The sequence below is a fragment of the Microbispora sp. CSR-4 genome (assembly GCF_008033685.1).
In the GTDB taxonomy this organism is placed as follows: Bacteria; Actinomycetota; Actinomycetes; order Streptosporangiales; family Streptosporangiaceae; genus Microbispora.
In genome coordinates, this window is the sequence record NZ_VJVX01000023.1 from 1 (window position 1) to 57233 (window position 57233).

General features: G+C 70.1%; 50 protein-coding genes, 2 tRNA genes, 2 pseudogenes and 1 riboswitch. Of the genes and pseudogenes, 28 read left to right on the forward strand and 26 right to left on the reverse strand.

The genetic code is table 11. From position 1 onward, the window contains the following. Positions 1-666: 666 nt before the first annotated feature. From FLV34_RS18225 to FLV34_RS18250, 6 genes are all read right to left on the reverse strand, one after another. Complete coding sequence (locus tag FLV34_RS18225; RefSeq protein ID WP_315985202.1) at positions 667-3246, reverse strand: valine--tRNA ligase; 2580 nt, start codon at positions 3244-3246, stop codon at positions 667-669. Between the two features lie 82 nt (positions 3247-3328). Then, complete coding sequence (clpX, locus tag FLV34_RS18230; protein WP_079317756.1) at positions 3329-4612, reverse strand: ATP-dependent Clp protease ATP-binding subunit ClpX; 1284 nt, start codon at positions 4610-4612, stop codon at positions 3329-3331. A gap of 234 nt (positions 4613-4846) precedes the next feature. Then, the gene (locus FLV34_RS18235; RefSeq protein WP_079317758.1) at positions 4847-5494 is read right to left on the reverse strand and encodes an ATP-dependent Clp protease proteolytic subunit; all 648 of its coding nucleotides are present in this window, start codon (positions 5492-5494) and stop codon (positions 4847-4849) included. 14 nt (positions 5495-5508) lie between these two features. Continuing rightward, a complete protein-coding gene (locus FLV34_RS18240; protein WP_260617414.1) occupies positions 5509-6153 on the reverse strand; it encodes a ClpP family protease in 645 nt (214 codons plus the stop codon). A 358-nt stretch (positions 6154-6511) separates the two neighbouring features. Beyond that, complete coding sequence (gene tig, locus FLV34_RS18245; RefSeq protein WP_142650169.1) at positions 6512-7906, reverse strand: trigger factor; 1395 nt, start codon at positions 7904-7906, stop codon at positions 6512-6514. A 201-nt stretch (positions 7907-8107) separates the two neighbouring features. Next, positions 8108-8974: a helix-turn-helix transcriptional regulator gene (locus FLV34_RS18250; protein ID WP_142650168.1), complete on the reverse strand. Its 867-nt coding sequence runs from the start codon at positions 8972-8974 to the stop codon at positions 8108-8110. Positions 8975-9250: 276 nt separating this feature from the next. Here FLV34_RS18250 and FLV34_RS18255 point away from each other — a divergent pair, with 276 nt between their 5' ends. Continuing rightward, positions 9251-9730, forward strand: coding sequence for an ATP-binding protein (locus FLV34_RS18255; RefSeq protein WP_142650167.1), 480 nt, complete (start codon positions 9251-9253; stop codon positions 9728-9730). Between the two features lie 84 nt (positions 9731-9814). On the opposite strand, the gene FLV34_RS18260 is transcribed toward FLV34_RS18255, so the two are convergent. Together FLV34_RS18260 and FLV34_RS18265 are read right to left on the reverse strand one after the other, a co-directional pair. After that, the gene (locus FLV34_RS18260) at positions 9815-10279 is read right to left on the reverse strand and encodes a hypothetical protein (protein ID WP_142650166.1); all 465 of its coding nucleotides are present in this window, start codon (positions 10277-10279) and stop codon (positions 9815-9817) included. Positions 10280-10382: 103 nt separating this feature from the next. After that, positions 10383-10453 (reverse strand) — tRNA-Gly (locus tag FLV34_RS18265). Positions 10454-10543: 90 nt separating this feature from the next. Between FLV34_RS18265 and FLV34_RS18270 the strand changes: the two genes are divergently transcribed. The 3 genes from FLV34_RS18270 to FLV34_RS18280 all read left to right on the forward strand — a co-directional run bounded on the left by FLV34_RS18270 (position 10544) and on the right by FLV34_RS18280 (position 12371). Then, positions 10544-10620 (forward strand) — tRNA-Pro (locus FLV34_RS18270). Positions 10621-10978: 358 nt separating this feature from the next. Beyond that, positions 10979-11428, forward strand: a complete 450-nt coding sequence (locus tag FLV34_RS41660) for a DUF3626 domain-containing protein (RefSeq protein ID WP_222709552.1) — start codon at positions 10979-10981, stop codon at positions 11426-11428. A gap of 181 nt (positions 11429-11609) precedes the next feature. Further along, positions 11610-12371 (forward strand): enoyl-CoA hydratase, encoded by a 762-nt coding sequence (locus FLV34_RS18280; protein WP_147943648.1) that lies wholly within the window; start codon positions 11610-11612, stop codon positions 12369-12371. Between the two features lie 22 nt (positions 12372-12393). Here the strand turns inward: FLV34_RS18280 and FLV34_RS18285 are convergent, their stop codons facing one another. Beyond that, the gene (locus tag FLV34_RS18285) at positions 12394-12786 is read right to left on the reverse strand and encodes a VOC family protein (protein ID WP_147943649.1); all 393 of its coding nucleotides are present in this window, start codon (positions 12784-12786) and stop codon (positions 12394-12396) included. A gap of 50 nt (positions 12787-12836) precedes the next feature. Here FLV34_RS18285 and FLV34_RS18290 point away from each other — a divergent pair, with 50 nt between their 5' ends. The 7 genes from FLV34_RS18290 to FLV34_RS18320 all read left to right on the forward strand — a co-directional run bounded on the left by FLV34_RS18290 (position 12837) and on the right by FLV34_RS18320 (position 20777). After that, positions 12837-13334, forward strand: coding sequence for a DUF2087 domain-containing protein (locus FLV34_RS18290; RefSeq protein WP_142650163.1), 498 nt, complete (start codon positions 12837-12839; stop codon positions 13332-13334). 117 nt (positions 13335-13451) lie between these two features. Then, a complete protein-coding gene (locus tag FLV34_RS18295; RefSeq protein WP_147943650.1) occupies positions 13452-14810 on the forward strand; it encodes a TrpB-like pyridoxal phosphate-dependent enzyme in 1359 nt (452 codons plus the stop codon). A 162-nt stretch (positions 14811-14972) separates the two neighbouring features. After that, a complete protein-coding gene (locus FLV34_RS18300; protein ID WP_147943651.1) occupies positions 14973-16706 on the forward strand; it encodes a SpoIIE family protein phosphatase in 1734 nt (577 codons plus the stop codon). 87 nt (positions 16707-16793) lie between these two features. After that, the gene (locus FLV34_RS18305; RefSeq protein WP_147943652.1) at positions 16794-17360 is read left to right on the forward strand and encodes a TIGR03086 family metal-binding protein; all 567 of its coding nucleotides are present in this window, start codon (positions 16794-16796) and stop codon (positions 17358-17360) included. A gap of 221 nt (positions 17361-17581) precedes the next feature. Beyond that, positions 17582-18385: a DeoR/GlpR family DNA-binding transcription regulator gene (locus FLV34_RS18310; protein WP_142650159.1), complete on the forward strand. Its 804-nt coding sequence runs from the start codon at positions 17582-17584 to the stop codon at positions 18383-18385. Positions 18386-18563: 178 nt separating this feature from the next. Further along, positions 18564-19622 carry a galactose-1-phosphate uridylyltransferase gene (gene galT / locus FLV34_RS18315; protein WP_147943653.1) on the forward strand — a complete coding sequence of 353 codons (1059 nt, stop codon included), beginning with the start codon at positions 18564-18566 and terminating at the stop codon, positions 19620-19622. A gap of 70 nt (positions 19623-19692) precedes the next feature. Next, a riboswitch (cyclic di-AMP (ydaO/yuaA leader) is annotated at positions 19693-19831 on the forward strand. Positions 19832-19865: 34 nt separating this feature from the next. Continuing rightward, positions 19866-20777 (forward strand): hypothetical protein, encoded by a 912-nt coding sequence (locus FLV34_RS18320; RefSeq protein WP_260617412.1) that lies wholly within the window; start codon positions 19866-19868, stop codon positions 20775-20777. Between the two features lie 65 nt (positions 20778-20842). On the opposite strand, the gene FLV34_RS18325 is transcribed toward FLV34_RS18320, so the two are convergent. Next, positions 20843-21274, reverse strand: a complete 432-nt coding sequence (locus FLV34_RS18325; RefSeq protein ID WP_142650156.1) for a hypothetical protein — start codon at positions 21272-21274, stop codon at positions 20843-20845. Positions 21275-21561: 287 nt separating this feature from the next. Between FLV34_RS18325 and FLV34_RS18330 the strand changes: the two genes are divergently transcribed. Then, the gene (locus FLV34_RS18330; protein WP_142650155.1) at positions 21562-22074 is read left to right on the forward strand and encodes a DinB family protein; all 513 of its coding nucleotides are present in this window, start codon (positions 21562-21564) and stop codon (positions 22072-22074) included. A 23-nt stretch (positions 22075-22097) separates the two neighbouring features. Here FLV34_RS18330 and FLV34_RS18335 read toward each other — a convergent pair whose 3' ends face one another. Continuing rightward, entirely contained in the window at positions 22098-23402 is a 1305-nt protein-coding gene (locus FLV34_RS18335; protein WP_142650154.1) for an RIP metalloprotease, read from the reverse strand. 190 nt (positions 23403-23592) lie between these two features. On the opposite strand from FLV34_RS18335, the gene FLV34_RS18340 reads away from it, so the two are divergent. Further along, a complete protein-coding gene (locus tag FLV34_RS18340) occupies positions 23593-24198 on the forward strand; it encodes a response regulator transcription factor (RefSeq protein WP_142650153.1) in 606 nt (201 codons plus the stop codon). Between the two features lie 5 nt (positions 24199-24203). On the opposite strand, the gene FLV34_RS18345 is transcribed toward FLV34_RS18340, so the two are convergent. Continuing rightward, positions 24204-25316: a PP2C family protein-serine/threonine phosphatase gene (locus tag FLV34_RS18345; protein ID WP_142650152.1), complete on the reverse strand. Its 1113-nt coding sequence runs from the start codon at positions 25314-25316 to the stop codon at positions 24204-24206. 117 nt (positions 25317-25433) lie between these two features. Between FLV34_RS18345 and FLV34_RS18350 the strand changes: the two genes are divergently transcribed. After that, on the forward strand, positions 25434-26663 hold the full coding sequence (locus FLV34_RS18350; RefSeq protein ID WP_142650151.1) for a GNAT family N-acetyltransferase: 1230 nt from the start codon (positions 25434-25436) through the stop codon (positions 26661-26663). A gap of 38 nt (positions 26664-26701) precedes the next feature. Next, entirely contained in the window at positions 26702-26863 is a 162-nt protein-coding gene (locus tag FLV34_RS40525) for a hypothetical protein (RefSeq protein WP_168066293.1), read from the forward strand. A gap of 20 nt (positions 26864-26883) precedes the next feature. On the opposite strand, the gene FLV34_RS18355 is transcribed toward FLV34_RS40525, so the two are convergent. After that, positions 26884-27354, reverse strand: a complete 471-nt coding sequence (locus tag FLV34_RS18355; RefSeq protein WP_142650150.1) for a ribose-5-phosphate isomerase — start codon at positions 27352-27354, stop codon at positions 26884-26886. Positions 27355-27462: 108 nt separating this feature from the next. Between FLV34_RS18355 and def the strand changes: the two genes are divergently transcribed. Further along, complete coding sequence (gene def, locus FLV34_RS18360) at positions 27463-27951, forward strand: peptide deformylase (RefSeq protein WP_142650149.1); 489 nt, start codon at positions 27463-27465, stop codon at positions 27949-27951. Positions 27952-27955: 4 nt separating this feature from the next. Here def and FLV34_RS18365 read toward each other — a convergent pair whose 3' ends face one another. Next, entirely contained in the window at positions 27956-29362 is a 1407-nt protein-coding gene (locus FLV34_RS18365) for an aldehyde dehydrogenase family protein (protein ID WP_142650179.1), read from the reverse strand. A gap of 95 nt (positions 29363-29457) precedes the next feature. Further along, entirely contained in the window at positions 29458-30066 is a 609-nt protein-coding gene (locus tag FLV34_RS18370) for a DsbA family protein (RefSeq protein WP_147943654.1), read from the reverse strand. 182 nt (positions 30067-30248) lie between these two features. On the opposite strand from FLV34_RS18370, the pseudogene pepN reads away from it, so the two are divergent. From pepN to FLV34_RS18390, 4 genes and pseudogenes are all read left to right on the forward strand, one after another. Beyond that, positions 30249-32829 (forward strand): annotated as a pseudogene (gene pepN, locus FLV34_RS18375) (aminopeptidase N). Positions 32830-33460: 631 nt separating this feature from the next. Next, entirely contained in the window at positions 33461-34012 is a 552-nt protein-coding gene (locus FLV34_RS18380) for a LemA family protein (protein WP_142650146.1), read from the forward strand. A 2-nt stretch (positions 34013-34014) separates the two neighbouring features. After that, complete coding sequence (locus FLV34_RS18385; RefSeq protein WP_147943655.1) at positions 34015-35484, forward strand: DUF2207 domain-containing protein; 1470 nt, start codon at positions 34015-34017, stop codon at positions 35482-35484. Positions 35485-35493: 9 nt separating this feature from the next. After that, on the forward strand, positions 35494-36465 hold the full coding sequence (locus tag FLV34_RS18390) for a hypothetical protein (protein WP_142650144.1): 972 nt from the start codon (positions 35494-35496) through the stop codon (positions 36463-36465). 5 nt (positions 36466-36470) lie between these two features. Here FLV34_RS18390 and FLV34_RS18395 read toward each other — a convergent pair whose 3' ends face one another. Continuing rightward, positions 36471-37898, reverse strand: a complete 1428-nt coding sequence (locus FLV34_RS18395; protein ID WP_142650143.1) for an amidase — start codon at positions 37896-37898, stop codon at positions 36471-36473. Positions 37899-38093: 195 nt separating this feature from the next. On the opposite strand from FLV34_RS18395, the gene FLV34_RS18400 reads away from it, so the two are divergent. Both FLV34_RS18400 and ilvD read left to right on the forward strand, forming a co-directional pair. Continuing rightward, positions 38094-38873 carry a nuclease-related domain-containing protein gene (locus tag FLV34_RS18400; RefSeq protein ID WP_260617411.1) on the forward strand — a complete coding sequence of 260 codons (780 nt, stop codon included), beginning with the start codon at positions 38094-38096 and terminating at the stop codon, positions 38871-38873. Between the two features lie 208 nt (positions 38874-39081). Further along, positions 39082-40920, forward strand: coding sequence for a dihydroxy-acid dehydratase (gene ilvD / locus FLV34_RS18405; RefSeq protein WP_142650141.1), 1839 nt, complete (start codon positions 39082-39084; stop codon positions 40918-40920). A gap of 55 nt (positions 40921-40975) precedes the next feature. Here the strand turns inward: ilvD and FLV34_RS18410 are convergent, their stop codons facing one another. Beyond that, positions 40976-41428, reverse strand: a complete 453-nt coding sequence (locus tag FLV34_RS18410; protein WP_142650140.1) for a hypothetical protein — start codon at positions 41426-41428, stop codon at positions 40976-40978. A 306-nt stretch (positions 41429-41734) separates the two neighbouring features. Then, the gene (locus FLV34_RS18415; RefSeq protein WP_147943656.1) at positions 41735-42064 is read right to left on the reverse strand and encodes a hypothetical protein; all 330 of its coding nucleotides are present in this window, start codon (positions 42062-42064) and stop codon (positions 41735-41737) included. 155 nt (positions 42065-42219) lie between these two features. On the opposite strand from FLV34_RS18415, the gene FLV34_RS18420 reads away from it, so the two are divergent. Then, complete coding sequence (locus FLV34_RS18420; RefSeq protein ID WP_142650139.1) at positions 42220-42714, forward strand: YafY family protein; 495 nt, start codon at positions 42220-42222, stop codon at positions 42712-42714. Between the two features lie 192 nt (positions 42715-42906). Here the strand turns inward: FLV34_RS18420 and FLV34_RS18425 are convergent, their stop codons facing one another. The 3 genes from FLV34_RS18425 to FLV34_RS18435 form a co-directional block, all read right to left on the reverse strand. After that, positions 42907-43131: a zinc ribbon domain-containing protein gene (locus tag FLV34_RS18425; protein ID WP_030509608.1), complete on the reverse strand. Its 225-nt coding sequence runs from the start codon at positions 43129-43131 to the stop codon at positions 42907-42909. Between the two features lie 258 nt (positions 43132-43389). After that, positions 43390-44205 carry a GNAT family N-acetyltransferase gene (locus FLV34_RS18430; protein WP_147943657.1) on the reverse strand — a complete coding sequence of 272 codons (816 nt, stop codon included), beginning with the start codon at positions 44203-44205 and terminating at the stop codon, positions 43390-43392. Positions 44206-44216: 11 nt separating this feature from the next. After that, positions 44217-44726, reverse strand: a complete 510-nt coding sequence (locus tag FLV34_RS18435) for an HNH endonuclease (RefSeq protein ID WP_142650137.1) — start codon at positions 44724-44726, stop codon at positions 44217-44219. 299 nt (positions 44727-45025) lie between these two features. Between FLV34_RS18435 and FLV34_RS18440 the strand changes: the two genes are divergently transcribed. Then, entirely contained in the window at positions 45026-47089 is a 2064-nt protein-coding gene (locus FLV34_RS18440; protein ID WP_147943658.1) for a prolyl oligopeptidase family protein, read from the forward strand. Positions 47090-47099: 10 nt separating this feature from the next. Here FLV34_RS18440 and purU read toward each other — a convergent pair whose 3' ends face one another. The 4 genes from purU to FLV34_RS18460 all read right to left on the reverse strand — a co-directional run bounded on the left by purU (position 47100) and on the right by FLV34_RS18460 (position 52652). Continuing rightward, positions 47100-47948 (reverse strand): formyltetrahydrofolate deformylase, encoded by an 849-nt coding sequence (gene purU / locus FLV34_RS18445; RefSeq protein ID WP_147943659.1) that lies wholly within the window; start codon positions 47946-47948, stop codon positions 47100-47102. A 329-nt stretch (positions 47949-48277) separates the two neighbouring features. Further along, positions 48278-50269, reverse strand: coding sequence for a tetratricopeptide repeat protein (locus FLV34_RS18450; RefSeq protein WP_261985821.1), 1992 nt, complete (start codon positions 50267-50269; stop codon positions 48278-48280). Positions 50270-50474: 205 nt separating this feature from the next. After that, positions 50475-51041, reverse strand: coding sequence for a GNAT family N-acetyltransferase (locus FLV34_RS18455; RefSeq protein WP_260617409.1), 567 nt, complete (start codon positions 51039-51041; stop codon positions 50475-50477). Positions 51042-51062: 21 nt separating this feature from the next. Continuing rightward, positions 51063-52652, reverse strand: coding sequence for a M48 family metallopeptidase (locus FLV34_RS18460; RefSeq protein ID WP_147943660.1), 1590 nt, complete (start codon positions 52650-52652; stop codon positions 51063-51065). Between the two features lie 335 nt (positions 52653-52987). Here FLV34_RS18460 and FLV34_RS18465 point away from each other — a divergent pair, with 335 nt between their 5' ends. From FLV34_RS18465 to FLV34_RS18480, 4 genes and pseudogenes are all read left to right on the forward strand, one after another. Further along, positions 52988-53248, forward strand: coding sequence for a hypothetical protein (locus FLV34_RS18465; RefSeq protein WP_142650133.1), 261 nt, complete (start codon positions 52988-52990; stop codon positions 53246-53248). Between the two features lie 488 nt (positions 53249-53736). Continuing rightward, complete coding sequence (locus tag FLV34_RS18470; protein WP_261985822.1) at positions 53737-54732, forward strand: mechanosensitive ion channel family protein; 996 nt, start codon at positions 53737-53739, stop codon at positions 54730-54732. 52 nt (positions 54733-54784) lie between these two features. Then, positions 54785-55144 (forward strand): annotated as a pseudogene (locus FLV34_RS18475) (globin); the annotation flags it as partial. 36 nt (positions 55145-55180) lie between these two features. Next, the gene (locus tag FLV34_RS18480; protein WP_142650130.1) at positions 55181-56731 is read left to right on the forward strand and encodes an alpha-amylase family glycosyl hydrolase; all 1551 of its coding nucleotides are present in this window, start codon (positions 55181-55183) and stop codon (positions 56729-56731) included. A gap of 61 nt (positions 56732-56792) precedes the next feature. On the opposite strand, the gene FLV34_RS18485 is transcribed toward FLV34_RS18480, so the two are convergent. Continuing rightward, on the reverse strand, positions 56793-57230 hold the full coding sequence (locus tag FLV34_RS18485; RefSeq protein ID WP_142650129.1) for a thioesterase family protein: 438 nt from the start codon (positions 57228-57230) through the stop codon (positions 56793-56795). Between the last annotated feature and the right edge of the window lie 3 nt (positions 57231-57233).

A 57233-nucleotide genomic window follows, 5' to 3' on the forward strand; every position in this document is an offset into this window, starting at 1 on the left:
TCGTCCTGAGCCAGGATCAAACTCTCCAAACAATGCTTGAAAAGAGATCACTCTGGCCGGCACCCCCCGGCTAAGGAAAGGTGCCGTCAAAGGAATCCGCCACCGATGAAAACCACCGGTAGACGGGGTCATGCATGATTCATGCACTGGCTTTTAGCACACTGTTGAGTTCTCAAGAAACGGACGCGACCACCATCACCCGAAACCCTGAAAGGTCCCACGCTCCGGGGCGTTTCACCGTTTGTTTTTCTTTTGTCTTGCTGGTCTTAATTCTTCCCGACCGGCTCTTTCGTGTCAAATCCGCCCCACCGGGACTTCATTTGACCCGAAACCCGCCGACCGACAGGAATTCCGACCCCCCGTTTCCGGGGCAACCCCTCTAACTTACCTGATCCCCGAATGTCCGTCGAATCGCGACGAATCATCCCGAGATCGGGTTCGATAAGAGGGAGTCGCTGAGATCCTAACAGCCGATCCCCCGAGGGGGACTCAGGCTCGCCGGTCCTCAGCGCGTGCAGAAAGACTAGCACCCACGCGGAGGTGCTGTGCACAACTTGGGCAACTTTGTGGTCCTGCCCTGTCTCCAGGGTCTTCAAACCTCAGTCGTCACAAAGCTTGAGACGCCTGTGCGCCCTCGTCCACGACGAGGGCGCACAGGAAGACGGCCTAAGCCGGCAGGGCGGCGAGCTGGGCTTCGAGACGGGAGATGTCCTCGGCGGCCTGCTCGGCCCGCCGGCGCACCTTCGCCACGACGTCCTCCGGCGCCTTGGCCATGAACTGCTCGTTGCCGAGCTTCGCCGTCACCTGGGCCTGCTCCTTGCGTGCCGCGGCCAGGTCCTTCTCCAGCCGTTTCCGCTCGGCGGCGACGTCGATGGCTCCGGCCGTGTCGATCTCCACGAGCACCGTGCCGACCGTGAGCCGGGCTGTCGGGCTGAAGGTGTCCGTCGGCTCGTCCAGACGCAGCAGGACGCGGATCGCCCCCTCATGGGCGGCGAGAGCCGTACCGGACAGGGACAGCCGCGCGGCGACCCGCTGGCCGGGCTTGAGGCCCTGGTCCGAACGGAACCTGCGCACCTCCGTCACGAGATTCTGCAGCGAGGAGATCTCCTGCTCGGCCGCGGGATCGATCAGCTCGGGCGACGCCGTAGGCCAGGGAGCGACCACGATCGACTCCCCACCGGTCAGAGCCCGCCACAACTCCTCCGTGACGAACGGCACGAGCGGGTGGAGCAGCCGTAGCAGCGCGTCGAGGACATGCCCCAGAACCCGCTTGGTGTTCTCGGCCACCACGCCGCCCTCGGCGAACTGGACCTTGGCCAGCTCGACATACCAGTCGAAGACCTCGTCCCAGGCGAAGTGGTAGAGCGCGTCGGACGCCTTGGCGAACTCGAACTCCTCGAAGGCCGCGTCGACGCTGGTGACGACCTCCTGCAGGCGCGACAGGATCCACCGGTCGGCCGAGGTGAGCTCTTCGGGCAGACCGTCGGAGACGGCGCCGTTCATCAGCGCGAAGCGGGTGGCGTTCCAGATCTTGTTGCAGAAGTTGCGGGATCCGGCCGCCCAGTCCTCGCTGATCGCCACGTCTGAGCCGGGGTTGGCACCGCGCAGGAGCGTGAAGCGCGTGGCGTCCGCGCCGTACCGCTCGATCCAGTCGAGCGGGTCGACGACGTTGCCGAACGACTTCGACATCTTCTTGCCGAACTGGTCGCGCACCATGCCGTGCAGGGCCACGGTGCGGAACGGCGGCTGGCCGTCCATCGCGTACAACCCGAACATCATCATCCGGGCGACCCAGAAGAACAGGATGTCGTAGCCGGTGACGAGCACGGTCGTCGGATAGAAGCGGGCCAGATCGGGTGTGGCGTCGGGCCAGCCCAGCGTGGAGAACGGCCACAGACCGGAGGAGAACCAGGTGTCGAGGACGTCCTGGTCCTGCTCGTAACCGGCCGGCGGCTCCTCGTCCGGCCCCACGCAGACCATGTCGCCGTCCGGGCCGTACCAGACGGGGATCCTGTGTCCCCACCACAGCTGGCGCGAGATGCACCAGTCGTGCATGTCGTCGACCCAGTCGAAGTAGCGCTTGGCCAGCTCCGGCGGGTGGATGCGGGTGCGGCCGTCACGCACCGCGTCGCCCGCGGCCTTCGCCAGCGGGGTGACGTTGACGAACCACTGCAGCGACAGCCGCGGCTCCACCACGGTCTTGCAGCGGGAGCAGTGTCCGACGGAGTGCACGTAGGGCCGCTTCTCGGCGACGATGCGGCCCTGCTCGCGCAGCGCGGCGACCACGGCGGGCCGCGCCTCGAACCGGTCGAGCCCCTCGAAGGGCCCGTGGGCGGTGATGATTCCGCGCTCGTCCATGATGACGAGCGACTCCAGCGAGTGGCGGCGCCCGATCTCGAAGTCGTTCGGGTCGTGCGCGGGGGTGACCTTGACCGCGCCGGTGCCGAAGGACGGGTCCACGTGCGCGTCCGCGACGATCGGGATGCGCCGGCCGGTGAGCGGGACCTCGACGTACTTGCCGACAAGGTGCGCGTAGCGCTCGTCGGCGGGGTGGACGGCGACAGCGGTGTCGCCCAGCATGGTCTCGGCGCGGGTCGTGGCGACGACGATCTCCTCGTCACCCGAGCCGTAGCGGATGGAGACGAGCTCGCCGTCGTCGTCGCTGTGCTCGACCTCGATGTCGGACAGGGCCGTCAGGCAGCGGGGGCACCAGTTGATGATCCGCTCGGCGCGATAGATGAGCCCGTCGTCGAACAGCTTCTTGAAGATCGTCTGGACGGCCCGGGAGAGCCCCTCGTCCATCGTGAAGCGCTCACGCGACCAGTCAACGCCGTCGCCGAGCTTCTTCATCTGACCGAGGATCCGGCCGCCCGACTCCTCCTTCCACTGCCAGACGCGCTCGACGAACGCCTCGCGGCCGAAGTCGTGGCGCGACAGGCCGTCCTTGGCGATCTCGCGCTCCACGACGTTCTGCGTGGCGATGCCGGCGTGGTCCATTCCGGGGAGCCACAGCGTTTCCATGCCCCGCATGCGGGCTCGCCGGGTGAGCGCGTCCTGGATCGAGTGGTCGAGGGCGTGGCCCACGTGGAGCGACCCGGTCACGTTGGGCGGGGGAAGCACGATGCTGTACGGCTCGCGCCCGCTGCCCGGGTCCGCTGTGAAGTAGCCCGCCGATACCCAGCGCTCGTAGCTCCGGGTCTCGACATCGACGGGCGCGTACTGGGTGGGCAGCTCAGACGTAGTCACGCTGCCCAATTCTAGGGATGTCCGGAAGCCGTCCGAGCCGTCGCCGCACGCCCTGTGGACAACGCCGCGGCGAAGGCCCGTTTCAGGCGGACTTCTCCCTGGGGGTCCGCTGCTGCTTGGCCTGCAGCTGGTCGCGGGGCACCAGGGTCGGATTCACGTGCTCCAGCACGGCCTCGCGGGTGATGACGACGCGCGCCACGTCCTGGCGGGAGGGCACCTCGTACATCACGGACTGGAGGACTTCCTCCATGATGGCGCGCAGCCCGCGGGCGCCGGTGCCGCGCAGAATGGCCTGGTCGGCGATGGCCTCAAGGGCGTCGTCGGAGAACTCCAGCTCGACGTTGTCGAGTTCGAGCAGGCGGCGATACTGCTTGACGAGCGCGTTGCGCGGCTCCGTGAGGATCTGGATCAGCGCGTCCCTGTCGAGGTTGTGCACCGACGTGATCACAGGGAGACGGCCGACGAACTCGGGGATCATGCCGAACTTCAGGAGATCTTCCGGCATGACGTCCGAGAAGATGTCGGAGGAGTCCATCTCCTCCTTCGAGTGGATGATCGCGTTGAAGCCGATGCCCTTCCTGCCGACCCTCGACTCGATGATCTTCTCGAGGCCGGCGAAGGCGCCGCCGCAGATGAACAGCACGTTCGTGGTGTCGATCTGGATGAACTCCTGGTGGGGGTGCTTGCGCCCGCCCTGCGGGGGCACGCTCGCCGTGGTCCCCTCCAGGATCTTCAGCAGGGCCTGCTGCACGCCCTCGCCCGACACGTCCCGCGTGATCGACGGGTTCTCGCTCTTACGGGCGATCTTGTCGACCTCGTCGATGTAGATGATGCCGGTCTCGGCCTTCTTGACGTCGTAGTCGGCGGCCTGGATCAGCTTGAGGAGGATGTTCTCCACGTCCTCGCCGACGTAGCCGGCCTCGGTCAAGGCGGTGGCGTCCGCGATGGCGAACGGCACGTTGAGCATCTTGGCGAGGGTCTGCGCGAGCAGGGTCTTTCCCGACCCGGTGGGGCCGAGCAGCAGGATGTTGGACTTGGCCAGCTCCAGGCCGTCGTCTCGGCCGCGCTCCCCGGACTGGACGCGCTTGTAGTGGTTGTAGACCGCTACCGACAGCGCCTTCTTCGCCTTGTCCTGCCCGATGACGTACGCGTCGAGGAACTCGTAGATCTCGCGCGGCTTGGGCAGGTTGTCCCACTTGAGCTCGGAGGATTCGGAGAGCTCCTCCTCGATGATCTCGTTGCAGAGATCGATGCACTCATCGCAGATGTAGACGCCTGGTCCGGCGATGAGCTTCTTGACCTGCTTCTGGCTCTTGCCGCAGAACGAGCACTTCAGCAGGTCTCCCCCGTCGCCGATGCGTGCCACCCCAGATACTCCTTTGCGTGGGACCGCCCCTGCCGCCGCGGTCGCTTCCGTCCGCACCCTGCTCGCGATCCGGCTCATGGTTCTGAGTCATGATCCGACGATCGCGATCCGGTGCGAAAACGTCATCCCGCTCAGGTTTCGACGTTACCGTCTCTCGGGCCCTCAGTGAGCCCCCTAGCGGTGAGTCGCACCGGAACGTGCCCAAATGGGCACCGTTCCGGTGCGGCAACTCCCTCAGGAAGCGGCGACCGCCGCCGCGCGCTTCTTCCGCGACGGGATGATGTCGTCCACCAGCCCGTACGCCTTCGCCTCCTCGGCGCTGAGGATCTTGTCACGCTCGATGTCCTTGCGGACCTCGTCGGCCGACTTGCCCGAGTGCTTGGCCACGATCTCCTCGAGCAGCGACCGCATCCGCAGGATCTCACGAGCCTGGATCTCGATGTCGCTGCCCTGGCCGCCGCCCTCGGTGTAGGGCTGGTGGATCAGAACGCGGGCGTTGGGCAGGGCGAACCGCTTGCCCGGGGTGCCGCCGGCCAGCAGGACCGCGGCGGCCGAGGCCGCCTGCCCAAGGCAGACCGTCTGGATCTCGGGCCGGACGAACTGCATGGTGTCGTAGATCGCGGTCATCGCGGTGAACGAGCCACCCGGCGAGTTGATGTACATGCTGATGTCGCGATCCGGGTCGAGCGACTCCAGCGTCAGCAGCTGCGCCATCACGTCGTTCGCCGAAGCGTCGTCGATCTGGACGCCGAGGAAGATGATGCGGTCCTCGAACAGCTTGTTGTAGGGGTTCATCTCCTTGACGCCGTACGACGTGCGCTCGACGAAGGAGGGAAGGACGTAGCGGCCGTTGATGTCACCCGGCCGGATCAGCTCACTCATCTGGGAAGCTCCAGTCACGAGACGGCGCCCTCGGAGGGCACCTGGCGGGCGCTGCGCACCACGTGGTCGATGAAGCCGTAGTCCTTGGCCTCCTCGGCCGTGAACCAGCGGTCCCGGTCGGAGTCGCGCTCGATCTGCTCGAGCGGCTGGCCGGTGTGGAAGGCGATCCGCTCCGCGAGAGTCTTCTTCACATAGAGCATCTGCTCGGCCTGGATCGCGATGTCGGCCGCGGTGCCGCCGATGCCGCCCGACGGCTGGTGCATCATGATCCGGGCGTGCGGAAGCGCGTATCGCTTGCCACGGGCGCCGGCGCACAGCAGGAACTGCCCCATGGAGGCGGCCAGTCCCATGGCGACCGTGCACACGTCGTTCGGCACGTACTCCATCATGTCGTAAATCGCCATGCCGGCGGTCACCGAGCCACCGGGGGAGTTGATGTACATCCAGATGTCGCGCTCGGGGTCATCGGCGGCGAGGAGCAGGAGCTCAGCGGCCAGCCGGTTGGCCACCTCGTCGTTGACCTGGGTGCCGAGCACCACGATCCGCTCGCGCAGCAGGCGCTGGTAGAGCTGGTCCTCGAGGCGGGAGGGGCCACCCTCCGGGCTCCGGGCCTCGAAGCCGGAACCACCGGTCGGGAAGAAGGTCGGCGGGCTGGTCACAGCGTCACCTTCCGATGCGTCGTAATCGATTGGCTTTGCTTGTGACCTTAACGCGCGACGCAGACAGGTCATGCCCGTGCGCCGTACTGTTCGCTGACGGCGCATGTCCCGCCCGGGACGAGGCCCCCGCGCCACATCGCCCGTGTTCCCCGCCCTAACGGCACGGGCCGGGGCATACAGATCCCGGCCGTACGATTTGCTCCCCGACACGCGGTAAGAAACATATTTGCAGGGATTTGCCCGAATATAACCGGAAACCCCCGGCGCACCCGAGTGCGCCAGGGGTTTCACCGTTACCGCGACACCGATCGGCCTCCCGGCCGATCGGTGGCAGAAGTCAGGCGAGAGCCTGGGTGAATCAGCTTTCCTTGGCCTCGTCGGAGGGCTCCCCGGCGCCCGCCTCCTCGACGCCCACGGCCTCCTGCTCAGGGTTGAGCTCGGCGTAGATGGCCTTGATGTCCACCTCGTTGCCGGCCGTGTCGGTCACCTTGGCCGCGTCACCGATGAGGGTCTTGGCCTTCTCGCGCACGATCTCCATCATCGCCAGCGGGAGCTGGTTGTTGTCGGCGAGGTGCTGGGCCAGCGTGTTCGGCGCGACGCCCATCTGCATGGCGCGACGCACCACGAAGTCGGTCAGCTCCTGCTCGCTGACGCCGATCTCCTCGGCCTTGACGATCTTGTCGAGGACGAAGCCCGACTTCAGCGCCTTGGCCGAGGTCGCCTCGTACTCAGCGAACAGCTCCTCCTCGGTGGTCTGCTGGAGGCGCAGGTACGCCTCGCGGCTCAGGCCGCTCTCGGCGACCTGGTGCTCGAGGTTGTGCTTGCGCGCGTCGATCTCCGCCTGGAGCGCGCTCTCGGGCAGCGGGATGTCGATCTTCTCGAGCAGCGCGTCGAGCGCCTTCTCGCGGCTCTGCACGACCTGCTCCACCAGCTTGTTGCGGCGAACCTGCTGGCGGATGCTGTCCTTGAGCTCGTCGAGCGTGTCGAACTCGCTGGCGAGCTGCGCGAACTCGTCGTCCAGCTCGGGCAGCACCTTCTCCTTGACCGACTTGACGTTGATGATCACGTCGGCCTCCTCGCCGGCGTTCTCACCACCGACGAGCGTGGTGCGGAAGGTCTTCTCGTCGCCGGCGGCCATGCCCTGCAGGGCGTCGTCCAGGCCCTCCAGGACCGAGCCCGCGCCGACCTCGTACGACACGTCGGCGGCCTGCTGCTCGTCGAGGTTGCGGCCGTCGATCTCGGCACGCAGGTCCATGACGACGTAGTCGCCGTTCTGGGCCGGGCGCTCGACGCCGGTCAGCGTCGCGAAGCGCTGGCGCAGGGCCTCGAGCTGGGTGGTGATGTCCTCGTCGGTCACCTCGGCGGGGTCGACCACGACCTCGGTGCCCTGGTAGTCCGGGACATCGAAGGCGGGGCGGATGTCCACCTCGGCGGTGAACTCGACCTGCTCGCCGTCCTCGATCTTGGTGACCTCGATCTCGGGCTGGCTGACCGGGAAGACCTCGGTCTCGTCAACGGCCTGGCCGTACAGCTTGGGCAGGGCGTCGTTCAGGGTCTCCTCGAGAACCACCGCGCGGCCGAAGCGCTGCTCGATGATCCGGGCCGGCACCTTGCCAGGACGGAAGCCGGGCACGCGCACCTGCTGCGCGACCTTCTTGTACGCGGCCTGCAGGCTCGGCTCTAGCTCCTTGAACGGCACCTCGACGGTGAGCTTGACCCGGGTAGGGCTGAGCTCCTCGACAGCGGTCTTCACGGGGTGGTCTCCTTGATCCAGCATCTGGTGATCGCGGGCACGTCGTGCACGGCAACCGCGGCACAGTAACGCGCGCCGCGCCCACGTGAGAGGCGCAGGATCACCGTCTCGCCTGCACGCGACCTGTCCGGGCATGCTCGACTGTGGCGGGTGTCCAACGCCGAGGGCAGTCTAGAGCAGATGAGCCCCGGTAGCGACTGATCAGAGGTCTGCCATGATCTGCCGCAACAGGTCCACCGTCTCCGTAGGGGTGGTGCTGACCGCGCAGAGGCGTTCCATGACCTCGCTGTAGCGGTCGACCTCTTCCCGTTTGTCCAGGTAAAGCGCACTGGCGAGCTGCTCGACATACACGATGTCGGGCAAGTCGGGATCCGCGAACCGGAGGATGCTGAAGGCACCGCCCTCTGCGGCGTGTCCGCCATAGCTGAACGGAATGACCTGGATCGTCACGTTCGGCTGGTTCATCAGGTCGATGAGGTGCTGGATCTGACCCCGCATCACGTCGACACCACCGATCGGCCGGCGCAGCGCCGCCTCGTCGATCACGGCCCAGAACTTGGGACTGTTCTCACCGTCGAGGATGCGCTGGCGTTCCAGCCGCAGGTCGACCCGCCTGGCGATCTCCTCCGGCGCCGCTCCGACCGCGCCGGCCATGATGACGGCCCGCGCGTACTCCTTTGTCTGCAGCAGACCGGGAACGAACTGCACCTCGTAGGTGCGGATGCGCTCGGCGGCCTCCTCCAGGCCGACGTACGCCTGGAACCACGACGGCAGCAGGTCGTTGAACCGGTGCCACCAGCCGGGCTCGTTGGCCCGCTCGACCAGGTTCATCACGACATCGCGCGTCTCCTCGTCCTCCACCCCGTAAAGGGCGAGAAGGTCGGCAACGTCGCGTTCCTTGAATCCGACCCGGCCCAGCTCCATCCGGCTGATCTTCGACTCGGAGGCCCTGATGCACTGGCCGGCCTGGTCGCGGCTGATGCCCTTGCTCTCACGGAGCTTGCGGAGCTGGGACCCGAGAAGGATGCGCAGGGCCGTCGGACCCGATCCAGCCTGGATCTGTATCACGGCGCCTCCCTCTCACCTCGGCTCTGTGTGCCGCCAAGGGACGACCCGCACGACACCCCCAGCCCACACAGTGTCACCACTTCGGGCTCCGATGACAAGGTCTGATCTACGTGTCCCTGACGGTTAGCACGGACAGCTTGTGCGTCTGCACATGACAATTGCACGTGCATTTGGGTCTTGCAGCGACGGGACGCACTGATCCATCATGTCTAGGTGCATATTGGGCCAAAATGTGCACCAGTCCTCGACCTAGGCCAGCGGGAGGTACGGGCAACCATGTCGGACGAGCCCAAACCCGGCGGCCAGCTGACCCGTGACGTGGGATTCGGCTGGTTCCGGAGGGCGGCAGGGGCGTCCGATACGGCGATGTGCCCCCTGGCACCACAGGCAGACTCGGTCAAGACCGCGCGTGATGTCACCCGTACGACCCTGCGCCAGTGGGGCCTGTCGGAACTGAGTGACGACGCGGCACTGGTCGTGAGCGAACTGGTGACGAACGCGGTCCGTTACGCGCTGTATCCGGCGCACCGAGCCAGCGCCTGCCCTATAACACTGACGCTCCTGCGCATCGCCCCGCACGTGTTGCTCGCCGTCTCGGATCCCAGCGACCAGGCGCCGTCGCCCACGCAACCCGACTTCGTCTCCGAGCACGGACGCGGCCTCTACATCGTCGAGACCTACAGCCAGGCATGGGGCTGGGACGCACTCGACGAGGGCGGCAAGGCAGTCTGGGCCCTCTTCCGCACCGGCGACTGACCCGCACCACCGGGTGATCTTCAGCTTCCGGGGCGTCACCTGGAGGCTGTTCCACGTCCTCATCAGTTCCTCCTGGCCGGGCAGCTAGGGAAGTTGTGCGCGGAGCGCGAGCCACTGGTCGAGCGTTCTTGCCGTCGGCGTCTCCGACAGGTGACTACGGATGATCTCGGCCGGCGCCAGGAGGTTCTTGCATTGACGGAGGGCCAAGAGCTGCTTGTGAGGCCGCTGTCGCCAGTCGGCTGCCCACTCCGCGGCGTTCTCCAGTTCAGCGGGGAGGGCCGCGAGGATGTCGATGGCGAGGGCATCGGGGTTCAGCAGGGGTGAACGCGTGGAGCCGAGGCTGTCGATCAGATATGCACGCAGGTTGAAGCGCCTCACATTGGCGGCGATGGCGTCCAGTCCTGCGGCCTCGGCTCTGGCGAGCGCGTACATGGCCGTCTCCGCCCACGCTCGCCGTCCTTCGCCGAGCTCGGCCCGACAAGCGTGGAGGCTGTTCACCTCCCACACCCCGAGCCAGTGATTGACGGATTCGGAGGGGTGATCGACCACGAGGTCACTTTCCCACGCGCGCGGTGAAGTGACATGTGAGGCACGGAAGGAAACGTCGAAGGCCAGGCACCCCGTACGGAGTGACCTGGCCTTTCTTGATGAGAGCGGACGACGGGAATCGAACCCGCGTAGCCAGTTTGGAAGACTGGGGCTCTACCATTGAGCTACGTCCGCGCGCGCCCGGTGTCCATCTGGTCTAGACTTCATCCGGTCGTCAGGGCGTAAGCGTACCGGAGTCTCGGACCGCACGCGTACCCGACGAGACGGGGCGTGGCGCAGCTTGGTAGCGCGCTTGCTTTGGGAGCAAGAAGTCGCAGGTTCAAATCCTGTCGCCCCGACCATCGCTCGAACACGTCGAAGGCCGCATCCGGCGACGGGCCGCCTTGAACACCGATTCCGCCCGGGCGCGGTGACCGGACGGCTGGAACCGGCACCGAGCCGGACGGCTGTTCGAGATGCGACGGCGGATCGCGTTCCGGCAAACTGCGCGGGTGAGCGCGGACACGTCCATATCGCCACAGGAGCGCGCCCTCCGCCATGTCGAGGCCATGTCGTCGGGAGACCCGCTCGATATCCGGTTGCGTGTGACCCTCAACTTCCACCCCGACCGCTCGTACGGCGGCCGAGGCTCTTCACCGGACCACGTTCTGCTATCCGGACAGCTTCTTCGAACCCTCGGCTTTCGGTGTCGCGTCCCGCATGGCGCTGATCGAGCCGGCCGAGGCCGGCGACGCGGACCTCCTGGACGACTACATCGAGGCTCAGGTGCACGGGCCGGTCAGGCTCGACCGGGACGTGGAGGCCCTGGTCCTCGATCCCAGCTATCGCGGGACCTCTGTGGAGGCCGCTGCCCGCCGGTTGCCGTGCCCGGTGGAATGGCATCGCGGGTTCCGCCTCACCGTCGAGCATCTGCGGCGCCACCCTGACTACCGGGGCCAGGAGTACGTGGCGCTCGGCGCGGAGATCGCGGTCGGCGGCGTGCTCGATCCGCGGATCATCGGAGACGCCGCCCGCAGCGGGCGCTACGACGCGCAGGCGCTGAAGAAGGTCTGGTATTGCGTGGCGCGCTTCGGCGCGCCTCTGCCCCCGGCCGGCGAAACTCCTGCCCCGGTCGCCGCCTGCTGTCCGTACGGACCGGAAGGCGGCTGAACGGGACCTTCACCCCCTCGCCGATCCTGAGTGGATCTCCGGGACGAATCCGAGAGCGGCGACCGCTCGTGTCGCCGTCTCCACGTCCTGAAACCAGAGCCTGGGCATCCGGGGCGGGCCGGGGGCCGCACACGTTTCTATAACCTGTTCTCGCCGTACCCCCGGAACATTGAGGAGCACCATGGGCGACCTCGTCCTCGTCGACCGGCCATCCGAGGCCGTCGCGGTCGTGACGCTTAACCGTCCGCGCAAGTACAACGCGATCTCCAAGGCGCTGCTCGACGAGTTCCAGGACACGCTCGGGCGGCTCGCGCAGGAGCCTGACCTGCGCGCGATGGTCCTCACCGGGGCCGACCCCGCCTTCTGCGCGGGACTGGACCTCGGCGAGCTGGAAGCGGGGGTCAAGATCGGCCACCCCGACTCCATCCTCCCGCTGCGGAACTTCCCGGTGCCAGTCATCGGCGCGGTCAACGGCGTTGCGGTGACCGGCGGCCTGGAGTTCGCGCTCGCCTGCGACTTCAGGATCGCCAGCGAACGGGCGCGGTTCGCCGACACCCACACCCGCGTCGGCATCGTGCCCTCCTGGGGCATGACGGCCAGGCTCAGCCAGGCCGTCGGGCAGTCCTGGGCGCGGCAGATGACGTTCACGGGGGACTTCGTCGACGCTCCCCTGGCACTGCGCATCGGCCTGGTGAACGAGGTCGTCGCGCACGACCGGCTGCTGCCCCGGGCGGTCGAGCTCGCGCAGAGCATCGCGACGACGACGCCGGAGACGCTGCGCAGGATCCGGGAGATCTACGACCTCCTGCGCGACGGCACCGGCGCCGACGGCCTGCGGGCCGAACTGGAGACCGGCCGGGACGGGCTCGCCATCACCAGCCCCGAGGACTTCGCCGCCCGCAGGCGGGCCGTCTTCGACCGGGGCCGGACGCAGAACCGCTGACCGTACGCAGAACGCCGAGAGGTCACTCCTCCTTGACGTACGGGTGGGTGAGGAACTCGATGGAGTGGCCGTCGGGGTCGTCCACGTACACCCCGCGGCCGTGGTGCCGGTGGTTGATCTGCTGCGGCTCCTGGTGCTCGGGGCCACCCCAGTAGGGCAGGCCTCGCTCGACGATGCGGGAGAAGATGCCGTCGAACTCGTCCTCGGAGACGAGGAACGCCAGGTGCTGCATGACGATCCTGTCCCGGTCGACGATCGAGTCGGCGTAGTCGATCGTCACGCCGTTGCCGAGCGGGACCGTGGCGAACGGCCCGTACGCGCCGGGCTCGGGCTCGCCGAGCAGCCCGGTCAGGAACCGGGCGGACGCGAAGCGGTCGCTGCTGTGCACGATCGTGTGGTCCAGTTGAGCGGTCACGTCGCCCTCCAGGTTTCCTCCTGCCTTCATCAAGGCAATACCGTGGACGGGTGATCGACAAGCACATCTCCCGCGTGCTCGGACTCCTCGGGCAGGACGACACACTGCGCGTCCTGGCCGGGCTGGTCCTGCGTCCCGGTGAGCCGCTCGACAAGGTCACCGGGCTCGACCCCGACGTGGTGGGCAAGGCCCTGGACCGGCTGGAGCGGGGCGGCCTCGCCGTACGGGACGAGGACGGCTGGCGGGCACGGCCGGAGACCTTCCGCGACCTGCTGCGCACGATCCCCTCCGCGCCGGCGGACCCGATGGACGCGTTCCTGGTGGACGGGCGGCTCGTCTCGATCCCGGCGAAGAGGGCCAAGCGGCTGATGGTGCTCGACTACATCGCCCAGGTGTTCGAGATCGGCGTGCGCTATCCGGAGAAGGAGGTCGACGTGGCGCTGCGCGCGTTCCATGACGACTACGCCGCGCTGCGCCGTTATCTGGTGGACGAGGGGTTCCTCACCCGGGAGGCCAACGTCTACTGGCGCTCGGGGGGAACCGTCTGACGCGGCCGTCTGACGCGGCCAGTCTGACGCGGTCGTTTGACGCGGTCGTTTGACCGGGTCCGGCCACATCGGCAGACGCCCTTTCCCGATGGGCCCGCGGCGCGGAGACTGGGAGTCATGGGCGAGCCGACCAGGGTCCTTCTCGACGAGTCGCGGATTCCGCGGAACTGGTACAACGTCGTCCCCGACCTGCCCACGCCGCCCCCGCCGGTGCTCCACCCCGCGACGCTGCAGCCGGTCGGCCCCGACGATCTCGCCCCGCTCTTCCCCTCGGCGCTGATCGAGCAGGAGGTGTCGGGTGAGCGGTTCGTTCCCGTGCCCGACGGCGTCCTCGACGTCTACCGCCTCTGGCGGCCGACGCCCCTGATCCGCGCCCGGCGCCTTGAGCGTGCCCTCGGCACACCGGCGCGGATCTACTACAAGTACGAGGGCGGCAGCCCGTCGGGCTCGCACAAGCCCAACACCGCGGTCCCCCAGGCGTACTACAACGCGCGGGAGGGCGTGCGGAGGCTGACCACCGAGACCGGCGCGGGCCAGTGGGGCTCCGCCCTGGCGTTCGCCTGCGCCCAGTACGGCCTCGACTGCGAGGTCTGGATGGTCCGGGCGTCGTACGACCAGAAGCCCTACCGGCGCACGCTGATGAAGATCTACGGCGCGACCCTGCACGCCAGCCCGTCGGCGGTGACCACGGCGGGCAGCAGGATCCTGGCGGAGGACCCCCACTGCACGGGGTCGCTGGGCATCGCCATCAGCGAGGCGGTCGAGGTCGCCGGTCAGCATGACGACACGCGATACGCCCTGGGCTCGGTGCTCAACCACGTCCTGCTGCACCAGACCGTCATCGGCGAGGAGGCGCTGGAGCAGCTCGCCGTCCTCGGCGAGACCCCGGACGTGGTGATCGGCTGCACCGGCGGCGGCTCCAACTTCGCCGGGCTGGCCTTCCCGTTCCTGCGCGAGAAGCTCGCCGGGCGCATGAACCCCGTGCTGCGCGGCGTCGAGCCCGCCGCCTGCCCGTCCCTGACCCGGGGCTCCTACGCGTACGACTTCGGCGACACGGCGGGGTTCACGCCGCTGATGAAGATGCACACGCTGGGGCACACGTTCGTGCCCGACCCGATCCACGCCGGCGGGCTGCGCTATCACGGCATGTCGCCGCTGCTCTCGCACGTTTACGAGCTGGGCCTGGTGGAGGCCGTGGCCGTCACGCAGACCGACTGCTTCGACGCGGGGATCCGCTTCGCCAGGGCCGAGGGGATCGTGCCGGCGCCCGAGCCCTCCCACGCGGTGGCCGCGACGATCGCGGAGGCGCTGCGGTGCGCGGAGTCGGGCGAGGAGAAGGTCATCGTGATGTCCCTGTGCGGGCACGGCCACTTCGACCTGCCCGCCTACGAGAGCCGTCTCGCCGGGCGACTGGAGGATTTCACGCTCCCGCAGGAGCGGATCGACGCGGCCCTCGCGCACCTGCCCGCCGTCTGATGTGACGCATGCTCACTGATATCCGTTTCGTCCCTTGACCGGCGGGTACGGCTGCGCCATCGCTCCGTCATACCGACCGGAGCTCTCATGTCAAACGGCTGAAATGCGCGGTATCAGCTCCATACGATTCTGGGACACCATCCGCTCTCTCCGGAGAATTCGTTGAACCGGAACTGCGTCATCAAGGACCCCGCCCCGGGCAACCGGGCGCAGTGGCGCCGCAGCAGCGCCGCGTCCGCGCACGAGCGGCTGGCCTTCCTGAACGAGGCGAGCCGGCGGATCGGCAGCACGCTCGACCTGTCCGAGACGAGCCGGGAGCTCGTCGACATGGCCGTCCCCCGCTTCGCCGACGCGGCGGCGGTGATGGTGCAGGACCGCCTCGTGGCGGACGGCGAGCTGTCGTCCCGGCCGGTGGACGGCACCACGCTCGTACGCAGGGTCGCCCTGGCCGTGGCGGGCGCGGATCCGGACTCCTGGGTGAAGACCTTCCCCGTGGGCGAGTCGATGGTCTATCCGGCGATCCTTCCGCAGGCCCAGTGCATGGCCGTCGGCAAACCGCTCATGTATCCGGCGCTCGACAAGGAGAGCGCCCGGCTGATCGGCGCCAGCATGGACCGGGAGGAGGCGGTCGCCTCGCTCCTGACCGACTCGTCGTTCCTCGCGGTGCCGCTGCGGGCGCGGGGGCGGGTGCTCGGCTGCGTGATCTTCACCAGGCATCCGGGAACGCGGTCGTTCGAGGAGCAGGACGTGGTGGTGGCCGAGGACCTGGCCGCCCGCACCGCCGTGTGCATCGACAACGCCCGGCTCTACACCAGGGAGCGCAGGACCGCGCTGACCCTGCAGAGCAGCCTGCTGCCCGTCGAACTGCCGCAGGCGCTCGGCATGGACATCGCCACCCGTTATCTGCCGGCCAGCGACCTGATGGGCGTCGGGGGTGACTGGTATGACGTCATCGCCCTGCCCGGGTGCCGTACGGCCCTGGTGGTGGGCGACGTCATGGGCCACGGCACCAGGGCCGCGGCGACGATGGGCCAGCTGCGCACGGCCGCGCGTACGCTCGCGAGCCTCGACCTGCCGCCCGACGAGGTGCTGTTCCGGCTCAACCTGATGAGCCAGGACCTCGACCCCAGCCAGATCGCGACGTGCATCTACGCCGTCTATGACCCGGTGACACGCAACTGCGCGCTCGCCCGGGCCGGCCATGTGCCGCCGATCCTCCTGCACCCCGACCGGTCGACCGAGATCATCGACCTGCCCGCGGGCCTGCCTCTCGGCATCGGCAGCGACCCGCTGGAGTCGCGCGAGATGGTCCTGCCGCCCGGGAGCGTGCTCGCCCTCTACACCGACGGCCTCGTGGAGAGCCGGGAGCGGGACCTCGACGCCGGGATCATGGGGCTGCGCCGTCTGCTCGCCGGTCCGGTCGAGGACCTGGAGGACATGTGCGACGTGATCATCAGCAGCCAGCGGTCGGGGCATGAACGTGACGACATCGCCCTGATGGTGGCCCGGGTGCGCGACCTCGACCCGGACGAGGTGGCGACCTGCCCGCTGCCGTCCGACCCGCGGTTCGTGTCGCACGCCCGCCGCTTCGTCCGCAGCACCCTGCAGAGGTGGGGGCTGAACGGCCTGGTGGACAGCACCCAGCTCATCGTGAGCGAGCTGGTCACCAACGCGCTCAAACACGGCTGGCCGCCGATCGAGCTGCGTCTGCTGCGCGGCCGCACGCTGGTGGTCGAGGTCGTCGACGGCTCCCCCGCCGCTCCCGCCCCGCGCACGGCCACCCCCGACGAGGACACCGGCCGCGGTCTGCAGCTCATCAAGCGGTTCGCGTACCGGTGGGGCACCCGGCCCACTCCGTACGGAAAGATCGTCTGGGTGGAGCAGCACCTCCCTTGACCCGGGCGTTCCCTCCCTGTCGAGCGTGTATGACTGATCGTTGAGAAGAGTTACGTTCGAATCGGGAGTTCGTGGCGAGGAGGGGACATGATCGACATCCGTGACGCGTACCGCAGGGCGCTGGATGGCTTCGGGGCCCGTCTCCATCTCGTCCGCCGCGGGCAGTGGGAGCTGCCGACCCCCTGTGTCGACTGGGACGTCCGGGGGCTCGTCAACCACGTCGTGGCCGAGAACCTGTGGGCCCCCGAGTTGCTGTCCGGCCGTACGGTCGCCGAGGTGGGGGACGCCTTCGAGGGCGACGTGCTCGGCGACGACCCGGTCAAGGCGTTCGAGGCGTCCGCGCAGGGAGCGGTCCAGGCGGTGTACGCCGAGGGCGCCCTGACCAGCGTGGCCCACCTGTCCTTCGGCGACGTGCTGGGCGAGGAGTACATCACCGAGCTGTTCGCGGACGCGCTGATCCACACCTGGGATCTGGCACGTGCCATCGGCGGGCCGGGACGGCTCGACCCCCAGCTCGTCGCCTCATGCTCGGAGTGGTTCGAGAAAGCACGGGAGGACTACCGCGAGGCGGGAGTGTTCGGGGACGAGCAGGGCGTCCCGGCCGACGCCGACCAGCAGACCCACCTGCTCGCCGCCTGGGGCAGGAACCCCTAAAGAGTGCCTATCGGCCGGTGGGCCGCTTGCCGTGGTTGGCCTTCTTCTTCTTGCGTGCCTTCGACTTGCGTGCGCGTCTGCCCATGACGACCGCCTTCCGTCGAGTACGGCTTTCGCCCACTGTCCTCCCTGGGACCACGGGCGGCAAGAGGCGTACCCCAACTCAACATGTCTCCACGTTCGTGAGGCATAATTTGTTTGAATCTGTAGAGGAGTGGTGGATGCTGGCCCAGCAACGGCAGCAGGCGATCCTTGAGAGGGTACGCAGGACCGGCGGGGTGCGCGTCGCGCAGCTCGTACGCGACCTCGGGGTCTCGGACATGACGATCCGCCGCGACCTGGAGGTCCTCGCGGAACGCGGCCTGATCGTCAAGGTGCACGGCGGGGCGACCGCCACCGGCACGGGCTCGACGGAGGAGCCGGGCTTCGCGGCCAAGTCGGTGCGGCAGCAGGCCGAGAAGGAGGCCATCGCCCGCAGGGCCGCCCTGCTCGTGCGGCCGGGCAGCTCCGTAGCGCTCTCGGCCGGCACCACGACCTGGACACTGGCCCACCATCTGGTGGACGTGCCCGAGCTGACCGTGATCACCAACTCGGTGCAGGTGGCCGACGTCTTCCACCGCGCGGGACGGCCCGACCAGACCGTGGTGCTGGTGGGAGGCGTGCGCACGCCCTCCGACGCGCTGGTCGGCCCGGTGGCCGTGGCGGCCGTCCGCTCCCTGAACGTCGACACGCTCATGCTGGGCGTGCACGGCATGAGCGTCCGGGCCGGTTACACCACGCCCAACCTGCTGGAGGCGGAGACCGACCGCGCCCTCATCGCGGCCGCCCAGCAGCTCGTGGTCCTGGCCGACCACACCAAGTGGGGGACGATCGGCTTCAGCACGATCGCCGCCCTCGACGAGGCCGGCGTGGTCGTGAGCGACGTCGGCCTGCCGGAGGAGGCACGCGACGCGCTGTCGGAGCACGCCGGCGAGCTCCTCCTCGTCGATCCGTCCGGGGAGACCGAGCTGGAGACCGCGCTGTGACGCCGGCCCGCCGCACGTCCTCCGACGCCTGTAGTAAACCCGGTGCATCCCCCGGCCTCCGCGCGCCCGCCGTGTCCCCCTTTCGCAAACCCGCACCGACCCCCTTGTAAGCCCGCTCCGACCCGGGACACCGCACCGTGAAAGCCGGAGATCGCACCGTGAAGCTGGAGACCGCTCTGTGAAGCGCACCATCACCCATCTCGCCGACGGCCGTGAGCTGATCTACTTCGACCGGCGCGACGACGCCGACCACAGCGCCATCGACACCAGGGACCTGCCGCCGCGCCCGCTCGCCTCCGAGCTGCGCTACGACCCCCTGATGGACGAGTGGGTGGCCGTCGCCCGGCATCGCCAGACACGCACACACCTGCCGTCGGCGGAGGAGTGCCCGCTCTGCCCGGGTCATCCCGGCTCGGAGATCCCCTCGCCGTACGAGGTGGCGGTGTTCGAGAACCGCTTCCCGTCGTTCAGCTTCAACACGGGCTCGTACGAGCAGGTGGGCGGGCTGAGCGAGGTGCGTCCGGGGATCGGGCGCTGCGAGGTCGTCTGCTTCACCTCCGACCACAACGCGTCGTTCAGCTCGCTGAGCGACGAGCAGGCCGAGCTGGTCGTCGAGGCGTGGGCCGACCGTACGGCCGAGCTGTCCTCGCTGCCCGGCGTGGAGCAGGTCTTCTGCTTCGAGAACCGCGGCGCCGAGATCGGCATCACGCTGCCGCACCCGCACGGGCAGATCTACGCCTATCCGTACGTCACGCCGCGCACCCGGCAGATGCTGAACGCCGCCGCCCGTCATCAGGGCGGCAACCTGTTCGCGGATGTCCTGGCCGCCGAGCGGAAGGGCCCCCGGGTGGTGGCCGCCAACGAGCACTGGACGGCCTTCGTGCCCGCCGCCGCGCGCTACCCGTTCGAGGTGCACGTCTACCCGCACCGCCAGGTGCCCGACATCCCGGCGCTGTCGCCGGAGGAGCGAGCCGCGTTCGCGCCGCTCTACATCGAGGTGCTGCGCCGCCTGGACGGGCTGTTCGGCGTCGTCATGCCGTACGTCGCGGCCTGGCACCAGGCTCCTGTCACCTACCGGCGCGACCTCGCCTACCTTCACCTGCAGCTTTTCACGATCCGGCGGGCGCCCAACAAGCTCAAGTATCTGGCCGGATCGGAGTCGGCCATGGGCGCGTTCGTCAACGACGTGCTGCCCGAGGAGGCCGCCCGGATGCTTCGCGAGGCGATAACGGCCTGATCTCCGATTGATTGCGGCTTTGGTGGCAGCGACGGTTTCTTTACCACTAGTATCCCTGACACCGGCCGTCACAACCGGTACGCCTAATCCCGGGCGCCCCGCCCGGGAACCGGGGACCCAATCACGCACCTGGGGTCAAGGCAGTCGCCTGCCCGGGCTCCTCCAGCCCGAACCCGTCAGCTAACCCGGTCGGCAGATGGAGAGGAGTGGGCTCTGCCCCGCGCATTCCCCCTGGCTGTCGGCGTGCTCGCCTCCGCCGTCCTCGTGTTCGGTACGGCGGCGCCGGGCGTCGCCGAGCCCAAACCGACGGAGAAACAGCTCAAGAAGGAGCTGTCGGACCTGCGGCAGAAGGTCAACCGGCTGATCGCCGACTACAACGCCAAGCGTGTCGCCCTCGCCAAGGCCCGTGAGGAGGAGAAGGCGGCTCGCGACCGGCTGGCCAGGGCCCAGGCCGACTACCAGGCCGCCAGCGACGCCGTACGGCAGATGGCCGGGCTGCGCTACCAGACCGAAAGCGCGATGGCGCTGCCCGACATGAACACCGCCGCGCTCAACTACCAGCTCAAAGAGGAACAGGCCGCCCGGCTCGCGCACTTCGACCGGGTCCGCGACGCCCGGCAGCAGGCCGCGGACGCCGCCAAGACGCTGACCGCGCAACTGAAGGCGCAGGCCGAGGCGGTCGCCGTACAGCGCAAGGACGCCGAGGACCTCATCGACGAGATCAAGGACAAGCTCGACGCGCTGATCCCGATCGCGCCGGGAAAGCTCCCGGGTGGGTCGTGGGCACCGGAGCTGCCCAGCGGTGCCGACAACATCACGCCCCGGATGAGGTTCATGCGCACCGAGGTCGAAAACCACTTCAGCCTGCGGTTCCCGGTGGGCTGCTACCGGGCGGAGAACAGCGGCGAGCATCCTCTCGGGCGCGCCTGCGACTTCATGATGAGCTCGGGCGGCGCCATGCCCTCCCCCGAGATGAAGGCGCTCGGCGACAGCCTGGCCGACTGGGCCATCAAGAACGGCCCCAAGCTCGGCGTCATGTACGTGATCTGGCAGCAGCGCATCTACAACCTCGGCCGTCCCGGCTGGCGGCTCATGTCCGACCGCGGCGGAATCACCGCCAACCACTACGACCACGTACACATCTCGATGTACTGACCTGCCAGGGCACTCGCGGGGTGGGCCGGCCACCTCGGCGAGCGAGGCGGCCGGCCCGCTCCGGGTCAGGCCGGGATCTGCTTCTCGTGCCAGGTGTAGTAGAGGTAGGTGCTGCCGGGCCCGGTCAGCGTGCCGTAGACCTGCCAGAAGGTGTTGGTGCCGGGCGAGAAGCGGAAGATCTTGTCCCCGGGCCGGTCGTCCACGATGACCTGCTGTGACCCCGTGGGCCCGATCCGGACCTCGATCGTGAACGTCTCGTTGTCGGGGATGTCGAGGCAGACCTCGTGCGTGTACGCCGTCGGACCGGCGATGTTGTAGAGGCGATTGTCCACCGCCGGCGACTCGACGTTGGTGGGGACGTATTTGTTGACGACGTAGGTGTACCCGCCCGTGGAGCAGTCCACTGCGGAGGTGTCCGCGAGCGCGGGGCCGGCGCCGGTGAGCGTGACGCCGAGAACGCCGGCGGCGACGGTGAGAACGGAGATGGTGCGCTTCATGCCTCTCCTCATCCGTACGGTGTGACGCTTCAACCAAGTAGTTGAAGGCTGAACTGATTTTGATCACATTCGCCACAATTACACAAGTCTGATCAATTACCTGTCCGAATCCGAGTCAAGACGGCCGGGTTCGGCCTCCCGTCGGGCGCAGGCCCGGCGTGCGGCCCGGCCTTCGGCTACGTCATGAACCGCGCTCAGGAGGGGGGTGCCGGGACGGGCAGAACCGCCGGGTGCCTCCGCCCGCTAATCGGGGTGACTACGCGCCGAGTCCGGGGGAGGATGCCGGGATGACCGACACACGTATCGATCCCCCCGTCGTCGCGGGAGAGCGCGAGATGCTGCGCGCCTGGCTGGACTGGCACCGTGACACCCTCGCCGTGAAGTGCCGGGGCCTCACCGAGGAGCAGTTGCGGCTGCGCTCGGTGCCGCCCTCCAGCATGTCGCTGCTCGGCCTCGTACGGCACATGGCCGACGTCGAGCGGGCCTGGTTCCGGAGGCGGCTGAACGGCGAGGATCTTGGCGGCATCTACTTCAGTGCCGACGACCCGGACGGCGAGTTCGACAATGTGGACACCGCGTCGGCCGAGGAGGCCTTCGCGACCTGGCAGGCGGAGATCGAGCAGGCGCGGGCGGCCGAGGAGGCCTGCGCCGACCTGGACGCCATGACGAAGGCGTCCACTCGTGACGGCGTCCACTACTCGCTGCGGTGGATCATGTGCCACATGATCGAGGAGTACGCCCGCCACAACGGCCACGCCGATCTGCTGCGCGAGCGCGTCGACGGCGTGACGGGCGAGTAGCCCCCGACGGCGAGTGGCCTCCCTCAGCCGGACAGGCGGACCGGGTTGACGAGGTCGGCGTAGATGAGCAGGCCGCCCATGACGACCAGCAGGGCCGCCATGACGTACGTCAGCGGGAGCGCCTTGGCCACATCCACATAACCGGGGACGGGCCTGCGGCGCACCCGCGCGAACGCCCGCTTGACGCCCTCCCAGAGCCCGCCGGCGATATGGCCGCCGTCCAGCGGCAGCAGCGGGATCAGGTTGAACATGCCCACGGCGAGGTTCAGCCCGGCGAGCAGGTTGATGAAGATTTCGATCTTGTTCTCGACCGAGAGGTCGGAGGCGGCGATCTCACCGCCGATGCGGCCCGCCCCGACGATGCCGATCGGCCCGTTCGGGTCGCGCTTCTCCCCCGAGAACGCGGCGTTCCACACGCCGACCATCTTCTTGGGGATGTTGACCATAGCGACGGCGGTGCGCTCGGTCAGCTCCCACATCTGCCCGACGACATAACCGGGGCCCTTCTTCACCACGACGGTGGTCGGGCTCACTCCCAGGAAGCCGACGTTCTTCTCGATCTTGTCCGGGTCGGTGAGCGAGGGCATGTCCTGCGCGATCAGGTCGACCTGGAGGTCGGTCCGCTGCCCGCCCCGCTCGATGCCGAGCGTGGTCACCCCCGCGCCGTGCTCCCGGATCAGGCGCTGCGCGGCCTCCCAGTCGGTGACCGGCGTGCCGCCGATGGCGACGATGTGGTCTCCGGGCCGCAGACCGGCCTTGGCGGCGGGCGTCAGCGGGTCGCTGTCGCGGCAGTCCCGGTGGTCCGCCTCGGCCGCCGGGATGGCGCACTTGGACACCGAGGCCACGACGGGCGTCAGCTCACGGACGCCGAAGCCCATCATCACGACCGCGAACAGCACGAACGCGAGCACGAAGTTCATCGCCGGGCCGCCGGTCATGATGATGACCTTCTGCCACCAGGGCTTGCGATAAAAAACCCGGCCCTCGTCGCCCGGCCGGATCTCCTCGGACGCGACCGCCCGCGCGTTCTCGATCAGGCCCTGCCAGGGACCGGTGGAGACGCTGCGCAGCTTGCCGGGCTCGTCGGACGCACGCGGCGGCAGCATGCCGATCATGCGGATGTAGCCGCCGAGCGGCACCCACTTCACGCCGTATTCGGTCTCGCCCCGCTTGCGCGACCACATGGTGGGCCCGAAGCCGACCATGTACTGGGTCACGCGTACGCCGAAGAGCTTGGCGGGCACGAGGTGCCCGATCTCGTGAAGGGCGATCGAGACCAGCAGACCGACGAAGAGGATCACGAATCCGGCCGCGAAGAGCCAGCTCATCAGCGCGTACCCCCGAATCGGAGAAGGTGCTCTGGCAGACGAAGCACCCTTCGAGCGTAGCCCACCCGCACGAGGGCGAAGACTTTTCCGGCGCCGGTTCGGCTTGCCCGTGTGTGACCGGTTGGGGACACTTCGTTGACAGTACGCAGTTGGGCGATCACCCTGTGAAAGACGTCAAGAGGGGAGCATCTTGATCCGGATCCTGGTGGCCGAACACCTTCCGTTGGTACGGCGCGGCCTGGTCGCGTCCCTCGATGGGGAGGACGACCTGCGGGTGGTCGCGGACGTCGGGTCGGGCGAGGACATCGTGCCCGCGGCACTCGACGTACGGCCGGACGCCGCCGTGGTCGACGCCGACCTCCCCGGGGTGGACGGGCTCACGGCCGCCGCGCGGCTGGGAGAGAAGGCCCCGCGCTGCCGCGTGATGCTGCTGTCGGCGCAGCCCAGCCCGGGGCACATCAAGCGGGCCTTCGCGGCGGGCGTCCTCGGCTACCTGGGCATCGAGGTGGCCCCCGAGCATCTGGCCGACGGCATCCGCCGGATGGTCGCCGGACGCCGGGTCGTCGACTCCGAGCTCGCCGTCGCCGCGCTGGAGGCCGCCGACTGCCCGCTGACGCCGAGGGAGCACGAGGTGCTGCGGCTCGCGGCGGGCGGCGGGCGCTCGAAGGACATCGCGGCCGAGCTGGGCCTGTCCGTCGGCACCGTGCGCAACCACCTCTCGCGCATCCTCGTCAAGACCGGAGCGCGCAACCGCGTCGACGCCATACGGATCGCCACCGACTCCGGCTGGCTGTAGGCGGCTCAGGGGCGCCAGATCAGGACGAGCGCGCAGTCGTCGTTGTGGCCGGAGGACATCGCCTGCACGAGCTGCCGGGCCTTGTCGCGGAATCCCGACGGCAGCAGCCGCTCGGCCTCGCCGAGCAACCGGTCGAGCCCGGCGTCGATGTCCCTGCCCGGCTGCTCGATCAGCCCGTCGGTGAACAGCATGAGCGCGTCGCCCTTGCGCAGCACGCCGCTGTCGGTCTCGCAGGCGAGATCGGGCACCACGCCGAGCACGACGCCCTTCGCCGTGGAGACCCGCCACGTGCCCGACCCGGAGTCGAACCGGACCACGGGCGGGTGCCCCGCCGAGGTGATCGTGTACTCCCCCGTGGACAGGTCGAGCTCCAGGTGCACGGCCGTGACGAACCCCTCGTCGCCGAGCTGGCGGTGCAGGTAGGAGTTGCACGCCGCGAGGAAGTCGTCCACCGAGCCGAGCAGGCCGCCGAAGGTGCCCGACAGCATGAGCGCGCGGGTTCCCGCGTCCACGCCCTTGCCGGAAACATCGACGACCGCCAGCTGAACCCGGTCGCCCTCCCGCATCGAGACGACGAAGTCGCCGCCGAACGACGATCCCCCGGCCTGCTTCAGCACCACCTTGCCGCCCCAGTCCTTGGGCAGCGGCGGCAGCTCGCTCTGCCGCTTGAGCCGGTCGCGCAGCTCCAGCAGCATCGCGTCGCCGCGCAGGCCCTGGACGCCGAGCTTGCCCCGCGTCCGCGCCATCGTCCAGGCGAGCGCTGCCGTGAAGGCCATCGTGATGAGCAGGCCGGGGCCGACGCTGAGCACCCCCCTGACCGGGCCCATGTACGTCAGGGCCGCGACGACCACGCACAGCAGGAGCGCGAGACTGCGCAGCCGGAGCTGGAGGCCGCCGATCAGCGTGAAGAGGATCAGCAGCGAGGGCGAGAACCAGTACGCCGACACGTCCGCGTCGAGCACGCCGACCACGACGGTGAGCGTGACGAGAGCGATGAGAAGGTAGCGGTCCTTCGACCACACCTTCCTGACGAAGCGGACCAACGGCACCAGGAGTGGCACACGCGCCAGGAGCGCGCGCAGCCGAGGAGGGATCAGCGGCGCCGGACGGGAATTCATGATGGCCTCGACTGTATCCGGACATCCCAGGTAGCGATACCTGCTTGACCAACGTCTAGATCATCCGGCACGGATATTGGCTCGCCTCGCGCGGCGGCCGGCTTCTACGGTGAGACGATGAGCCTCACCGTGCGCGCCATCACGGATTCCGAATGGCCGGCCTACTCGGACGTCCTGTTCGAGGCGTTCAACTCCTCCTATCCTTCTGAGATCCGCGAGCGCTGGCGGGAGCTCGCGGAGATCGACCGCACGATCGCGGCCTTCGACGGTGACCTCGCGGTCGGCGGCGCGCAGATCCTGTCCTTCTCCATGACCGTGCCGGGCGGGCCGATCCCCGTGGCCGGCGTCACGTCGGTGGGCGTGCTCCCCTCGCATCGCCGCCGCGGCGTGCTGACCGCCCTCATGACCCGGCAGTTGCACGACCTGCACGAGAACGGGCGTGAGGCCGTCGCCGCGCTCTACGCCAGCGAAGCCGGCATCTACGGACGCTTCGGGTATGGCAGGGCCGCAGACACCTTGTCCTTCCGCATCCCCACCCACGACTCGGCCTTCACGCGCTCGGCTCCCACCGATCCGGCGCTGCGTCTGCGCCTGGTCCCGCCTGCGGACGCGCTGCCCGCCCTTCAGCGGGTCTACGACGCCGTACGGCCGGGCCGTCCCGGCCTGTACGGGAGGTCCGGCGGGTTCTGGCGCAATGAGATCCTCCCGGACACCGAGCACGACCGGGGCGGGATGGGCCCGCTGCGCTGCCTCGTCGCCGAGGACGCGACGGGAGCGCGCGGCTACGCGCTGTTCCGGGCGAGGGGCAGGTGGAGCGAGCACTCCGTGCCGGAAGGAGAGGTCCGGCTCCTGGAGCTGATGGCCACCGATCCCGCGGCGTACGCGCTGGTCTGGCGCGGCGTCCTCGACCGCGACCTGTGCGCGGTCGTCCACGCCGGGCGGCGGCCGGTGGACGACCCGATCATGCACCTGCTGGCCGATCCCCGCCGGCTCAACGCGATCTGGTTCGACGACCTGTGGATCCGCCTCGTCGACGTCGACCGGGCCCTGGCCGCCCGCGCGTACGCGGCCCCCGCCGACCTGGTCCTGGAGGTCGTGGACGAGATCTGCCCGTGGAACGCCGGCCGCCTGCGCCTCGTCACCGACAAGGGATCGTGCGAACCGACGGACGCGCCCGCCGACCTCACGCTGCCGGTCGACGTGCTGGGCGCGGCCTACCTCGGCGGGCGGCCCCTGCGGGCGGCGGCGGACGCCGGGCTGGTGCGCGAGCACCGGCCGGGAGCGCTGCGCGAGCTGTCGGCCGCCATGATGTGGGACCCGGCTCCCTGGGGCTGCCGGGTGTTCTGATCTCCGCAGGGCCGCCGCGACCGCGTAGGCTTCGAGGCATGGCGCTGCAGAGTTTGCAGATCACCGCGATCACGGCCATGCGGGCCCGTGACGTGTCCCGGCCGACGCCCGAGCAGCAGGAGGCCGCCGACCAGCGGCCGCTGCGCGACGAGACACCCCGGCGGGAACCCCGCCGGGGCCGGGACAGGGACGCTCGCTAGACGTACGGCGCTGGAGGCGCTCAGGCGGGCAGCGGCGGCAGTTCGCCGGTGGCCTCGTATTCGGCCAGCTGCCGGATCCGCCGGGCGTGTCGCTCGGCCCCGGAGAACGGCGTGGCCAGGAAGATCGCGACGAACCTGGTGGCCTCCTCCGGCGTGTGCTGCCGGGCGCCCAGGCTGATCACGTTGGCGTCGTTGTGCTCGCGGGCGAGCTTCGCCGTTTCCTCGTTCCAGGCGAGGGCCGCGCGCACCCCCCGCACCTTGTTGGCGGCGATCTGCTCGCCGTTCCCCGAGCCGCCGATCACCACCCCGAGGCTGCCAGGGTCGCCGGCCACGCCCTGCGCGGCGCGCAGCACGAACGGCGGATAGTCGTCCTCCGCGTCGTAGACGTGGGGACCACAGTCCTCCACCTCGTGGCCCTGCTCCTTGAGCCAGGCGACCAGATGATTCTTGAGCTCGTAGCCGGCATGGTCGGCACCGATGTAGACACGCACGGCACAAGTTTCCCAGAAAGGCTCTGGCGGGGACGACCCCGGGCTCCACTAGAGTAATAGCCGATATGGGCCTGCGTCCCTTACACCCTCCGGCCTGACAGGAGTGTCATGCACGAGCTTCGGTATGTCGGCGACCCGGTCCTGCGTACCCCCGCCGAACCCGTGACGGACTTCGACCGCGAGCTGCGCCGGCTGATCGACGAGATGTTCGCCGTCATGTACCAGTCCGACGGTGTCGGGCTCGCGGGGCCGCAGATCGGCGTGGGCCTGCGGCTGTTCGTCTACGACATCAGCAACCGCAAGGGACACGTGATCAACCCGGAGCTGACGATCGACGACTCCGAGCCGGTCATCGAGGAGGAGGGCTGCCTGTCGGTGCCCGGCAAGGAGACCGGCAGGCCGCTGTACGCCCCGACCCCCCGCGCCGCCGGGGTCACCCTGCGCGGGGTCGACAAGCTCGGCCGGCCCGTCTCCCTGAAGGCCCGCGGCATGCTCGCCCGGTGCTTCCAGCACGAGTTCGACCACCTCGAAGGCATGCTGTACGTCGACCGGCTGGGCAAGGACGAGCGCCGCAAGATCCTGCTGCAGACGCCCTGACGTCCTACATCAGGATGGCCTTGATCTCCAGGAACTCCTCGAGGCCGAACTCGCCCAGCTCGCGGCCGATCCCGGAGTGCTTGTAGCCGCCGAACGGCGCCATCGTGTTGAACCGGCCGCCGTTGACCGACACCTGCCCGGTGCGCAGGCGGCGGGCGACCGCGAGCGCCCTGCCCTCGGTGCCCGCCCAGACCGCCCCCGACAGCCCGTACGGCGTGCCGTTGGCGATCTCGACCGCCTCGTCCTCCGAGGAGAACGGGATGATCGACAGCACCGGGCCGAAGATCTCCTCCTGCTCGATGGCCATGCCCGGCGAGACGCCCGCGAAGATCGCGGGCTCGACGTAGTAGCCGCGCTCCATGGGGTTGTCGGTGCCGCCGAGCACGAGGCGGGCGCCCTCCTCCTGGCCGCGGTTGATGTACTTGACGACCCGGTCACGCTGGGCGGCGGACACCAGGGGCCCCAGCCGTGTGCCCTCGGCGAACGGGTCGCCGGGGACGTAGGCGCCGGCCGCCTGCACGGCCAGCCCCACGGCGTCGTCGTACTGGTCCCAGTGGACGAGCATCCGGGTCAGCGCGGAACAGGTCTGGCCCGAGTTGAGGTAGGCCCCCGCGACGCCGCTCTTGACCGCCTTCTCCAGGTCGGCGTCGGGCAGGATGATGTTCGCCGACTTGCCGCCCAGCTCCAGCGCCACCCGCTTGACCGTCTCGGCCGCGAGGGCCGCGACCCGGCGGCCCGCCCTGGTCGACCCGGTGAACGAGACCATGTCGACGTCCGGGTGGGCGGCGATGGCCTCGCCGACCACCGGACCGTGGCCGCTGACCATGTTGAACACGCCGGGCGGCAGCCCGATCTCGTGGAAGATGCCGGCCAGCGCGTACGCCGCGAGAGGCGCGACCTCGCTCGGCTTGAGCACGACGGTGCACCCGGCCGCGAGGGCCGGAGCCACCTTGCACACCACCTGGTGGAGCGGGTAGTTCCACGGCGTGATCGCGCCGACCACGCCGACGGGCTCCCGCACGACGAGCGAGTTGCCCACGCGGCCGGCGTCGAACTCGTACCGTTTGGCGAGGTCGGCGTAGGAGGCCAGCACCTCGGCCGGCATCAGCGTCTGCACCTTCAGCGCGAGCGTTAGCGGGGCGCCCATGTCGGTGGCGATCGTGGCCGCGATCTCCTGCGCGCGTTCCTGCAGCAGCCCGGCCGCCGCCCCGAGGAACGCGGCGCGTTCGGCCGGTTCCAGGGCCGACCACGACGGGAAGGCGGCACGGGCGGCGGCGACGGCGGACTCGACGTCGGCGGGTGCCCCGGCGGGCACCCGGTCCACGACCTCCTCGGTCGCGGGATTGACGACGTCGACGGCCTCGCGCGAGGCGGACGGGACCCAGGCTCCATTCACGTAGAGGTGACGCATGTCACTCATCCTTGCGCCTCGGCTGTCAGATGGCGAGTCTTCCGGCCGAAACCTTTCCAGCGGATTCTCGCGAGGGTGAAGGAGCCTGTGAAGTCTCAGGTGAAGATCGGGTCGCGGGTCCTCGACCTCTTCAGCTCGAAGAAGCCGTCGGTGCCGGCGACGAGCAGAACGCCGTCCCACAGGCGCGCGGCGGCCTCGCCCCTCGGGATGGGCGAGACGACGGGGCCGAAGAACGCCGTGCCCTCGACGGCGATGACGGGGGTGCCGACCTCCTGGCCGACCAGGTCGATGCCCTCACCGTGCGAGCGCCGGATCTCCTCGTCGTACTCGTCCGAGTCGTGCGCGGCCGCCAGCGCGGGGTCGAGCCCGGCGGCGGTGAGAGCCTCGGCGATCGTGTCCAGGCCGCGGTCGCGTCCCTCGTCGTGGAAGCGCCTGCCGAGCTCGGTGTAGAGGGTGCCGAGCACCTCCTCGCCGTACTTGTCCTTGGCGGCGGCCAGCACTCGCACCGCGCCGAGCGTCTGCTTGACCCGCTCGGCGTAGTCGGCGGGGATGTCCTTGTCCTCGTTCAGCACGGCCAGGCTCATGATGTGCCAGCGCACGTCGATGGGACGGAGCGCGGTGACCTCGTGGATCCAGCGCGAAGTGATCCACGCCCAGGGGCAGGCGGGGTCGAACCAGAAATCGACAAGCTTTCGGTCGGACACTGTGACACCCTCTCGTACGGACTATGGTTCCCTCGGTCGTCAACCCGGGCAGGAAATCTCCTATTCCAGGTAGGAGCGATCTCGAATCCGCCTTGTCGCCGCGGCGTGGCAGGATTCATGCAATCCCTGCCGCGACGGGGCGGCGGGGGCCGGGGGCGTTGATCATGCGATGAGGAGCGGGTGTGGCAGGGAATCTGACACGGGACGAGGCTCGGGAGCGTGCTCGGTTGCTCACCGTCCAGTCCTACCAGGTCGAGCTCGACCTGACCGAGGGCGAGGAGCGGTTCGAGAGCATCACGACGGTCCGCTTCACGTCGGACCGTGAGGGGGCGGACACGTTCATCGACCTCCACGGCGCGCACGTGCGGAAGGTCGTGCTCAACGGCCGGGAGCTGGACGCCGGCACCTACGACGCCGAGAAGGGCCGCATCCCGCTGCCGGGGCTCGCCGCGCAGAACGAGCTGCGCGTGGACGCCGACTGCTCCTACATGCGCACCGGCGAGGGCCTGCACCGCTTCGTCGACCCTGTCGACCAGCAGGTCTACCTGCACAGCCAGTTCGAGACGGCCGACGCGCACCGCATGTACGCCTGCTTCGACCAGCCGGACCTCAAGGCGACCTTCGAGCTGACCGTCCTCGCCCCCGCCGACTGGGAGGTCGTGTCCAACCAACGCCGCCCCCGACGCGGTCGAGGCGCTGGAGGAGCACCAGGGGCGGCACGGCACGCTGCAGGCGGCCAAGCGCTGGCACTTCCCGCCGACTCCCGTCATGTCGACGTACATCACGGCCCTCATCGCCGGGCCGTACGCGGTCGTGCGCGACGAGCACGACGGGATCCCGCTCGGGATCTACGTGCGCCGCTCGCTCGCGCAGTATCTCGACCCCGAGAACATCTTCGAGGTCACCAAGCAGGGCTTCGACTTCTTCCACCGCGTCTTCGGGCTGCGCTACCCCTTCGGCAAGTACGACCAGCTGTTCGTGCCGGAGTTCAACGCGGGCGCCATGGAGAACGCGGGCGCGGTGACCTTCCTGGAGGACTACGTCTTCCGCTCGCGCGTGACCGACGCGCTGATCGAGCGCCGCGCGGAGACGATCCTGCACGAGATGGCGCACATGTGGTTCGGCGACCTCGTCACCATGCGCTGGTGGGACGACCTGTGGCTGAACGAGTCGTTCGCCACCTACATGTCCGTGCTGTGCCAGGCCGAGGCCACGCGGTGGGGTCAGGGCGCGTGGACGACGTTCGCCAACGTCGAGAAGGCCTGGGCCTACCGGCAGGACCAGCTGCCCTCCACCCACCCCATCGCCGCCGACATCCCGGACATGCAGGCCGTCGAGGTCAACTTCGACGGCATCACGTACGCCAAGGGCGCCTCGGTGCTCAAGCAGCTCGTCGCGTACGTGGGGCTCGACAACTTCCTCGCCGGGGTGCGCGACTACTTCAACGAGCACGCCTGGAAGAACACCACCCTGCAGGACCTGCTGTCGGCACTGGAGCGCACCTCCGGGCGTGACCTGTCGTCCTGGTCGAAGGAGTGGCTGGAGACCTCGGGCGTCAACACGCTGCGCTCGTCGTTCACCACCGACGACGAGGGCCGGTTCCTGAGCTTCGACGTGCTGCAGGAGGCCACGCAGGAGCACCCGACGCTGCGCTCGCACCGCGTCGCCATCGGCCTGTACTCCCTGCGCGACGGCGTGCTGACCCGGACCAAGCGGGTCGAGCTCGACATCGTCGGCGCGCGGACGTCCGTGCCCGAGCTGATCGGCGAGGTCCAGCCCGACCTCGTGCTGGTGAACGACGACGACCTCACGTACGCGAAGATCCGCCTCGACGACCGGTCGCTGCAGACCCTCGTGAACGGCGGGATCAGCGCGTTCGCCGAGTCGCTGCCCCGCGCGCTGTGCTGGTCGGCCGCCTGGGACATGACGCGCGACGCCGAGATGGCCACCCGCGACTACGTCAAGCTGGTCGTCTCCGGCATCGACTCGGTGCGCGACCTCACCGTCCTGCAGACCGTGCTGCGCCAGGCCCGCCAGGCCGTGCAGCAGTACGCCGACCCGGCGTGGCGGGCCACCGGCCTGAACGAGCTGGCCGGCGCGCTGCGCCGCCTCGTCGCGTCGGCCGAGCCGGGCTCGGACCACCAGCTCGCCTACGTCAACGCCCTCGCGGCGACCGCCGTCTCACCCGAGGACCTGGCGTTCCTCAAGGGCATCTTCGACGGCACCGCGGTGCCCGAGGGCCTGGCCGTCGACGCCGACCTGCGCTGGACGCTCATCCAGTCGCTCGTGTCCGGCGGCGTCCTCGGCGCCGCGGAGATCGACGCCGAGCTGGCCAGGGACGCCACGGCGACCGGCGAGCGCTCGGCCGCCACCAGCCGGGCCTCGATCCCGACCCCGGAGGCCAAGGCCGAGACCTGGGCGACGATCGTGGGCGGGAAGCTGAGCGGCGCGCTGCTGCGCGCCACGATCCTCGGCTTCATGGACCCGCAGCACCCCGAGCTGCTGGAGCCGTACGCCGACCGCTACTTCGAGGAGGTCGGGCGGATCTGGAGCGAGTGGACCTCCGACATGGCGCAGAACTTCGCCATCGGCTGCTACCCCGCGCTGCTGATCAGGCCGGAGACCGTGGCCCGCACGCAGGAGTACATCAGCAGCACGCAGCCGCCGCACGCGCTGCGGCGCCTGCTGCTGGAGGGCGCCGACGGCGTCAGCCGGGCGCTGCGCGCCCGGGAGCGGGACGCCGCCGCCGGATCCGCCGCCTGATCCGCCTGTCCGATCCGCTGGCTGATCCTGGCCTGATGCCGGTCTGATCCTGACCGGACCGGCGTCGGGCCGCACGATCACGACCCCGAGGGCCCCGGCACACCGCCGGGGCCCTCGGGCGCATCAGAGGACATGCGGGCGCAGCAGGGGTCCCGTGCGGCGGGCGTGTCGCCGCACGGGACCCCTAGGGGCCTCGGGCGTGTGGCGCGGCCAGCGCAGAGGCGAGGCGCGGGCGGATGGCGTGGGCGTGTCGCCGCGGACGCATAAAAGCCTCGCGCTTGTGGCGCGGACGCACATAGGCGAGGCGCGGGCCGGGTGGCGCGGGGGCGCCGGCTGGGCTGTGGCCGGCGAGCGAAAGCGGGCCTGTGGCGGGCGCGCCGGCGAGGCTGTGGCGGGCGCGTGAAAGCGGGCCGCAAGCCGGATGCAAGGCACCGGGAGTGCGATGGGGATGCCAGGACCGTTCGCCGCGGCGTCCACAGGACCGTTCACGACCCTTTACCGTGCCCCTCACCGGGCCCCTCACCGGGCCGCTGAAAGGGCCGTTCACAGGATCTTCGACGGAACCTTCGCTTGGGCCCTTCACCGGGCGGACGGGCCGGGCTACCGTCCGTCCAGGAGGCCCGTGAACGCCATGATCCCTATGCTCGTCGCCCTCGCCGTCGTGGCCGTCCTCGTCGCGACGGTCGTCTCCGCCTACAACCGCCTCGTACGCGCCCGCAACAACGTCGACAACGCCTGGGCGCAGATCGACGTGCAGCTCAGGCGGCGCTACGACCTGATCCCCAACCTCGTGGAGACCGTCAAGGGCTACGCCGCCCACGAGCGGGCGACCCTGGAGGCCGTCGTCGCGGCACGCTCGCAGGCCATCGGCGCACAGGGCCCCGAGGAGCGGGCCGCGGCCGAAAACCTGCTGTCCGGCGCGCTGAAGAGCCTCTTCGCGGTGGCCGAGGCCTATCCCGACCTCAAGGCGAGCGCCGGCTTCGCCGAGCTCCAGGAGGAGCTGGCCACCACGGAGAACCGGATCGCCTACTCGCGGCAGTACTACAACGACGCCGTCCTGACCTACAACAACGCCATCCAGACGGTGCCCGCCAACCTCGTCGCGGGCATGACCGGCTTCACGCCCCGCGAGTATTTCCAGGCGCCCGGCGAGGAGCGCGGCCCCGTCCAGGTCGGGTTCTGACCATGGCCTTCTGGGCGGCCGCGGCGGCCGCGACCGGGCTGTGGCTGCTGCTCCTGCTCGCGCTCGCCGCGGCGACGAGAAACCCGGACGTCGAGCCGGGCCCGGCCACCGGAGTGCTCGCGAAGCACTCCCCCGCGGTGGTCGACCTGATCACCGGCGGCTGGCGGCTGTGCGACGAGGCGGCCTCCGCCACCCTGCTCGACCTGGCCGCCAGGGGCGTCGTGGCCGTCGAGGAGATCGGCCCCGAGCTGTCCCTCGTACGGCTGCGCAAGGACCCCGGCGGCCTGCGGCCGTACGAGCGGCTCGTCTACGACCACGTGCGCGCGCTGGCCGTGGACGGCGTGGTGGCGACCGGAGCGCTGGCCGAGGGCTCGCGCGACCTGCGCCGGTGGTGGAAGAGCTTCCGCAGGAAGGTGATCGTCGAGGCGCGGGAGCAGGGCCTGTCACGGCCGCGCTGGAGCCGGGGCCACGCGCTGCTCCTCGGCGCGGCGGCGGTGGTCCCCGCCGCGGCGATCGGCATCGCGGCCGGTGCCGGCGACGCCGGTGCGGACCACAACGGCGGGCCCGGAGCGGCGATCGTGTCCTTCGCCCTGCTCGTGATGTTGATGGGCAGGCTGAACGGGGAGCGCGGCACGGCCGAGGGGGCCGCGGCCGCCGCGCACTGGCTGGGCGTCCGCGAGCACCTGCGGGCGACGGGACGGTTCGCCGAGCAGCCCGCCGCCTCGGTCACGATCTGGGGCCGCCACCTCGCGTACGCCGCCGCGCTCGGGCTCGCGCCGCGTGCCGTCGGGAACCTCCCGGTCAGCACCCCCGCCGACGACAACCGGGCCTGGTCCGACTATGGCGGGATGTGGCACGTCGTGAACGTCCGCTATCCCTCGCGCCTGCTGTGGGGCCGGCCGCCGGGGACGACGATCGTACGGGGTCTCGCGGCCGGCTGGTTCGCCGGGTTCTTCACCTGGATCCTCCTGGTGGCCGCCGCCGCGTTCGGCGTGTGGCCGGACGGTCTGGTCCTGCCCGCCGCCCTCGCCGTGGGCCTGGTGGTAGCGGGCCTGCCGGTCGTCTACGCGATCGGCGACCTCGGCGGCGCGGCGACCGTCGAGGGCCGGATCGTACGGCTGCGCCGATTCCGCGACGGCAGCAAGGGGGACGACACCGCCAAGTGGACCTACTGGTGCGCCATCGACGAGGGAGGCTCCCGCGACGTCAGGGCGATGTGCCTGAGCGAGGACCTGTGGCGCCGTCTGCGGGAGGGCGACACGGTGCGGGCCGTGGCGGGGCGCAGGCTCGGCTGGATCAGGCGGATCGACGTGATCGAGGACTCCCGGCTGCGGGCCTCCTACGACGACACCGGTGAGCACCTGGTGGACGCGCCGGAGAACCTCGGCGAGGTGCGCATCCTGCCCGACCGCCCCGCGCGCGCCTTCCGGGCCGAGGACGGCGGGGCCGATGCCCCCCGGCGCCCTGAGTAAGGTCGTCGGGTGCACTCAGCCCACGACCTGTTGATCGCCCTGGCCGGGAGGTACTCGTTCGGTGACGTCGGCGCGCTCGCGCCGGCCGTGCTCGGAGATGGGGACCAGGCGGCCCTGGTCGCGTCGGTCTGCGAGTTCGGCCAGCGGTTGCTCACGCTCGACGCGGAGGACTTCCACACCGTGATCGACGCCCAGACGGTGCCCGCCGACCTGCGCAGGCGCGCCCGCGCGTGCCACATGCCGCAGACGCCCCGGGAGCAGCCGCGCGGCGCGCTCGACTCGCTGCGGCCGGCGTACGCACTGCTCCTGGAGGTCGTCGAGGCCCGCTGGAGGCGGCGCGAGCTCAGCTCGATGATCGCGGCCGTGCACATCTGCAGCGAGTATCTTCCGCTGCTCGCCTTCGAGCCCGCACTCGGACACGCGGGCGACCCGGCCCGGTGGCCGGAGGGCCTGCGCGCTCCCGGCAGCCGGTTCGGGGCCATGCCCGACCGGGACTGCGATCACACCAGGGCGGAGCGGTCGGCGGCCGAGCGGACCCTGCGGGTGGCCGTGGAGCCGCCACCCGGCTGGCGGGCCTACTTCGACCGGCAGCACAGCCAGGTGGCGGGCGCGCTCGCCACCTGCGCGGGCCGGTGCCGCACCCCCTGCTCCGCCCTCGACTGGGTGCCGGACCTCGACGACCTGTCCGCCCGCTGCCGGATCGCGCTGACGTTCGCCGACACCCCGCTCGTACGGCTGCGCCACGCGGCCCCGGTCGGCCACGGCTTCGGCGTGCCGTCGCCGGAGGAGGTGCTGGAGGCGTGGGAGCGCAGCCGCGCCGCGCTGGCCAAGCACGAGGCGGCCGCCGCCGTCACCGCCGACGACGGCTTCCCGCTGCCGGGGTTACCCTCGCTGTTCTCCGCCGTGGCGGCGGCGCCGGTGCGGCCGGCCACACTGCTCGCCGACGTCGCCGCCCACATCGTGAACCTCCTTAAGGACTGACCGCGTCACCACATCGGCGGCCTGCGGTCGCCCCAGAATCCACCGACGGACGCCTCCACCTGGGACGACAGCGAGATGAGCGTCCCCTCCTCGCCGAACCTGCCCGCCAGCATGACGCCGATGGGCAGGCCGTCGGGCGTCCAGTAGAGCGGGAGGTTCACCGCGGGCTGGCCGCTCACGTTGTAGATGGCCGCGAAGGGTGCGAAGCGCATCATCCGCTCGAACGTCTCCTCGGGCGACTCGACGTCCTCGAACCAGCCCACCGGCACGGGCGGCTGGGTCACGGTCGGCGACAGCACCGCGTCGTACGCGTCGGTGACGAGCAGCGCGAAGCGGGTGGCGAGCTGGAGCGTCCCCTGCGCCTGGAGGAACTCCGGGGCCGAGACGGCGCGGCCGCGCTCGCGCAGCCACGCGGTGAGCGGGCGCAGCTTCGGCTCCAGCTCCTCCGCCACGGGGTGCATGCACGAGAAGCTGAACCACATCTTGACGAACTCGGGCACCACGTCCGGGCCGAACGGCGGCGCGATCTCCTCCACCTCGTGGCCGAGCGACTCCAGCACCGCCGAAGCGCTCTCGTACGCCGCCAGCACGTCGGGGTGGACCTCCGCGCCGGGCACGGCGGGGGTGGCGAACCTGGCGATCCGCAGTCGCCCCGGCTCGCGCCCGACGTAGGCCGAGAACGACCCGAGCTCGGGCGCCGGCGCGTGGTAGAGGTCCCCGGGGTTGTTGTGGGCCATGACGTCCAGCAGCGCGGCGGCGTCGGCGACGTTCCTGGCCAGCGGCCCGTTGGTCGACAGCCCCGCGAGGTCGGGGATGATCGGGCCCGCGGAGATGCGGCCCCGGCTCGGCTTGATGCCGAACAGGCCGCAGACGGAGGCGGGGATGCGGATCGAGCCCGCGCCGTCGCTGCCCTGCGCGGCGGGCGCGAGTCCGGCCGCGACGGCGGCCGCCGCTCCCCCGCTCGACCCTCCGGCCGACCGCGTGATGTCCCACGGCGTACGGGCCGGCTCGTGCAGGTAGGTCTCGGTGTAGCAGGGCATGCCGAACTCGGGGGTGCTGGTCTTGCCCAGCATGACCGTGCCGGCGTCTCGCAGGCGCTCGACCACGCTGTCGTCCGCGGGTGCGACGAACCCCTCGTACGTGGCCGAACCGAAGTGCAGCGGCACGTCCTTGACGAAGTTGAGGTCCTTGATCGGGATGGGCACGCCCAGCAGCGGGGGCAGGTCCCCGGTGTCGCCGGCGGCCAGCCGGGCCTCCTGCTCGCGTGCCTGGGCGAGGGCCCGGTCGGCCGTCACCGTGACGAACGCCCCCAGGCCGGGGTCGAGCCGCTCGATGCGCTCCAGGTAGTGCTCGGTGATCTGAACAGGAGAAAGTTCACCCGTACGTACGGCTGCCGCCTGCTCAAGAGCGGTAAGATCGTGAATGTGCGCCACGCTACCGAACGGTAGGCCTCTGGGCCGCGGATATCTAGAGAAGATACCCGCACTTCCGAGCAACGAATCAGCTCAAGCAGGCCACAAAAGTATGAACCATCCAACACTAGGCAAGCCGCTGACGGCTCAACTACCGTGAGTGATGTGGATACCGGTCTAGCGCCAGAAGACGGTCACGATACGTCACCTATATGGGTGGGTGACCAATCGTCAGAGCAGGCGGAACGCCCTTCGGCGCCCCCTGAGGCGCCGGCGACTCCGACGTACGCTCCGGTCGAGCGAACGTCGCTGATCAGCCTGTGGCAGGACACGCGATATCGCCACCTGCGCAGGCGGGCCGTGATCGCCGTCGCGGCGGGCGTGGTGTTCGGCGTGCTCTTCGGCAGCTGGCGGCTCGGGCTCACCGCGGCCATCCTCGCGTGCGTCGCCGACGCCGTCTATCGGGCGAGGACCGTCTCCACCATCCCCGCGTGGCGGCGCGCCTCCGCGGCCGAGCGGCAGACGGAGGCCCAGCTCAAGAAGCTGGAGCGCAACGGATATAAAACGCTGCACGCCCGGGCCATCCCCGGCAGCGAGGCGCAGATCGACCACCTCGTGGTCGGGCCCACCGGCGTGTACGCGGTGGACTCGGAGAAGTGGGACAAACGGCTGCCCGTACGGGTCCAGTCGCACCGCAAGCTCTTCCACGGCCCGTTCAACCAGAAGCCGCGGCTCGACGAGGCCCGGTGGGAGGCGGCGCAGGCCAGCGACCTGATCAGCAAGGCGCTCGGCCGGGAGATCACCGTGGTGCCGTCCCTGGCCATCTACGGTCCGCCGATCCCGTGGCGCATCCTCAACATCCGCGAGGTGGACGTTTTCTCCGGCGGGCTGGTCCGCAAGTGGATCACCAAGCGGGAGAGGTCGCTAACCACATCGGAGATCGACGCGATCTACCGGGCCGCCGAACGCGTGCTGCCCGCACGCTACCCCGAGTAAAGCGCGGCACCCCAGGTAGAGCGCGTCGCGAGCGAAGCGCGGCATCCCAGGTAGAGCGCGTCGCGAGTGCGGCGCGGCGAGAGCGCGGCACCCCGGAGCGAGCCGGTTTCCGGGGGGACACGTCCCGACTCGTGGACAGCGGGTCTCGGCAGCCGGGCAGTGGTCGTACCATTTGAAGACTCAGTAGTCTCCGGATGGGGGTCCCTCGATGCCCGCTCTCAGGTCCCGCACTGTCACTCACGGCAGGAACATGGCCGGCGCCCGTGCGCTGCTTCGGGCCACGGGCGTAGCGGGCAGCGACCTCGGCAAGCCGATCGTCGCGATCGCCAACAGCTTCACCCAGTTCGTGCCCGGCCACGTGCACCTGCGCGAGGTCGCCGACGTGGTGGCCGGCGCGGTCCGCGAGGCGGGGGCCGTCCCGCGCGAGTTCAACACGATCGCCGTCGACGACGGCATCGCGATGGGCCACGGCGGCATGCTCTACTCGCTGCCGTCCCGCGAGCTGATCGCCGACGCCGTCGAATACATGGTCAACGCCCACTGCGCCGACGCGCTGGTCTGCGTCTCCAACTGCGACAAGATCACGCCCGGGATGCTGCTCGCCGCCTTCCGGCTCAACATCCCCACGATCTTCGTGTCCGGCGGCCCGATGGAGGCCGGCAAGATCCCCGGCCGCAAGCTCGACCTGATCGACCCGATGATCGCTTCGGCCGACGAGAGCGTGTCGGACGCCGACCTCCTGGCGATGGAGGAGAACGCCTGCCCGACCTGCGGGTCCTGCAGCGGCATGTTCACCGCCAACTCCATGAACTGCCTCGCCGAGGCGATCGGCCTGGCCCTGCCCGGCAACGGCACCACGCTGGCGACCCACAAGGCCCGCAAGGCCCTTTTCGAGGACGCCGGACGGCAGATCGTCGACATCACCCGGCGTTACTACGAGGAGGACGACGAGGCGGTCCTGCCGAGGAGCATCGCCACCCGCGAGGCGTTCGAGAACGCGATGGCGCTCGACGTCGCCATGGGCGGATCGACCAACACGATCCTCCACATCCTGGCCGCCGCCCGCGAGGCGGGCGTCGACTTCGGGCTCAAGGAGATCAACGAGATCTCGCTGCGCGTGCCGTGCCTGTGCAAGGTCGCCCCGGCCACGATGAAGTACCACGTCGAGGACGTGCACCGGGCGGGCGGCATCCCCGGCATCCTCGGTGAGCTCGACCGGGCCGGCCTGCTCCACCGCGACCTGCCGACCGTCCACTCCGCCTCCATCGCGGAGTACATCGCCAAGTGGGACCCGAAGTCCCCCGAGGTCACCGACGAGGCTTTGGAGCTGTGGCACGCCGCCCCCGGCAACGTGCGCACCGTCAAGGCGTACTCGCAGGACGCCCGCTGGGAGTCGCTCGACCTCGACCGCGCCGAGGGCTGCATCCGCGACCTCGACCACGCGTACACAAAGGACGGCGGCCTCGCCGTCCTGTACGGGAACATCGCCCAGGACGGCTGCGTGGTCAAGACGGCCGGCGTGGACGAGTCGATCTGGCGCTTCTCGGGCCCGGCGGTCGTGTTCGAGTCGCAGGAGGCGGCCTCCGAGGGCATCCTCGGCGGCAAGGTCAAGGCCGGCGACGTGGTCGTCATCCGCTACGAGGGCCCCAAGGGCGGCCCCGGGATGCAGGAGATGCTCTACCCGACGAGCTTCCTCAAGGGCAAGGGCCTGGGCAAGGCGTGCGCGCTGATCACCGACGGCCGCTTCTCCGGCGGCACGTCGGGCCTGTCGATCGGCCACGCCTCCCCCGAGGCCGCCGAGGGCGGCGCGATGGCCCTGATCGAGGACGGCGACATCATCGACATCGACATCCCGGGCCGTTCGATCGAGCTCAGGGTGGCCGAGGACGTGCTGGCCGCCCGCCGCGAGCGGCTGCTGGCCGACCTCGGCGGCTACCGGCCGCGCGACCGGCAGCGTCCGGTGTCGGCCGCCCTCCAGGCGTACGCCGCGCTGACCACGTCGGCCTCGACCGGCGCGTCCCGCGACCTGTCCCAGCTCTCCCGCTAGACCCGGGAAACGCGTGGGGCCGCCTCCGAGGAGGCGGCCCCACGTTCTCCTGCCGTCAGCTGTAGGAAACCGTCTGCACGCTGCAGTTGGTCATCCACGGACCGGGATAGACCGGGGCCGTCGTGCAGCCCCAGGTGGCGGTCACGGTGGTGGTTCCCGCGGGGATGCTGACGCTGCCGGCGGTGCCGGCGAAGTCGTACGAATGGCCCTCACTGCATATGGCGGAGACGCTGACGGACGTCGTCCCGCTGGGCAGCGTCTTCGTGAACTGCCACGCGTGCGTGGCCGGGACCGCGACCAGGCTGCTGTAGGGCACCCCTACGACGGAGATGGGGTACCAGTCCCTGGTGTCCCCGAAGCTGTTGTAGTTGAGGCAGTCCACTGTGGCGTTCAGCGTGACGGTGTCGGCCATGGCGGGGCTGGGCGCGAGCGCGAGGCTCAGCACGCCGGTGGTCACGAGCGCCGCACCGAGCGCGAGCACTCTCCGGGCTGGATTCGCAGCGAACATTGGTGTCCCTTCTCCCTCATTTCAACAACGAATGCACCATCTCCCCCAGGAACGGTCAATCTCCGGAGTTTTCGGAAGTCCGGAATGTCGGGTCGGCTGAAAATGCGCCGAGCCGGGGGCCCGAAACGCACCGCCGGCCCGCCCGGATAACCGAAATCCGATATGCAGCGGATGATCGCAGAGATTTCAGGCACGATTCGGCGAAATGTTTCGAATGCCCCGCTCATGGTGATTTCCGGGTGGAGCCCGGTCTCTGAAAGTTTCAGAGCGTCGTCCGCCCACGACCACCGCGAAGCCGTCCGGCGCTCATGGTTCACCGCCGTTGCCGGGCCGCCCACAGGTGATGCGGGGCCGTGTGGAAGCCGTGCCGGACCGGGCGCAGGCGGCGAACAGGCCGCCATCACGCCGGTCTTCGCCGTCGTCGGCCTTCACGTCACCAGGACCGTACGGCCCGGCGAGGGGATGCACGCCGGGAGGGTGGCCGTGGCCGTGGCCGTGGGGCTCGCCGGGCGGATGCGCGCCGCGATGTGACGAGTCGTATGGCACGGCAAGGGGATTGCACGCCAGGATGCGGCCGTGGTCGTAGGCCACGGGCGGGCGGATGCGCGGCGCGGTGACGACAGCGGGCGGATGCACGGCGCGGTGACGACAGCGGGCGGGGACGACCGGTTTCCTCCGCAGGCGGTCGGGCGTCCCGGACAGAAAACGGTGGCCGGAAGGACAGGCCACCCTAGCGCCGTTACCGAGCACGCGTTCGGAAAAATGTCAGTGCTCGTCGCTATTGTCGAACTATGGCCAACGTCATTCGGCACTCGCTGACCGCCGAGGAACTCGCCGCCCTCGCCCTGTCGCTCGCTCACCTCGGTGCCGGCCCGCAGTCGGTCACCGCCCGGCGCGGTCTGCGCCACGCTTTCGAGCACCTCGATCTGGACGACGACGTCATCGCCACGACCCTGACCACCCTGACCACTCCGCTGCCCACCGACGTCGCCCGCCGGGCGCGGGCGGTGGCCAACGCGATCACCGCCCGCCTGGTGATCCGCATCCAGTATCACGACGCGGCGGGCCGGATGACGGTCCGCGACGTCGAGCCGGTGACCTGCCTGGTCCACGGCGAGTTCTGGTATCTGGTGGGCTGGTGCCGCATGCGCCGCTCGATCAGGGCGTTCCGCTTCGACCGCATCCTGGCGGTGGAGCCGACCGACCTGCCTGCGCGTGCTCACCTGCCGCAGCGCTACCTGCCGTTCCAACGCCGCTCGCGGGCCCGCCGCCCGTCCGCGGCCTGACTCGACAGCCCGGCTCCGGTCCCTGAACCGGCGGCCCGGCTACGCCGCCCGCGGGCGTGGCGCCCACGCCCGCGGGCCGTACGGCCACCCGCGCCGGGCGGCCGGAATCAGCCCGGAGCAGCCCAAGGAGCCCCAAGGCAGCCTGGAGAAAGCCCCGGAGCTGTCCGGTGAGAGCACGGGGACGGACGCGGCTCAGCCGCCGCAGCAGCCACCACCGCAGCAACCGCCGCCCGCGCCACCCGACGGACGGGCGGCGGGAGCCCCGGACGCCCTGCCCGTGACGGCCACGGTGGACAGCAGCTTCACGGTGTCGTCGTGGCCGGAGGGGCAGACCGCCCGGTCACCGGCCTCAGCCATGGGACGGTTGAGTTCGAACGTCGACCCGCACGCGCGGCAACGGTAGTCATAGCGAGGCATGCGTCCAGATTAGAGCCCGGCCCGGCGTAAGCGGGCGTCCCCGGGGAGGCGGCGCAGCCGAAGTAGGTGGTCACATGGCCGGCCATAGACCGGCGACCGAGCCGCCTGCAGGAAGGACGACGACCCGGCGTAAGCGGGCGTCCCCGGGGAGGCGGCGCAGCCGAAGTAGGTGGTCACGCAGCCGGCCATGGACCGGGCACCAAGCCGCTGCCAGGAGGGATGACGACCCTGCGTAGGCGGGCGTCCCGGGGAGGCGGCTCAGGCGAAGTGGATGGTCGCGTAGTCGGCGATGGGCCGGAAGCCGAGCCGCTGATAGACGGAGTTGGACGTGGGGTTGTCCAGATCGGTGAACAGCAGCACCTCGGTGGCGCCGTCGTCGAGCGCCTTCCTGCTGGCCGCGTGGGCGACGGCGCTGCCGTACCCGCGTCCGCGCAGCTCGGGCGGGGTGTAGACGGGCCCGATCCGCGACATGCCGGCGATCGGCGCGGAGACACCGGCGATGGAGACGGACCGGCCGTCGTCCTCCCACATGATCAGTTCCTCCCGGTTGACCCGGGCGGCGACGACCGGAGTGGGGTCGGCCGTGCGCTCGGCATGCGCCTCGTGCTGGAACTCCCGGATGAAACTCACGGCCGTCGGCAGGTCGCCGGGGCCCGCGACGCGGGGCTTCCCCGGCGCGGAGGGAGTCCGCAGCGCGCCGAGGCGATAGAGCCGCTCGGCCCGGCGGCGGGTTTCCGGCCGCCACCACGCGGCCGCGAACGCCTCGGCGACGGCGATCGGACCACCGACCGCGGGCACGTCGTGGTCCAGCTCGATCAGGTCGCGTGCCAGCAGGGGAAGCGCCGCGAGCGGAACGTCGCCCAGCGCGAGCGGATAGGGCGGCGTCTGGCAGGCCGCCCCTGCCACGGTGTCGCCGTCCTCCAGCCAGGCCAGCAGGGGATCGACCGTGAACTGACCGCTGCGGATCCCGCGCAGCACGGTCAGCATGACCGTGCTGCGGACGGGATCGCGCAGCAGCCAGGGCTCCGCCGCCGCGGCGTACTCCTCCACGTCGGCGGTGATCGTCCACCTCATGACGTCGCCCGTCAGGCCGCCGTCTCCGACAGGTAGGGCGCCCACTGCGGATCACCGTCGAGTTGCGCGCCGATGAGCCGCCAGTGCGCGCCGTGCGGCACCACGGGGGCCACCCGCAGCGCCCAGCCGAGCTCCTCCAGCAGCTTGTCGGCCTTGCGGTGGTTGCACGGCGTGCACGAGGCGACGCAGTTCTCCCACGTGTGAGGGCCACCCCGGGATCGCGGGATGACGTGATCGATGGTCTCGGCCCGCTGGCCGCAGTAGGCGCAGCGGAAGTTGTCCCGGCGCATCAGCGCGGCCCGGGTGAGCGGGATGCGCGTCCGGTAGGGGATGCGGACATAACGCCGGAGCCGGATCACCGATGGGACGTCGAGCGTGCGCGTGGCCGAGCGCAGGACCGCGCCCCGGCCGTCGCGGTGGACGACGTCCGCCTTCTCTCTCAGCACCAGAATTACGGCCCGGTGCAGGGAGAGCGTGGTCAGCGGTTCGTATGTGGCGTTCAGGAGCAGGACTTGGCGCATCAGCCGGCCTCCACAGCGGTCTCGGCTGTGCGCCTGGGTTGTGGTCCCGTCGGTTGGGACCCGGATGCTTCCGTCACAGGGACCTCCGCCGGACGGCCCAGCGGATCGTCACCACGGCACCGCCCTTCACCAAAGTGTGGCCTTGTCGGCGGCCCCCGCGCCACCCCATAAAGGGTCTGTGAGGTGAACGACTGGGACGCCTGCTGCTTCTATGCCCAGGTGTTCACCCCTTTATTCCCGTCTTGGCCGGGTACGGACGATGTACCGCCGCAGGCGTCCGGCTGTTTTAAAGTGCCTGCATGAGCCGAGTGCCGTACCCGCCAGCCCGCCGTGACGACATCGTCGACGATCTCCACGGAACGCCCGTCCCCGACCCGTACCGGTGGCTGGAGGATCCGGACGATCCGGCGACGAAGGAGTGGCTGGACGCGCAGGAGACCCTCTTCAGGTCCGCCGAGCTCGAAGGGCGCGACCACTTCCGCGAGCGCATCGCCGAACTCCTGCGTTCCGGGTCGGTGGGCACGCCGTCCTGGCGCGGCGAGCGCCGCTTCTTCACCCGGCGGGCCCCCGACCAGGAGCACCCGGTCCTGTACGTCGCGGACGGCGGCGGCGAGCGGGTGCTGCTCGACCCCACCGCCCTCGACCCCTCGGGCCTGACCACGCTCGACTCCTACCAGCCGGACAAGGAAGGCAACCGGCTGGCGTACCAGATCTCGGTCGGCGGTGACGAGGAGTCGCGCCTGTACGTCGTCGACGTGGCGACCGGAGAGATCATCGAGGGGCCGATCGACCGCTGCCGCTACTCCCCCGTGGCCTGGCTGCCCGGCGGGGAGGCGTTCTACTACGTGCGCCGGCTGGCGCCCTCGCTGGTCCCGGCCGGCGAGGAGCAGTATCACCGCCGCGTCTACCTGCACCGCGTCGGCACCTCTCCCGACGACGACGTGCTGATCTTCGGCGAGGGCCTGGAGAAGACCAACTACTACGGGGTCTCGGTCTCCCTCGACGGCAGATGGCTGTCGGTCTCCGCCTCGCGGGGCACCGCCCCGCGCAACGACCTGTGGGTGGCCGACCTGGCCGCCTCGTCGCCGGAGGCGCCGGAGCTGGTCACCGTGCAGCAGGACGTCGACGCCCAGACCGGGCTCCACTTCGGCCGCGACGGGCGGCTCTACGTCTTCACCGATCTCGACGCCCCGCGTGGGCGGGTCTGCGTCACCTCGCCGGAGACGCCCGGCCGTGAGCACTGGCGCGACCTGATCCCCGAGGACGCCGAGGCGGTGCTGTCCGACTTCGCGATCCTCGACGGCATGGCCGAGCCGGTCCTGCTCGTCGGCTGGACCCGCCACGCGATCGGCGAGATCTCCGTCCATGCCCTGGAGAGCGGCGAGCGGATCGGTGAGGTCCCGCTGCCGGGGCTCGGCTCCATCGGAGGGATCTTCGAGCGCCCGGAGGGCGGGCACGAGGCCTGGTTCAGCTACACCGACGGCATCACCCCGACCGCCGTGTACCACTACGACGCGCTGACCGGCGAGACCTCCCTCTGGGAGGCGCCGCCTGGCGCGGTGGAGGTGCCCGAGGCGACCACCGAGCAGGTGGTCTACCGGTCGAAGGACGGCACCGAGGTGCGCATGCTGGTCACCTCGCGCCCCGGCTCCGGGCCCCGTCCCACGATCCTGTACGGCTACGGCGGCTTCGGCGTCCCGCTGACCCCCGGGTTCTCCGCCACGACGCTGGCGTGGGTCGAGGCGGGCGGCGTCTACGCGGTCGCCCAGCTTCGCGGCGGCGGCGAGGAGGGCGAGCAGTGGCACCGTGACGGCATGCTCGGCAACAAGCAGAACGTCTTCGACGACCTGCACGCGGCGGCCGAGCACCTCATCGCCACCGGCGTCACCACCCGGGACCAGCTCGCCATCTCGGGCGGCTCCAACGGCGGGCTGCTCGTCGGCGCGGCGCTCACCCAGCGCCCCGACCTGTACGCGGCGGTCGTGTGCTCGGCGCCGCTGCTCGACATGATCAGGTATGAGAAGTTCGGTCTCGGGGCGACCTGGAACGTCGAGTACGGCTCGGCCGACGTGCCGGAGGAGTTCGCCTGGCTGTGGAGCTACTCGCCGTACCACCACGTGCGTGAGGGGGTGTCCTACCCGGCCACGCTGTTCACCGTGTTCGCGTCCGACACCCGTGTCCATCCCCTGCACGCGTGGAAGATGGCGGCGGCCCTGCAGCACGCGCAGGCGGGCGACCGGCCGATCCTGCTGCGCAACGAGACCGAGGTGGGGCACGGCGCCCGGGCCGTGAGCCGGTCGGTCGAGCTCTCGGCCGACCAGCTCGCGTTCCTGGCCCGGCACACCGGCCTGAAGGTCGGCTGAGGCGCGGAGGTCAGCGCGGGAAGATGACGGTCTTGTGGCCGTCCAGCAGCACGCGGTGCTCCGCGTGCCAGCGGACGGCCCGGGCCAGCGCCTGGCATTCGAGGTCACGGCCGATCGCGGCGAGGTCCTCGGGCGAGTGGGTGTGGTTCACCCGCGCGACCTCCTGCTCGATGATCGGCCCCTCGTCGAGGTCGGGCGTCACGTAGTGCGCCGTGGCGCCGATCAGCTTCACGCCCCGCGAGTACGCCTGGTGGTACGGCTTGGCGCCCTTGAACGACGGCAGGAACGAGTGGTGGATGTTGATCATCCGCCCGGCGAGCTTGGCGCACATCTCCTGCGAGAGCACCTGCATGTAGCGGGCGAGCACGACCAGATCGGCCTGATAGTGGTCGACCAGCGTGAGGATCTCCGCCTCCTGCCGCGGCTTGGTGTCCGGGGTGACCGGCAGGTGGTGGTAGTCCACGCCGTACGACTGGGTGAGCGGGCGCAGGTCGGGATGGTTGGACGCGACGCCCACGATCTCGATCGGCAGCAGGCCCGAGCGCACCCGATAGAGCAGGTCGTTGAGGCAGTGGTCGAACCTGCTGACGAGCACAAGCGCCCGCGTCCGCACCGCGAGGTCGAAGAGCTGGAACTCCATGGCGAACTCCGACGCGAGCGCGGCGAACGCCGCCTGCAGCTCGTCGACGGCGTGCCCGCTGGAGAACTGCACGCGCATGAAGAACCGCTCCTCGACGGGGTCGCCGAACTGCTGGCTCTCGATGATGTTGCAGCCCTTCCCGGCCAGCAGCCCGGAGACGGCCGCGACCACTCCCGGCCGGTCCGGGCAGGACAGGGTCAGCACATATTCAGCGCTCATGCTCAGATCCTCGAGGGGTGACGGTGTCGGCTACAAGGGTAGGGCCACCCGGTCGCCGAACGCGGGCCTGGCGGCGAGCGCAACCCGGGACACGCGGGCTGCGCCGGCGGAGCAGGCGAGGACGCCGGGAGCGGACTCCGTAGCGGCGGGCCGGATCGGTGAAGGCCGGGCCGGGCAGGCAGGCCGGGGGAGGCCGGGCGGGCAGGCAGGCCGGGGGGAGCGGGGCCGAGCAGGGTAGACCGGTGGAGGCCAAGCTGGGTCTGTGGCGGCGGGGACGGCGGACGCCCGGGTGGCCGTCCGCCGTGAGCGCTCCCCCGCCGTGAGGGGACCTAGCCCGCCTTCTCGTGCCGCTCCAGCGCCGCCCGTACGTCGGGGTCGTCCGGGGCCAGGGCCAGCGCCCGGCGCAGGTCGAGCATCGCCTCCCGGCCCCGCCCGAGCGCGTCGAGCGCGGTGGCCCGGTTGAAGTACAGCGCCGCGTCCTCGCCCAGCTCGATCGCCCGGGTGAGGTCGTCTACGGCGCCCCGCGCGTCGCCGGTCTCGAACCGCAGGGTCGCGCGGTTCGCCCAGGCCGAGGCCAGGCGGGCGTCGGCGGCCAGCGCCGCGTCGAAGGCCAGGGCGGCCTCCGCGTAGCGGCCCGCCTCGGTCTCCAGCTGCCCCAGCACGCCGTGCAGGTGCGCGTTGCCGGGGTCGAGGGCGAGCCCCGCCTCGACGTCGCGCCTTGCGGCCTCGTGCTCGCCGAGCATCTCCAGCACGCCGGCCCGGTTGACGTACGCGTCGAGGTAACCGGGGTCGAGCTCGATCACGTGGTCGAGATCGGCCCGGGCGCCGTCCAGGTCCCCGGCGGCCAGGCGCAGCTCCGCCCGGTTGTAGTACGCCTCGGGCAGCGGCGGGCTCACCCGCATCGCCGTCTCGTAATCGGCCAGCGCCTCCTCCGTACGTCCTATCTCGAACAGCAGGTTGCCCCGGTCGAGATAGTTGTCGGGGAAGCCCGGGTCGATCGCGACGGCGCGGTCGAAGTCGGCCAGCGCCTCCTCCGTGCGGCCGAGGCGTGCGAGAAGCTGCGCGCGGTTGCCGAACAGCACCATCCGGTGCACGGGGTGGGCGTCCGGTGGAAGATCGCGCTCGGCCAGGTCGATGGCCGACTGCACCAGGCCGAGTGCTTCGTCGGTCCGCCCTTCCCGCAGCTCGATCAGCGCGCGGCCGTTCTGGTCGAACCCGAGCTTGAAGGCTCGGGTCCGCCGGTCGGGCAGCAGCGTGGAGATCGCTATCGCCTCGTTGATCCAGGCCCTGGCCCTGACCAGGTCGCGCCGCGCCGGATCGCGGTCGCGCGCGTCGAGCATCGCCGTGCCGTATGCGGCGGCGGCATGCACGGCCGGATCGACGCTGACCCTGCGCGCCTGGTCGTACAGCTCCTGCGCGTGCGCCCGACGGCCCAGCCCCGCCAGGGCCGTCGCGGTGCGATGGGTGAAGCGCCACCACAGGTCGGACCCCGGCTCCACCAGCCGCAGGCCGCGCGAGCCCAGCTCCACGACCGCGTGCAGGAACCCCTCGGTGACGCAGTGGTCCACCGCGGCCCACAGTGCCCGCGCCGCCGCGTCGACGTCGCCGCCGTGCTCCAGGTGGTACGGCACCGCGCCCAGGGCGTGCTCCGCCGCCGCGGGGTCGGCCATCAGCTCGGCGGCGCGCCGGTCGTGCCGGAGCGCCCGTTCCTCCGGCGGCAGTGACAGGTAGGCGCGGTAGGCCCGGGGGTCGTCGGAGGTGCCGTCAGAGGTGACGTAGTCGTCGGGCGGGCCGCCTTGGGCCCGCGCCTCCACCACGCGCGCCCCCTCCCACGTGTCCTTCCACGCGTCGTTCCACGCGTCGTTCCACGGGGGTTCCGGGGAGCCGAGGGCCAGCGTCAGATCCGGCACCCGACGCACCAGGACGCGCAGCAGCTCGCGGTCGGCCGGGTCCGCCTCGTGCAGGTTGTCCACCAGCAGCGTCCGCGGCCCTTCGAGGCAGTCGCGGACGAACTCGGCGATGCCGTTGGCGATCCGGAGCGTACGGCGCGGCGCGGGCACGAGGATCCGCTCGTCCTCGGTCAGACGGGCCTCGATGGTCTGCCGTCGCGCCGGCACCAGAGGGCGCAGGCTCGGGGCGACGGCGCGGATCTCGATGTCGTGTTCCGCCACCAGGCCCGGGGAACGCTCCAATGCGACCGGGACAAGGGCGCGCAGGATCGCGCCACCGATCGTGTACGGACCGCGTAGCCGCCGGTGCCCGTTGACGACGGGCGCGACGGAAGGCGGCGCCTCCATGACGAGCGCGCGGAGGGCTGCCACGCGGTCCCGGGAGAGGTCTCCCCGGACCCAGATGTGGCTCGGGTGGACCCTCACCCCTTGTGGATCACGCTTGAGGTGCCGCTGAGCTTGGTCGTCCCCGGCTTACGGATAATGATCTTCTTCATCATGCCTCTTTCCCCACTCTTGCGGACAAGGCACAAGTATTCGCACAGATCAGCTATCCGCCAAGGGATGGAAGCATTATCTATCGGGAGAAAAGTGGCGAGACAACGGCATTTAGCTGCTTCTCGATATAAATCACCACGTTGTCGCCACGTACCTCGCGTCGCAGCTCCCGCCACCCGGATTTGCGGTAGAGCTCCAGCGCGGCCACCTGACGCATGGTGGTGTCGCCGCGCAAGGTGCTGTAGCCGAGCCGGCGCGCCCGATCCTCAAGCTCCTGAGTGATCCGTGCGCCGTAGCCGCGCCGCTGGTGATCGGGGTGGACCCGGAGCCGGCACATCTCGGCCGTGTCGGCGTCGATGCGCCGCAGGCCTCCCATCGCGACGAGCCCCGCACCGGGCACCTCCCCCACCAGGAAGTCGCCCCCGGCCCTCAAGTAGACCTCGGTGATCCGGGGGAAGTCGTCGTCGTAGTAGACGCCGTCACCCGGCACGACACCCACCTGGGCCAGGCCCATCTGATGGAGGGACCACACCGCGTCGAGGTCGGACCAGCGGTATCGCCGGATCCTCAGCGGCGCGGGCCCGTTCTCCCCGCCCCTCACGGGATCTCCCGGCTCGAGATCTCCCGCCAGCGCGTCTCCTGCCACACGTCCTCCTCGGTACCCACGTCACCCGGCATCCTGGAGCAGCTCCGGCGGCACCTCGACCCGGCTCTCCTTGAGCATCTCGCAGAAGGCCTGGAGCCTGGGCGAGTCGCCGTGTTTGGCCCTGATCTCCTTCACCAGGTCGTACGCCGGTCTGAGCAGCAGGTCGGTCCGGTAGTCCTTGTCGACCAGCTCGATGGCCTCCTCGCCCAGCTTGAGCGCGGCGTCGACGTCGCCGTCGATGAGCCGGCACATCGCCCGGTCGAACCGGATCAGGGTCTGGTCGAGCAGGTCCTCGTCCGTATACTTGTCGAGCGCCTGCTGCAGGATCACGTCGGCCTCGACCGTCTGCCCCAGCTTCACCAGGACGTCGCCCTCGTAGAAGTAGAGCTGCCGCTCGGTGTAGCCGAACGCCGGGTCCTCCCGATCGCTGTCGGTCATCTGCTGGAAGGCCGCCCTGGCGCGGTGCAGGGCCCGCTTGGCCTGCTCGACCACCTCGTGGCGCGAGCCGTTGACCCCGGCGATCTTCGCCAGCGCCCTCGCCTCGACGACGGGCGCCATGGTCCGCGCGGCACAGGGGGTGTGGCCGGCCAGGTCGCGGCTCTTCTTCGCCAGGGTGAGCGCCTCACGCGGGTCGCCGTAGTAGAGCGGCACCAGCGCCTCACGGGCGGTGACCCAGGCCCGCAGCGCCCGGTCGCCGGTCTCGTCCGCCGCCATCCGGCCGGTGCGGAAGAACGAACGCGCCATCCGCTGGTCCCCGAGGTCGATCATGATCATTCCCGTGAGCCCGGCGAGCTGGGCGGCCATCCGGCACAGCCGTTCCTGCACGTCGATGGGCTGCCGGTGGTCCAACGCCTTGCGCACGGCGGTGAACTCCAGCATGACGTCGCAGAGCAGCCGTACGGGCGGGGTGTTCATGTACTGCCGCCCGAAGCCGAACGTGGCCTGCTCCCACTGGTCGAGCATCGCCGGCGAGACCGTGGCCATGACCATCGTCTCGTCCATCCGCCGGCGGAGGTTCTCCACCGCGCCGAGCACCTCTTCGTTGAGCTCCTTGAGCCCGACCGACCCGACGGCGCCGCCGGCGAGGAGCTTCAACAGCGTCCTCCGTAGCACGTTCTCGTCCTCCTCGCCCCCGTCCACCGGATGGGTGCCGCCGCCCGACGGGGCGGGCGCACCCCACGGGGCGGGTGAAGTGATATGTCTGTCCTGCTCCGACTCCCCGCCACCCGATTCGCCCGGATGTCCGTGGCCGCAGATGCACGGGCTTTCGAACCCGAGGGCCAGGGGCTCCACCCGGTAGACCGAGCACAGATAGTGGAGGTACTCCGGGCCGGGCCGCTTCATGCCCGACTCGTACGCGGACAGTAGCGTCTCGCCGATGCCGGGGACGGCTTTTCCGTCCTTCTCGAAGAGAGCGCGCACCTGCTCGATCACGTCGGCGAGCGCCACACCATGCGAGAGGCGATGTGCCTTGATCCGAGTCGTGCCGAACTGTGGTCCGCAGTCTTTGTGGATTTCCTCGGCGATCTGGGCCAGGCTACGCCCGGCGGCCAGGCCCCGCGCCCGGATCCGGCGCGCGATCTCCGTCTCCCTGTGTTGCCTGCCGGACATTCCGGCCCCTCTCTCGTGGCCGGCCGCACTCGCAGCCCGTGGTCTCGAGCGGTCCTCGCTTCGTGACGGAGAGTGACTTACTCGTCGCACTCCGCCGACACCATAATGATGGACCATAGTTGGCGCGGCCAAGCCCCCAACATGAACGTGCCGACTAAGGATCGTCTACCGATAGGGGTTTTCTTTCAACCAACATGGGTTTTCCTCCACCTCAGCGCCTCCTGGCCATCGTTGACCCGAGCAGTTCCGTGAGCCATCTTGGGCGCACCAGAGTGAACAGACGGGAACGCAAAGTACACATTCCGTCCGCGAACGGAAGTGAAGGAGGACCTACGGTGGGGGAGGACGATTTCCGGCGCCTGGAATATCTGGTGGCCGAACTCGATGCGCGGGGTCTGCTCGCGCGAGTCGTGCGCACCCCGTCGGGCCGCGCCTACGTACGCGTGATCAACCCCGACGCGACGAGCCTCACGGAGAACGTCGTCTGCCAGGCGGCCGACTACTGGTGGTCCTGGGGTGAGCGGATGCACCGGGCGGACGACCCCGCCGGAGCGGCCACGAAGGTGGCCCGCGTGCTTGCCGCGGTGAGCGAGTAGGGGAAGGCGGCGGCCCCGAGGTGAGAACCGGCGAGAGCGCAGGCGCCGTGGGCCGCCGCATCCACCGCGGCTTTGAAGGGGTGGGCAGGACGCCCGGTGCGGAGCGTGGTCGTCGCGCCGCCCCGGTGCGACGGCGACGCTGCGGCGTCCCGCCCGCCCCGACCCCGCCCGCGCCCCGCGGGCGGGCCGACCGGTTCGCCGGTCGCCACGAACGGCCGTCCGGCCCTGTCGAGCAGGTGGGGCCGGACGGTGATGGGGGGATCCCCACTTGGAGAACGGCGCCGGGCGCGCTTCCGGGTGCGCGCCCGCGTCCTGCCACACCGTCACTGGAGCGTGTCCGGTCCGCCCTCCGCGGCCCCGGACGGGACGCGCTTCCGTCTTCCCCGGCGATGTGACGGAGGCCGGATCAGTCGGCAGTATTGGCTTCGTCCGAGAACTGCCGCTGATCCGATCCGGGGGGGATCCACCTCGTGTTACCGCTGTCGCCCGTGACGCCGACTCCTGAGCCGACCGTCGTGCCGGACCTGGACGTGCTCGGGGAGAAGGTGTCGCAGGCGTGCCAGAACAACGACGGCATCTTCTGCACCGTCCTGAACAGCGCCTTCCCCGAGCGTGACTTCCCCGCCTGGGTGCAGCTCGTGGCGGGCGTCGTCGACGTGCTGATCCTCATCGCCCTGATTCTGGCCGGGGCGCTGGTCATCCGTAACGTCGTTCACCGGCTGATCACCCGGCTCACCATGCGGGCCAGTGTGGGCGTGCTGCCGGAACGGCTGCGCGGCAAGAGCGTGCTGACGAGCACGGAGGCCGCAGCGGCGATCATGACGGAGCGTCGCAGGGCGCGCGCCGAGACGATGGGCTCGGTGCTGCGGAGCCTCGCGTCCGTCGTGATCCTGGGCACCGCGGCCTTGATGGTCTTCGCGAAGCTCGGGGTCGAGCTGGCGCCGCTGCTCACGAGCGTCGGCATCATCGGTGTGGCGGTCGGCTTCGGCGCGCAGGAGCTGGTCAAGGACTTCATCGCCGGCATGTTCATGCTGCTGGAGGACCAGTACGGCGTGGGCGATGTGATCGACACCGGGGTGGCCGTCGGCACGGTGGAGGCCGTCACGCTCCGCATCACCCGCCTGCGCGACTCCGACGGCAAGGTCTGGTACGTGCGCAACGGCACGATCACCCGGATCGGCAACGAGTCGCAGGGCTGGTCGAGGGCCGTCGTGGACGTGCCGGTGCCGTACGACAGCGACGTGGCCACGGTCCGCGAGCTGCTGAACGACCTGGCCCGCGACATGTGGGAGGACCCGGACTACCGCGACACGGTCATCGTCGAGGAGCCGCAGGTCTTCGGCCTGGAGTCGATCTCGGGCTCGTCCGTCATCTTCCGGGTCAGCGTGAAGACCGTGCCGGCGCGGCACCTGGAGGTCGCCCGTGAGCTGCGCCTGCGGGTGAAGCGGGCCTTCGACGAGAAGAGCCTCACGTTCGCCGCCTGACCTTACCGATCGGTACCTGTCTTAGGCTGAATCCGTGACCAGCGAGCAGACCCTGTCCTTCTACGAGGCGGTCGGCGGCGAGGAGGTCTTCGAGCGCCTCGTCCGCCGGTTCTACGAGGGCGTCGCGGAAGACCCCCTGTTGCGCCCGATGTACCCCGAGGAGGACCTCAGCGGCGCGGAGGAGCGGCTGCGCCTGTTCCTCATCCAATACTGGGGCGGCCCGCGGACCTACAGCGAGCAGCGCGGCCATCCCCGGCTGCGGATGCGGCACGTGCCGTTCGTCATCGACGAGGCGGCGCGGGACGCCTGGCTCAGGCACATGGGAGACGCCGTGCGCTCCCTCGGCCTGCCGGCCGAGCGCGAGAAGGAGCTGTGGGACTACCTCGTCTACGCCGCCCACAGCATGGTCAACGCATAAGCGACGGAAGCAGCGGGCAGCCCAAGACTCATGGAAACAACCCCCTGGTGGCGTGATGCCGTCGTCTATGAGATCTACGTCCGCAGCTTCGCCGACGCCTCCGGCGACGGCGTGGGCGACCTGGCGGGAATCCGCGACCGCCTGCCCTACCTCGCCGAGCTCGGCGTCGACGCGATCTGGCTGACCCCCTTCTATCCCTCCCCCATGGCCGACGGCGGCTACGACGTGGCGGACTACCGCGACGTCGATCCGCTGTTCGGATCACTTGCCGACTTCGACGACCTGGTCGCCGACGCGCACGCGCACGGCCTGCGGCTGATGGTGGACATCGTGCCGAACCACAGCTCGTCGGCCCACCCGTGGTTCCAGAAGGCCCTGGCGTCCCCCAGGGGCTCCCAGGAGCGCGAGCGGTACATGTTCAGGGACGGCGGCCCGGAAGGCGGCGGAAGCGGCCACGGAGAGCCGAACAACTGGCTCTCCACGTTCGGGGGCCCGGCGTGGACCCAGGTGCCCGACGGGCAGTGGTACCTCCATCTGTTCGCACCCGAGCAGCCCGACTTCAACTGGCGCAACCCCGAGGTGCGGGAGGAGTTCCTCGACGTCCTGCGGTTCTGGCTCGACCGGGGGGTGGACGGCTTCCGGATCGACGTCGCGATGGGCCTGATCAAGGCGGAAGGGCTGCCGGACACCGATCCGGGCTTCAGCTCGCGGTCGCCGATCTGGAGCCGGCCCGAGGTGCACGACGTCTATCGCGACTGGCGGCGGGTGCTCGACTCCTATCCCGGCACCCGCGTCGCCATCGGCGAGGTCTGGACCGACTCGGCCGAGGACCTCGCGTTGTATGTGCGGCCCGACGAGCTGCACCAGAGCTTCAACTTCGCCTGGCTTGAGGCCCCCTGGTCGGCCACGGCCTTCAGGAAGGTCATCGACGACACCCTCAAGGCCGTCGCCTCGCCGACCTGGGTGCTGTCCAACCATGACGTCGTACGGCATGTGACCCGCTATGGCCAGGGGTCGCTCGACCCGGGGGCCGGCCTGGCCCGGGCCCGTGCGGCGCTGCTCGCCATGCTCGCCCTGCCGGGGTCGGCCTACCTCTACCAGGGTGAGGAGCTGGGGCTGCCCGAGGTCACCGACCTTCCTCCGGAGGCGCGCCAGGACCCGATCTTCGCGCGGTCGAACGGCGAGGTGCCGGGCCGCGACGGCTGCCGGGTGCCGCTGCCCTGGTCGGGCACCGAGCCGCCGTACGGCTTCGGATCGGGCGGGTCGTGGCTGCCGCAGCCGGCCGATTGGGCGGACCTCACGGCCGAACGGCAGGCGGCCGACCCGTCCTCGACGCTCTGGTTCTACCGCCGGGTGCTGCAGACGCGGCGGGAGCTGCGCGGCACGCTGCCCGACGCGATCACCTGGCTGGAGTCGCCGGAGGAGACGCTGTTCTTCCAGCGGGGCCGCCTGATCTGTGTGATCAACTGCGGTGAGGGCGCGGTCGCGCTACCGCCCCACGACCGGGTGCTGATCAGCAGCGGCCCGCTCGACGGCACCGCGCTTCCCGCCGACACGGCGGCCTGGCTACTCACCGAGTGATCCCGCCCTCGCCCCCGCACCGGCCGCCGGCCTCGGCGCCTGCTCCGGCCACCGCGGCCGGTCACGGGGCGTCGGCGAGAAACCGCCTGAGATATGCCAGCTCGTCGTCGTCGAGCCTGCGGGGGCGGGCCTCCGCGGCGTCGTAGGCGACCAGGACCGTGCGCGCCTCGGCGTAGAGCGTCTCGTCGTCGCGGATCTCGTACGCGAGGGTGAAACGCACCCGGGAGATCTCGGTGACCCACATCTCGACGCGTACGGGATCGGTGCGGAAGGTCAGAGGCCGCCGATAGTCGATCTCGTGCCGGGCGACCACGAGGTCCTGCCGGCGGCCGCCGGCTTCACGGGGCCGCTCCCACAGCATGGACACCCGCGCGTCCTCAAGGTAGTCGAGGAAGCGGACGTTGTTGACGTGGCCGAAGCTGTCGATGTCGGCGAAGCGCACCTTGCGCTCGAAGACGAAACGGGTCGACTGCTCTGGAGGATTGCGTAGCTCGGTCACCGG

What these genes read in the sequence shown, in the direction of transcription:
- FLV34_RS18235 (WP_079317758.1), bottom strand. Translation starts at nt 5,494, where the DNA reads ATGAGTGAGCTGATCCGGCCGGGTGACATCAACGGCCGCTACGTCCTT.
- FLV34_RS18255 (WP_142650167.1), top strand. Translation starts at nt 9,251, where the DNA reads ATGTCGGACGAGCCCAAACCCGGCGGCCAGCTGACCCGTGACGTGGGA.
- FLV34_RS41660 (WP_222709552.1), top strand. Translation starts at nt 10,979, where the DNA reads ATGGCGCTGATCGAGCCGGCCGAGGCCGGCGACGCGGACCTCCTGGAC.
- FLV34_RS18280 (WP_147943648.1), top strand. Translation starts at nt 11,610, where the DNA reads ATGGGCGACCTCGTCCTCGTCGACCGGCCATCCGAGGCCGTCGCGGTC.
- FLV34_RS18295 (WP_147943650.1), top strand. Translation starts at nt 13,452, where the DNA reads ATGGGCGAGCCGACCAGGGTCCTTCTCGACGAGTCGCGGATTCCGCGG.
- FLV34_RS18305 (WP_147943652.1), top strand. Translation starts at nt 16,794, where the DNA reads ATGATCGACATCCGTGACGCGTACCGCAGGGCGCTGGATGGCTTCGGG.
- FLV34_RS18310 (WP_142650159.1), top strand. Translation starts at nt 17,582, where the DNA reads ATGCTGGCCCAGCAACGGCAGCAGGCGATCCTTGAGAGGGTACGCAGG.
- FLV34_RS18325 (WP_142650156.1), bottom strand. Translation starts at nt 21,274, where the DNA reads ATGAAGCGCACCATCTCCGTTCTCACCGTCGCCGCCGGCGTTCTCGGC.
- FLV34_RS18330 (WP_142650155.1), top strand. Translation starts at nt 21,562, where the DNA reads ATGACCGACACACGTATCGATCCCCCCGTCGTCGCGGGAGAGCGCGAG.
- FLV34_RS18335 (WP_142650154.1), bottom strand. Translation starts at nt 23,402, where the DNA reads ATGAGCTGGCTCTTCGCGGCCGGATTCGTGATCCTCTTCGTCGGTCTG.
- FLV34_RS18345 (WP_142650152.1), bottom strand. Translation starts at nt 25,316, where the DNA reads ATGAATTCCCGTCCGGCGCCGCTGATCCCTCCTCGGCTGCGCGCGCTC.
- FLV34_RS18350 (WP_142650151.1), top strand. Translation starts at nt 25,434, where the DNA reads ATGAGCCTCACCGTGCGCGCCATCACGGATTCCGAATGGCCGGCCTAC.
- FLV34_RS40525 (WP_168066293.1), top strand. Translation starts at nt 26,702, where the DNA reads ATGGCGCTGCAGAGTTTGCAGATCACCGCGATCACGGCCATGCGGGCC.
- def (WP_142650149.1), top strand. Translation starts at nt 27,463, where the DNA reads ATGCACGAGCTTCGGTATGTCGGCGACCCGGTCCTGCGTACCCCCGCC.
- FLV34_RS18365 (WP_142650179.1), bottom strand. Translation starts at nt 29,362, where the DNA reads ATGCGTCACCTCTACGTGAATGGAGCCTGGGTCCCGTCCGCCTCGCGC.
- FLV34_RS18380 (WP_142650146.1), top strand. Translation starts at nt 33,461, where the DNA reads ATGATCCCTATGCTCGTCGCCCTCGCCGTCGTGGCCGTCCTCGTCGCG.
- FLV34_RS18385 (WP_147943655.1), top strand. Translation starts at nt 34,015, where the DNA reads ATGGCCTTCTGGGCGGCCGCGGCGGCCGCGACCGGGCTGTGGCTGCTG.
- ilvD (WP_142650141.1), top strand. Translation starts at nt 39,082, where the DNA reads ATGCCCGCTCTCAGGTCCCGCACTGTCACTCACGGCAGGAACATGGCC.
- FLV34_RS18410 (WP_142650140.1), bottom strand. Translation starts at nt 41,428, where the DNA reads ATGTTCGCTGCGAATCCAGCCCGGAGAGTGCTCGCGCTCGGTGCGGCG.
- FLV34_RS18420 (WP_142650139.1), top strand. Translation starts at nt 42,220, where the DNA reads ATGGCCAACGTCATTCGGCACTCGCTGACCGCCGAGGAACTCGCCGCC.
- FLV34_RS18425 (WP_030509608.1), bottom strand. Translation starts at nt 43,131, where the DNA reads ATGCCTCGCTATGACTACCGTTGCCGCGCGTGCGGGTCGACGTTCGAA.
- FLV34_RS18430 (WP_147943657.1), bottom strand. Translation starts at nt 44,205, where the DNA reads ATGAGGTGGACGATCACCGCCGACGTGGAGGAGTACGCCGCGGCGGCG.
- FLV34_RS18435 (WP_142650137.1), bottom strand. Translation starts at nt 44,726, where the DNA reads ATGCGCCAAGTCCTGCTCCTGAACGCCACATACGAACCGCTGACCACG.
- FLV34_RS18440 (WP_147943658.1), top strand. Translation starts at nt 45,026, where the DNA reads ATGAGCCGAGTGCCGTACCCGCCAGCCCGCCGTGACGACATCGTCGAC.
- purU (WP_147943659.1), bottom strand. Translation starts at nt 47,948, where the DNA reads ATGAGCGCTGAATATGTGCTGACCCTGTCCTGCCCGGACCGGCCGGGA.
- FLV34_RS18460 (WP_147943660.1), bottom strand. Translation starts at nt 52,652, where the DNA reads ATGTCCGGCAGGCAACACAGGGAGACGGAGATCGCGCGCCGGATCCGG.
- FLV34_RS18480 (WP_142650130.1), top strand. Translation starts at nt 55,181, where the DNA reads ATGGAAACAACCCCCTGGTGGCGTGATGCCGTCGTCTATGAGATCTAC.